Consider the following 56,595-nt stretch of genomic DNA (forward strand, 5'->3'; position numbering starts at 1 on the left):
CTTCACCCAGTTGCAGGTGCACCACCTGGGCGTGACCGTCATCGTGGTGCTGCTGACCGCGACCATCTTCTCGCTGCTGGGCTTCGTCAACGCGGTATTCGCGCGCAACTTCGACGATATCTCGATCATCCCCACCTTCGTGCTGACACCGCTGACCTACCTGGGCGGGGTGTTCTACTCGATCAACCTACTGCCGCCGTTCTGGCAGACCGTGTCGCTGGCCAACCCCGTGCTGCACATGGTCAACTCGTTCCGCTACGGCATCCTGGGCGTGTCGGACATCAGCATCGGCACCGCGATCACCTTCATGCTGGTGGCTACCGCCGTGCTCTACGTACTGTGCGTGCGCTTGCTGGTCAGCGGCCGCGGCATGCGTGCGTGAGTCCCGGGCGGGTGTGCAGCGGCACTGGCGACGGCGCCATTGCCGGCCCACCCACCAGCGCCAGTACCACTGGGTGGTGAAGTAGCCGAGCACGCCGAGCACCACCCCGCACACCAGCGAACCCAGCAGGAACGGTTGCCAGATCGTCGCCAACTGGTCGGTGACCCAGTCGACGGTGATCGTCTCGGGCAGCGTGCGGGGCGGTACCTGCATCAGCCAGGCGCCGGTCATGTAGGTGGCGAAGAACACCGGTGGCATGGTCAGTGGATTGGTCAGCCATACCAGGCTCACGGCAATCGGCAGGTTGCCGCGCAGCGCAATGGCCAGGGCGGCGGCCAGCAGCATCTGCATGGGGATGGGGATCAGCGCGGCAAACAGGCCGACGCCCATGGCCCGCGCCACCGAGTGGCGGTTCAGGTGCCAGAGGTTGGCATCGTGCAGCAGCGTGCCGAAAAAGCGTAAGGACTTGTGTTCGCGGATGCTGGTCGGGTCCGGCATGTAGCGTTTGAACAGACGGCGCGGCATGTGGGCTCCCCGCAGGGTTGAAGGGCGTCAGTATGCCTTTATTGAAGCGCAGCCTCGTTCAGAGTTTGTGACAATTGATTAGCAGGATTTCCCCCCCAATCGACTAAGCCTCAGAGGTCGTTTTCGCTTCTGGAGCTCTATCTCATGCGCACAGGGATGTTTGCGCTCGCACTTGGGCTGTTGAGCCTGCGTTTGCTGCCGACCCTGCCATCGGTCGGGTGGCTGGCAGTCCTGCTGTTGCTCGCCCTTGGCTGCCTGATGAGCCGCGGCTGGCCGCTGGGTGTGTTTCTGTTGGGGCTGTGCTGGGCCTGTGGCTCGGCGCAACAGGTGCTCGACGATCGCCTTGCTGCCTCCCTGGACGGCCGCACCCTGTGGCTGGAGGGGCGGGTGATGGGGCTGCCGGCGCGTACCGAGCGCGGTGTGCGTTTCGAGCTGGAGCAGCCGGCGTCGCGCCGGGCAGCATTGCCACAGCGCCTGCAACTGAACTGGTTTGCCGGTCCCGAACTGCGTGCAGGGGAGCGCTGGCGTCTGGCGGTCAGCCTGCGGCGGCCGCATGGCTTGCTCAATCCCCATGGTCCGGATCGTGAAGCCTTGCTGCTGGCACGACGTATCGGTGCGACAGGGACGGTCAAGGCCGGCGAGCGTCTTGAGGCGTCTGCGACGGGATGGCGCGATGACTTGCGCCGGCGTTTGCAGGCCGTGGATGCACAGGGGCGGGAGGCTATGCTGGTGGCCTTGGTGCTGGGCGATGGTGCGGGGCTGGCACGCCAGGACTGGCAAACCCTGCAGGCCACCGGCACGGTGCATCTGCTGGTCATTTCAGGGCAGCACATCGGTTTGCTGGCGGGATTGGTGTATGGCCTGGTGGCCGGCCTGGCTCGTCTGGGTATCTGGCCGGCGCGCTGGCCCTGGCTGCCCTGGGCGTGTGGCCTGGCCATGGCCGCGGCATTGGGCTATGGCGGGTTGGCCGGGTTCGGCGTGCCGGTACAGCGAGCCTGTCTGATGCTGGCGGTGGTCTTGCTCTGGCGCCTGCGTTTTCGCCATATCGGCGCCGGGCTGCCCTTGCTGCTGGCGCTGCTCGGTGTGTTGCTGGTCGAGCCGCTGGCCAGCCTGTTGCCAGGTTTCTGGCTATCGTTCGCGGCGGTGGCGGTGCTGGTGCTGTGTTTCTCGGCGCGGCTGGGAGCCTGGCGGCCTTGGCAGGCGTGGAGTCGTGCCCAGTGGGTGATCGCCCTGGGGTTGTTGCCGGCGCTGCTGGCGCTGGGCTTGCCGGTGAGCCTGAGCGCGCCGCTGGTCAATCTGCTGGCGGTACCCTGGATCAGCTTTGCAGTGTTGCCGCCGGCACTGCTTGGTACTGCGCTGCTGCCGGTGCCTGGCGTGGGGGAGGGCTTGCTGTGGTTGGCGGGGTTGTCCCTGGACGGGCTGTTCCGTCTGCTGGCGCAGGTTGCTGGGTGGTTGCCGGCGTGGCTGCCGGAGCCGTTGCCGCCCTGGGCCTGGAGCCTGGTCGCGTTGGGGGCTCTGCTGGTCCTGCTGCCCCGTGGCGTGCCGCTGCGGCTGCCGGGCATGGTCTTGCTGCTGGCGCTGTGGGTGCCGCGCGAGCAAGTACCCCATGGCCAGGCGGAGCTCTGGCAACTGGATGTCGGGCAGGGGCTGGCGGTGTTGTTGCGGACCCGTCACCACGCGTTGCTGTATGACGCCGGCCCGGCCCTGGGCGGCAGCGACCTGGGGGAGAGCGTGGTGCTGCCGACCCTGCGCAAGCTTGGCGTGAAGCGCCTGGACCTGATGTTGATCAGCCATGCCCACGCCGACCATGCCGGCGGAGCGGCGGCGCTGCGTCGGGGGCTACCGGTGGCGCGGGTGCTGGTGGGTGAGCTCAAGGGGCTGGAGCCTGCCGAGCGCTGTCGCAGCGGCGAGCGCTGGCACTGGGATGGCGTTGACTTCGAGCTGTGGCATTGGCCGCAGGGACCTTCGAGCAACGAGCGCTCTTGCGTGCTGCGAGTGGTTGCCAATGGCGAGCGCCTGCTGTTGGCCGGCGACATGGAGGCCGAGGCGGAGCGGCGCTGGCTGCAGGGCCGGGAGGACCCGCGTATCGACTGGCTGCAGTCGCCGCACCATGGCAGTCGTACCTCGTCGACCGAGCCGTTCATCAAGGCGCTGGCGCCGCGCGGGGTGATGATCTCGCGAGGGCGTGGCAATGCGTTCGGGCACCCACATCCGAGGGTGCTCGAGCGCTATCGACGGCATGGGGTGCAGGTGCATGACACGGCGCTCGAGGGGGCGTTGCGATTGCGCCTGGGCAGTCATGGTGAAGTGCTGGGTACGCGGGCGCAGCGGCGCTTCTGGCGATCCCAGGAAGAGTAGCCCCGGCACGTATTGCGCAATGGTTGAGCTACGCTGGCGCGTAGAAACTTGATGCGCCAGCGATGGCGGGCACCGTTTGCGAGGCAAGCCCGCGCCCGCGCGATTTCAGATCGCAGCGTTGATCTCTGTGCCGTCAGCCTGCCGTGCGATTCCCTGACCTCCGGCAGATGAGCCCCCCGCGTGCCTATGGTAAAGTGGCGGCCTTTTTCCGAGGGGATGCTTACTGTGTGGGAATTGGTCAAGTCTGGTGGCTGGATGATGCTGCCGATCATCCTGAGCTCCATCGCCGCCATGGCGATCGTCGTCGAGCGCCTGTGGACCCTGCGTGCCAGCCGTGTCAGCCCGCCGCACCTGCTGGGCCAGGTGTGGATGTGGATCAAGGACAAGCAACTGACCAGTGACAAACTCAAGGCCCTGCGCGCCGATTCGCCGCTGGGCGAGATCCTCGCCGCCGGCCTGGCCAACTCGCGTCATGGTCGCGAGATCATGAAGGAGTGCATCGAAGAGGCCGCCTCGCGGGTCATTCACGAGCTCGAGCGCTATATCAGCACCCTCGGCACCATCGCTGCCATGGCCCCGCTGCTGGGCCTGCTGGGTACCGTGCTGGGCATGATCGACATCTTCAGCGCCTTTATGGGCTCGCAGATGACCGCCAACGCCGCCGTGCTGGCCGGCGGTATCTCCAAGGCCCTGGTCACCACCGCAGCCGGCCTGATGGTCGGTATCCCGGCAGTGTTCTTCCACCGCTTCCTGCTGCGCCGCATCGATGAGCTGGTGGTGGGCATGGAGCAGGAGGCGATCAAGCTGGTCGAGGTGCTGCAGGGCGACCGCGAAGTGGAAGTGGCCGGAGGCAAGGCGTGAAGTTCCGGCGCAACCGCCAGCGCGAAAGCGTCGACATCAACCTGGCATCGCTGATCGACGTGGTGTTCGTGCTGCTGCTGTTCTTCGTGGTCACCACCACCTTCACCCGCGAGACCCAGTTGCGTGTCGAGCTGCCCGAGGCCGCGAGCGCCGAGCAGGCGCCGGCCGACCAGGGCAAACTGGTGGAAATCACCATCAGCGCCGACGGCGTGTACTCGGTGAACAACCATCTGCTGCCCAAGAGCGACCTGGCGACCCTGAGCGAGGCGATCGAGAAGGAGTCCGCTGGCGACATCACCCTGCCACTGGCCATCAGTGCCGACGGCAAGACCCCGCACCAGGCTGTGATCACCGCAATGGACGCGGCCGGCAAGCTCGGCTTCAGCAAGTTGCGCATGACCACCGTCGAGGCTGCGCAGGGCAATCCCTGATGGCTTTCGCCGACCGTCTGCTCGCCGCCTGGTACACCGGGCATCCGGCGCTGGCGCTGTTGCGTCCCCTGGAGGCCCTGTACCGCCGGGTGGTAATGCGCAAGCGCGCGCGTTTTGTCAGCGGCGAGAGCGCCAGCTACCGTGCCCCGGTACCCGTGATCGTGGTAGGCAACATCACTGTCGGTGGTACCGGCAAGACGCCGATGATCCTCTGGCTGATCGAGCACTGCCGTCAGCAGGGGCTCAAGGTCGGCGTGGTCAGTCGTGGCTATGGCGCCAAGCCCCCTGAGTATCCGTGGCGCGTCGCTGCCGACCAGTCGGCCGATCAGGCCGGCGACGAACCCTTGCTGATCGTCCAGCGCACCGGCGTGCCGCTGGTGATCGACCCTGACCGCTCCCGTGCCGTGCAGGCGTTGCTGGCCAGTGATGCGCCGGACCTGATCCTCTGCGACGACGGCATGCAGCACTACCGCCTGGGGCGTGACCTGGAGCTGGTGCTGATCGACGCCGCCCGTGGCCTGGGTAACCGCCGCTGCCTGCCGGCCGGTCCGCTGCGCGAGCCGGTCGAACGCCTGGACGCTGTCGATGCGGTGTTGTTCAACGGCGCCGAGGCTGATCGTGACGACGGCTTTGCCTTCCACCTGCAGCCCTCGGCCCTGATCAACCTGCGCAGCGGCGAACGCCGCGAGCTTGACCTGTTTCCCGCTGGCCAGGCGTTGCACGCCGTGGCTGGCATCGGCAACCCTCAACGTTTCTTCAACACCCTGCTGGGGCTAAACTGGCAGCCGGTGCCGCATCCGTTCGCCGATCATGCGCCGTACAGCCGCGAGGTGCTGTCGTTCAGCCCATCGCTGCCGCTGGTGATGACCGAAAAAGATGCGGTGAAATGCCGACCATTCGCTGCTGACGACTGGTGGTACCTGGCTGTCGACGCTGTGCCGTCGCCGGCGTTCCGCGCCTGGTTCGACGTGCAGCTCGACCGTCTGTTGCCTGGCCGTCCCCGGCCCTGAGCCTTTTTCATTTTCCGGCCATTGGCCTCTAGGAAACCTCCATGGACACCAAACTGCTCGACATCCTGGCTTGCCCGATCACCAAAGGCCCACTCAAGCTCAGCGCCGACAAGACCGAACTGATCAGCAAGGGGGCGGGCCTGGCCTATCCGATCCGCGACGGCATCCCGGTGATGCTGGAGAGCGAGGCGCGCACCCTGACCGACGAAGAGCGTCTGGACAAATGAGCCTGGATTTCACCGTGGTGATTCCTGCCCGGCTGCGCTCCACGCGCTTGCCGGGCAAGCCGTTGCTGTCGATCGCCGGCAAGCCGATGATCCAGCACGTCTGGGAGCAGGCGCGCAAGAGCGGTGCTTCCCGCGTGGTCATCGCCACTGACGATGCCAGCATCGTGGAAGCTTGCCAGGGGTTCGGCGCCGAGGTGCTGATGACCCGTGCCGACCATGAGTCGGGCACCGATCGCCTGGCCGAGGTCGCCGCCCAGCTGGGCCTGGCTGCCGATGCCATCGTGGTCAACGTACAGGGCGACGAGCCGCTGATCCCGCCGGTGATCATCGACCAGGTCGCGGCCAACCTCGCCGCGCATCCCGAGGCCGGCATCGCCACTCTGGCCGAGCCGATCCATGAGCCGCAGAGCGTGTTCAACCCTAACGCGGTCAAGGTCACCAGCGACAAGCACGGACTGGCCCTGACCTTCAGCCGCGCACCGCTGCCCTGGGCCCGCGATGCCTTCGCCAAGGACCGCGACCAGTTGCCGGAGGGCGTGCCGTACCGCCGCCATATCGGCATGTACGCCTACCGTGTCGGCTTCCTCCAGGACTTCGTCGGCTGGGGGCCGTGCTGGCTCGAGCAGACCGAGGCACTGGAGCAATTGCGTGCCCTGTGGCACGGCGTGCGCATTCATGTCGCCGATGCCATCGAGGCACCGGCCGTGGGTGTCGATACCCCTGAAGACCTGGAGCGCGTAAGGCGCTTGCTGGAGGCCTGATGCGCGTCCTGTTCGTCTGTCTCGGCAATATCTGCCGTTCGCCCACCGCAGAGGGGGTGCTGCGCCACCAGTTGCAGGCCGCGGGGCTGGGCGAGGTGGTCCATGTAGCGTCGGCCGGTACCGGCGACTGGCACGTGGGCAAGGCCCCCGACAGCCGTACCTGCAAGGCCGCGCTGGCGCGTGGCTACGACTTGTCGCGCCAGCGCGCGCAGCAGGTCAAGGCAGCCCATTTCAATGAGTACGACCTGATCCTGGCGATGGACAAGAGCAACCTGGGCAATCTGCAGGCCTTGCGACCGCACAATGCCACGGGTGAGCTCGACCTGTTCCTGCGCCGCTATGGTGCGGTCCTGGACGAAGTGCCCGACCCTTACTACGGCGGCGCTGAAGGCTTCGAGCAGGTCCTGGACCTGATCGAGGCGGCCTGCAGCGAGCTGGTCGTGGAAATCAAGGGGCGGCTATGACGGCGAATTGGCAGGAGCACGTATCGCTCAAGCCCTACAACACATTCGGCATCGATGTCCGCGCGCGTTACTTCGTCCAGGCCCATGACGATGACGAAGTGCGTCGGGCGCTGTCTCTGGCCAGCGAGCGGCAACTGCCGGTGCTGGTCATCGGTGGCGGTAGCAATCTGCTGTTGACCCGCGATATCGATGCCCTGGTGCTGCACATGGCCAGTCGTGGCCGTCGCCTGCTTGGCGATGACGGGGAGCGAGTGGTGGTCGAGGCGCAAGCCGGCGAGCCCTGGCACGCCTTCGTGCAGTGGAGTCTCGACCAGGGCCTGTGCGGGCTGGAGAACCTCAGCCTGATCCCCGGCACGGTCGGTGCAGCGCCGATGCAGAATGTCGGCGCCTATGGCGTGGAGATCAAGGATGTGTTCGCCGGGTTGACCGCGCTGGATCGTGAAACCGGTGAACTGCGTGACTTCTCCTTGGCCGAATGCGCGTTCGCCTACCGTGACAGCGTGTTCAAGCGCAATCCGGGGCGTTGGCTGATCTTGCGCGTGCGCTTCGCCCTCAGTCGTTCGTTGCAGGCACACCTGGACTATGGGCCGGTGCGTCAGCGCCTGCTGGAGCAGGGGATCGAGCAACCGACGGCCAAGGCGATCAGCGAGGCGATCTGCAGCATTCGCCGAGAGAAGCTGCCGGATCCTGCGGAGCTGGGCAATGCTGGGAGTTTCTTCAAGAATCCGGTGGTGCCGGTGGCGGTGGCCGAGCGTATTCGTGAGCAGTTCCCGGGCGTGGTGGCTTACCCGCAGGCCGACGGCCAGGTGAAGCTGGCGGCGGGCTGGCTGATCGAGCAGGCGGGCTGGAAGGGCTATCGTGAGGGCGATGCCGGCGTGCACCGTTTGCAGTCCTTGGTGCTGGTCAATTATGGCCAGGCGAGCGGGGCGCAGTTGCACGCCTTGGCGCAGCGCATCCAGGCGGACATCCTCGAACGGTTCGGGGTGGCGCTGGAGATGGAGCCGAACCTGTACTGACCCGCTATCACCGACGAAGTCGGTGCCAGGCACTGCTAGGGTCTGTACGAAAAGCCTTGATACTTGTTCATGCTGCGTTGAAAACAGCCTCGGAATGCTCATGTACTCCAGTACAGTCGTGCGCGACTCCGACCGTTCCTCGGCTGTTTTCGCCTTGCCTGACCTGCGTCTCAAGACTTTTCGTACAGACCCTAACGACTTACCTGACAGCAGCAAAGAAAAAGCCCCGCCAGTTCGCACTGGCGGGGCTTTTTCATTCAGCCGTTGCTATCAACCGTGATGAGGCTTGTGCTCTTCGGCGGTTGCCAGGGCTTCAGCCGGGGCTGCCTGGGCGGCGGCCTGTGCAGCTGCTGCGGCGGCTTCGGCTTCACGCTTGCGGCGACGCACTTCACGTGGGTCGTTCGGCGCGCGGCCGTTGGACAGCATGACGGTTGACGGCTCGACCGGCGCTTCGACCGGAGTCGGCTCGGCAACTGCTGGAGCAGGCTCGGCCACAGGGGCTTCGACCACTTCAGGCTGGGCTTCGGCGACCGGAGCGGGTTGCTCGGCGGCCGGTGCTTCGACTGCAGTCACTTCAGCGACCTGTGCCTGCTCGATTTCGCTTGCGTCCACCACTGGGGCCTGTTCGGCCGCCACAGGTTCCACAGGTGCTTCGGCAACGGCAGCAGGCTGCTCGGCGACGGTCTCTTCAACTGCTGGCTGAGGTGCGACCTCGACCACCGGCTCGATGCTCGACTCGACGGCTGCGACGGGCTCGCTGATCGGCTGCTCGACCACTGGGGCGATCTCGATCTGCTCGCTGACGACCTCGACGGTCTCGACCTGGGCTTGCTCGACCACCTCGGTGGCGCGCTCGGCCTGCTGGTTGGCTTCGGCCTCGGCCTCGGCGCTGATGTTGCTGGTGGCAACAGCGGCGGTGACGGCGATACCCGCGGCCAGTTCGGCGCCCAGCGCGGTAGCCTGGTGCTGTTGCAGCGGCTGCTCGTCGCCGGCTTCGTCGTCGCCGCCTTCGATCAGTTCGCCATTGGCGTTGCGCTGGCGTTCACGACGGTTGCTACGACGACGCTGGCCGCGAGAGCGACGGCGCGGACGCTCGCCATCGGTGCCTTCCTGCTCGTCCTGCAGCAGCTCTTCGTTCGGCAGTTGCTCTTCGTTCAGTTCGGCGGCCTGCTCGGCAACCAGCTCGTCAGGGCGGGGCTGGCGCTCTTCGCGTGGCGGGCGCGGCTGACGCTCTTCGCGCGGTGCGCGCTCTTCACGTGGCTGGCGTTCTTCACGCGGGGCGCGTTCTTCGCGTGGTGCGCGCTCCTCGCGCGGAGCACGTTCTTCACGTGGCTGGCGCTCTTCACGCGGGGCACGTTCTTCACGTGGCGCGCGTTCTTCGCGTGGGCTGCGCTCTTCGCGGGCTACACGCTCTTCACGTGGTGCGCGCTCCTCGCGTGGCTGGCGCTCTTCGCGGGCGACGGCTGGCACGGCGTCCAGCGGCTCGCGCAGTTCGCGCACGCGTTCTTCGCGATTGCCGCGACGGTCTTCGCGTGGCTGGCGTGGCTGACGCTCTTCGCGCGGTGCACGTTCTTCACGTGGGGCGCGTTCTTCGCGAGGGGCACGTTCTTCACGTGGTTGGCGCTCTTCACGCGGTGCACGCTCGCTACGCTCTTCGCGCGGCTTGCGCTCTTCGTCGCGGCGGCCGTTGCGGTTGCGGCTCTGCTGACGGCCGTTGCGGCGCTCTTCGTTGCGTGCCGGGCGCTCGGTGGCGGGCTTCTCGGTGCTCACGGCCGGTGCGGCGGCAGGTTCGTCCTTGCCGGCGAACAGGCTGACCAGCGACTTGACCAGGCCCTTGAACAGGCTTGGCTCCGGTGCGCTTGGCGCGGCAGACGCTACCGGTGCGGCGGCCGGCTGTGGCTCCTCGGCGGTCGGGGCCGGGGCGTTGGCGCGGGCTGGCGCGGTCTTCACCGCGGCTTCCTGGCGTACCAGGGTGCGGGTGGCGGTCGGCTGCGGTGCCTCTTCGGTCTCGGAAGCGGCGATCTCGTAGCTGGACTGGTTGTTCAGCACGTCCGGGTTGTCGTCGCGCAGGCGCTGGACTTCGAAGTGCGGGGTTTCCAGGTGATCGTTCGGCAGGATGATGATGCGCGCGCGAGTGCGCAGTTCGATCTTGGTGATCGAGTTGCGTTTCTCGTTGAGCAGGAATGCGGCCACCGGGATCGGCACCTGGGCACGTACTTCGGCGGTACGGTCCTTCAGGGCTTCTTCCTCGATCAGGCGCAGGATGGCCAGCGACAGCGACTCGACGTCACGGATGATACCGGTACCGGAGCAGCGCGGGCAGACGATGCCGCTGCTTTCGCCCAGCGACGGACGCAGGCGCTGGCGGGACATTTCCAGCAGGCCGAAGCGCGAGATGCGGCCTACCTGCACGCGGGCGCGGTCGGCTTCCAGGCATTCACGCACGCGCTCTTCGACGGCGCGCTGGTTCTTGGCCGGGGTCATGTCGATGAAGTCGATGACGATCAGGCCGCCGATGTCGCGCAGGCGCAGCTGGCGGGCGATTTCTTCGGCCGCTTCCAGGTTGGTCTGCAGGGCGGTTTCCTCGATGTCGCTGCCCTTGGTGGCGCGCGCCGAGTTGATGTCGATGGAGACCAGGGCCTCGGTCGGGTCGATGACGATCGAGCCGCCGGACGGCAGGTCGACGACGCGCTGGAAGGCGGTCTCGATCTGGCTTTCGATCTGGAAGCGGTTGAACAGCGGCACGCTGTCTTCGTACAGCTTCACCTTGCTGGCGTACTGCGGCATCACCTGGCGGATGAAGGTCAGGGCTTCTTCCTGGGCGTCGATGCTGTCGATCAGCACTTCGCCGATGTCCTGGCGCAGGTAGTCGCGGATGGCGCGGATGATGACGTTGCTTTCCTGGTAGATCAGGAACGGCGCGACGCGGTCTTGCGAGGCTTCCTTGATGGCGGTCCACAGCTGCAGCAGGTAGTCGAGGTCCCACTGCATTTCTTCGCTGCTGCGGCCAAGGCCGGCGGTGCGCACGATCAGGCCCATGTCGCCCGGAACGGTCAGGCCGTTCAGCGCTTCACGCAGTTCGTTGCGCTCTTCGCCTTCGATGCGGCGGGAGATGCCACCGGCGCGCGGGTTGTTGGGCATCAGCACCAGGTAGCGACCGGCCAGGCTGATGAAGGTGGTCAGGGCGGCGCCTTTGTTGCCGCGCTCTTCCTTCTCGACCTGGACGATGACTTCCTGGCCTTCGCTCAGTACTTCCTTGATGTTGACGCGGCCTTCGGGGGCCTTCTTGAAGTACTCGCGGGAAATTTCCTTGAGGGGCAGGAAGCCGTGACGTTCGGAGCCGAAGTCGACGAACGCGGCTTCGAGGCTTGGCTCGATCCGGGTGATCTTGCCTTTGTAGATGTTGGCCTTCTTCTGCTCGCGCGCCCCGGACTCGATGTCCAGGTCGTAGAGGCGTTGGCCGTCCACCAGGGCTACACGCAACTCTTCGGGTTGAGTTGCGTTAATCAGCATTCTTTTCATGTTGTACCGTCGGTTTCCGGGCTGCCGGAAACGGCGTTCGGCACACACGACTTCTCAGTGGTCGGTGCCAAGGTGCGCAAAGGGTGGCGGGCCACCCCCGTGTCCAGCGACGTTCGGCACCAGCCGGTTGCCCAGCCTGCCGTTGTCGCGACGACGCGTCCTGTTTTGCGGTGCCAAAAGACCTGTCGAGTTTTTCGAAGGTTATCCGAATCGATCGAGCGGGCCTGGTGCACTCAATCAGGAGGAGGAATCAACCGGTCGTCCGTGGACGCCACGAGGGCGTCTGTTCAGGACCTTGTCCGCTCATTGCCCGCTCAGTGGGGCCTTGGCCGGACGCGGTGCCACACGGTCCGAGGGCTGTGCATCTCCACCCTGCACGTATCCCTGAAAATTCGGGTGCTGCCGCGCGCTGAATCCGCAACGGGTTGCATTTTTCGCCAGCCCGGACTCCGGGCTGGCGCCATAACATATCCAAGGCAGGTATTTCCGGAGCATTCGCCCAAATGCGCGGAAACGACGGGCGGGCAGAGGTACGGCGAAAAGAATCGGGTAAGCAGGTGAAACACCGCACTTGTCGTTTTTTTTCGGTCTTCTCTACGCAGCGCTGGTGGCGATTCCAGGCATTCATTAAACTGGCGAGCACCCCGTAGGACGGCCTCGCGTCCTCGGGAATTGCGATGGTCAGGGCCGGCGCAGAGCCTGGTACCGCTGGCCTGCCGCTTTTGGCGGCGTTCGCGACTATAGCAGCAATGATTAAGTGCTTCAATTCCATAAAAAATTGTTATGATCCCGCCATGACGACCAATACCCCTCCGACTTCCGGCGTACAGCTGATCGAAGTCGCGCCGGAACTTGCCGGCCAGCGCATCGACAATTTCCTCATCACGGCCCTCAAGGGCGTGCCCAAGACCCTGGTCTACCGCATCCTGCGCAAGGGTGAGGTGCGGGTCAACAAGGGCCGGATCAAGCCTGAGTACAAGCTCCAGGCCGGCGATATCGTGCGGGTGCCGCCGGTGCGCCTGCCTGAGCGCGACGAGCCGGCGCCGGTGGCCCAGGGGCTGCTGCAGCGCCTGGAAGCGGCCATTGTCTACGAAGACAAGGCGCTGATCGTGATGAACAAACCGGCCGGTATCGCCGTGCATGGCGGTAGCGGCCTGAGCTTCGGGGTGATCGAGGCGCTGCGCCAGTTGCGTCCGGATGCCAAGGAGCTTGAGCTGGTGCATCGCCTGGATCGCGACACCTCCGGCCTGCTGATGATCGCCAAGAAGCGCAGCATGCTGCGCCACCTGCATGCCGCGCTGCGCGGCGATGGCGTCGACAAGCGCTACATGGCGCTGGTGCGCGGCCACTGGCCGACCTCGAAGAAACAGGTCAATGCGCCGCTGCAGAAGAGCAACCTGCGTTCGGGCGAGCGTATGGTCGAAGTGAACGAAGAGGGCAAGGACGCGCTGACGATGTTCCGTGTGCTGCGCCGTTTCGGCGAGTTCGCCACCATCGTCGAGGCGCGACCGATCACCGGGCGCACTCACCAGATTCGTGTGCACACCCTGCACGCCGGGCACATGATCGCCGGCGACAGCAAGTACGGTGACGAAGACTTCAGTCGCGAGATTCGCGAGCTGGGCGGCAAGCGCTTGTTCCTGCATGCCTATCAGCTCACCGTGCCGTTGCCCGATGGTGGCGAGCTCAAGCTCGAGGCGCCGGTGGATGAAATGTGGGCCAAGACCGTGGAGCGCCTGAGCGCGACCTGAGTGCATGAGCAAGAACTACGAACTGCTGATCTTTGACTGGGACGGCACCCTGGCCGACTCCATTGGGCGCATCGTCGAGGCGATGGCTGAGGCGGCCATGCGCGCCGGTGAGGCGCAAAGCGACGATGGGGCGGTCAAGGGCATCATCGGCCTGGCCCTGGACGAGGCGATCGCCACGCTCTACCCGCACCTTGATGCGCGGCAGGTCGGCGTGTTCCGCCAGCACTACGCGGACGTCTACATGGCGCTCGACCAGCAGCCTTCACCGCTGTTCGACGGTGTGGTCGAATCGCTGGAAGCGTTCCGTCATGAGGGCTATCGTCTGGCCGTGGCCACTGGCAAGGCCCGGCGTGGTCTGGATCGGGTGCTCAGGGCCAATGGCTGGGAAGGCTACTTCGACATTACCCGGGCTGCCGACGAGACCCGAGGCAAGCCACATCCGCTGATGCTCGAGGAGATCCTCGCGCATTGCCGGGTCGAACCCGGGCGGGCGCTGATGGTCGGAGATTCGGCGTTCGATTTGCAGATGGCCAGCAACGCCGGCATGCATTCGGTGGCGGTCGGCTATGGTGCCATGTCTCTGCAGGCGCTGGTCGAGTTCGGTCCGCAGGTGTGCATCGAGCATTTCTCTCAGTTGCGCGAATGGCTTGCGGGCGACGCGCACTTCAATTTCCAGGGTAGGTGAGCATGGCAGACGAGTGGAAAGCACCGGAATCCGAGGTGGTCGACGAGGAGCGCAAGAGCTGGAAGCTGCTCGAGAAGACTTTGCTGGCAGGCGTGCAGGAACAGCGTCGAGCGCGGCGCTGGGGGATCTTCTTCAAGCTGCTGACCTTCGTCTACCTGTTCGGCATCCTGGCGTTGTTCACGCCGCTGATGGATGTCGACAAGGCGGCTTCGCGTGGTGCCAGTCATACCGCGCTGGTGGAAGTGCGCGGGGTGATCGCCGACCAGGAGCCGGCCAGTGCCGACAATATCGTCAAGAGTCTGCGCGAGGCGTTCAAGGATCCGAAGACCAGGGCCGTGGTCATGCGCATCAACAGTCCGGGTGGCAGTCCGGTGCAGTCGGGCTATGTCTATGACGAGATTCGCCGTCTGCGCGCCGAGTACCCGGCCATCAAGCTGTATGCGGTGATCTCTGACCTCGGGGCCTCCGGGGCGTACTACATCGCCAGCGCTGCCGACGAGATCTATGCCGACAAGGCCAGCCTGGTAGGTTCCATCGGTGTCACGGCTGCCGGCTATGGTTTCGTCGGCGCCATGGACAAGCTTGGCGTGGAGCGACGTACCTATACGGCGGGCGAACACAAGGCGTTCCTCGATCCGTTCTCGCCGCAGAAGCCTGAGGAGACCGCATTCTGGCAAGGGGTGCTGGATACCACGCACCGCCAGTTCATTGCCATGGTCAAGCAGGGGCGGGGAGAGCGGCTCAAGGATAAGGAGCATCCCGAGCTGTTCAGTGGCCTGATCTGGTCTGGCGAGCAAGCCAAGGCGCTGGGCTTGGTGGATGGCCTGGGCAGTGTCGATTACGTGGCTCGCGATATCGTCGGCGAAAAAGAGCTGGTGGACTTCACCGTGCAGGATTCGCCGTTCGACCGCTTCTCCAAGCGGCTGGGTGCCAGTGTTGCCGAGCGTCTCGCCATGTACATGGGCTTCCAGGGGCCTGCGTTGCGCTGATCGTGACAGTCATCGCGGGGCAAGCTCGCTCCCACGGTTCGTGGGGGAGGGCTTGCCCCGCGATGCGTTTCAGGGGGCCTGTACGCCTTCTTTGTGCAGCATGTCCACCAGTCGAATCAGTGGCAGTCCGATCAGGCTCGTGGCATCGCAGCCGTGGGTGCTCTGGAACAGGCTGACGCCCAGTCCTTCGGCCTTGAAGCTGCCGGCGCAATCCAGGGGCTGTTCTGCCTGCACATAGCGCTCCACGCGTTCGCGATCCAGTTCCCGCATCGTCACGGTAAATGGCACGCAATCGACCTGGCATTGACCGGTGGCGCTGTTCAGGAGTGCGAGTCCGGTCAGGAAGGTTACCTGCTGGCCGCTGCACTCCAGCAGTTGCTCGCAGGCGCGCTCGAACGTGTGTGGCTTGCCGAGGATCTGCTCGCCCAATACCGCGACCTGGTCGGAGCCGATGATCAGATGGTTGGGGTGGCTGCCGGACAGGGCCTGGGCCTTCTGTCGGGCCAGGCGTCGGACCAGTTCGACGGCTGGTTCGTTTTCCAGGCGCCGTTCGTCTAGGTCGGGGCTTGCCCAGGTGAAGGGCAGACGCAGGCGGGCGAGCAGTTCGCGCCGGTAGGGAGAGCTGGAAGCCAGTAACAGGGGAAGCATGGTAGACTCCTGGGCAATTGACCCAAATTCTAACATGCGAGATGCCACCTAATTTCCTTTGACAGGGAGGGGGTGCATCCCTAGAATGCTGCGCCTATGTTGAATGACCCGATTCCACCTCACGTTGACCCGCGCAAATTGGCTGATCGTGGCGTAACCCTCGAAGGTTCGCTGCAGCTCGCTGATTTGGAAAGACTCTGCGACCCGCTTTCCGACAATGTCGGTACGGTGCAGGCGAAGTTCGATTTTGAACGAGATGAACAGCACGTCGTGGTTATCCACAGTGAGCTGGACGTCGAGGTCAAGATGGTTTGCCAGCGTTGTCTTGAGCTGGTCACCCTGCCGATCCACAGCGAATGTACATACGCCGTGGTGAAGGAGGGTGCGAACACCCAGTCGTTGCCGAAAGGCTATGACGTGCTGGAACTGGGCGAAGATCCTTTGGATCTGCAGGCGCTGGTCGAGGAGGAGCTGTTGCTCGCCTTGCCGATCGTGCCTGCTCATCATCCGGAAGAATGCCAGCAGCCGGCGGGCGCCGATGAGCCCGAACCGAGCAAGGACGAGGTATCGCGGTCCAACCCGTTCAGTGTATTGGCGCAGTTAAAGCGTGACCCAAACGTTTAGGAGTTAATCAATTATGGCTGTTCAGCAGAACAAAAAATCCCGCTCTGCCCGTGACATGCGCCGTTCGCACGACGCCCTGTCGGCCGAGGCCCTGTCGGTAGAGAAAACCACCGGTGAAGTACACCTGCGTCACCACGTATCGCCAGAAGGCGTATACCGTGGTCGCAAAGTGATCGACAAGGGCGCCGACGAGTAATCCTTGTCCGCTCAGATCATCGCGATCGACGCAATGGGCGGGGACTTCGGTCCCCGCAGCATTGTCCAGGCTAGCATTGCCTGCCTTTCGGCTACTCCCTCGCTGCACCTGACCCTCGTCGGTCAACCCTCCCTCCTCGAAGATCTTGTCAGTGGCCTGTCGGCTGCGGATCGCGCGCGCCTGCAGATTGTTGCGGCCAGTGAGGTGATCGGCATGGACGAGCGGCCCTCGCAGGTGTTGCGCGGCAAGCCCGACTCGTCGATGCGCATCGCCCTCGAACTGGTCCGTGATGGCAAGGCCCAGGCCTGCGTGAGCGCGGGCAATACTGGCGCGCTCATGGCGCTGTCGCGTTTCGTGCTCAAGACCCTGCCTGGCATCGACCGGCCGGCGATGGTCGCGGCGATCCCGACCCAGGCAGGCTACTGCCAGTTGCTCGATCTGGGGGCCAATGTCGATTGTAGTGCCGAGAACCTCTTCCAGTTCGCCGTGATGGGTTCGGTGGCCGCGCAGGCCCTGGGCGTCCATCGACCACGGGTGGCGCTGCTCAACATCGGTACCGAGGACATCAAGGGCAACCAGCAGGTCAAGCTGGCCGCCAGTCTTCTGCAGAATGCCCGCGGGCTGAACTACATCGGCTTCGTCGAAGGTGACGGGCTGTACCGTGGCGAGGCGGACGTGGTGGTCTGCGATGGCTTCGTCGGCAATATCCTGCTCAAATCCAGCGAGGGGCTGGCGACCATGATCGGTGCGCGCATCGAGGCGTTGTTCCGGGGTGGCCTGCTCGCGCGTACCGCCGGGGCCTTGGCCATGCCGCTGCTCAAGCGCCTGCAGGCCGACCTGGCGCCGGCGCGACATAATGGCGCAAGCTTCCTGGGGTTGCAGGGCATCGTCATCAAGAGCCATGGTTCGGCGGGTGTACAGGGTTTCCAGAGTGCGATCCAGCGGGCGCTGATCGAGATCCAGGAGAACCTGCCGCAGCGCCTGCATGGCCGCCTCGAGGACTTATTGCTTTAGGCAGAATCGGCTTGAGATGGTTAAATGTGACCGCTTGGTCTTCGTTCACATCCAAGTCTTCAGTTTCCGCGTTCAGCCTCGGGCTCGACGCACACTTTCCGACGACAAGATCATAAGGGCTTGTTCAATGTCTGCATCCCTCGCATTCGTCTTTCCCGGTCAAGGTTCCCAGTCGCTGGGCATGCTCGCCGAGCTCGGCGCTGAAAAGCCGGTAATCGTCGAGACCTTCAAGGAAGCCTCCGAGGCTCTGGGCTACGACCTGTGGAAGCTGGTCCAGGAAGGTCCGGAAGATCAACTCAACCAGACCGACAAGACTCAACCGGCCATTCTTACCGCCTCCATCGCCTTGTGGCGCCTGTGGCTGGAAGAGGGTGGCGCGAAACCGGCCTTCGTCGCCGGCCATAGCCTGGGCGAGTACAGCGCGCTGGTCGCCGCTGGCAGCCTGTCGCTCAAGGACGCCGTGCGTCTGGTAGAGCGTCGTGGTCAGCTGATGCAGGAGGCCGTGCCGGCCGGTCACGGCGCCATGGCCGCGATCCTCGGCCTGGACGACGCTGTCGTGGTCGAGCTCTGTGCCAAGGCAGCCGAAGACGAAGTGGTCAGTGCGGTGAACTTCAACTCGCCAGGCCAGGTCGTGATCGCCGGTAACAAGGCCGCGGTGGATCGTGCCATCGAACTGTGCAAAGAGGCCGGCGCCAAGCGCGCCCTGCCGCTGGCGGTCAGCGTGCCGTCGCACTGTGCGCTGATGAAGCCGGCCGCCGAGCGCTTCGCCGAAGCTGTCAACGCCATCGAATGGAAAGCGCCGCAGATCCCGGTGGTGCAGAACGTCACCGCCGCCATCGCCGCCGACCTCGATGCCCTCAAGCAGGACCTGCTGGCACAGCTGTACCAGCCGGTACGCTGGGTCGAATGCGTGCAGGCCCTGGCGGCGCGCGGCGCGGTCAACCTGGTCGAGTGCGGCCCGGGCAAGGTCCTGGCGGGCCTGAACAAGCGTTGCGCCGATGGCGTCACCACCTACAACCTCAACACCCCAGACGCCGTCGCTGCCACCCGCGCGGCGCTGGCCTGAATTCGGAGAAGCTTGCATGAGCCTGCAAGGTAAAGTCGCACTGGTCACCGGCGCCAGCCGTGGTATCGGCCAGGCCATCGCCCTCGAGCTGGGCCGTCAGGGCGCCATCGTCATCGGTACCGCCACCTCGGCCCCGGGCGCCGAGCGTATCGCCGCCACCCTGAAAGAGCACGGCATCAATGGCACCGGCATGGAACTGAACGTGACCAGCGCCGAGTCCGTCGAGCAGGTGCTGGGCGCCATCGCCGAGCAGTTTGGCGCGCCGGCCATCCTGGTCAACAACGCCGGCATCACCCGCGACAACCTGATGCTGCGGATGAAAGACGACGAGTGGTTCGATGTGATCGATACCAACCTCAACAGCCTGTACCGTCTGTCCAAGGGTGTGCTGCGTGGCATGACCAAGGCACGCTGGGGTCGTATCATCAGCATCGGTTCGGTGGTGGGTGCCATGGGCAACGCCGGCCAGGCCAACTATGCTGCCGCCAAGGCTGGCCTCGAAGGCTTCAGCCGCGCCCTGGCGCGTGAAGTCGGCTCGCGTGGCATCACCGTCAACTCGGTGACCCCAGGCTTCATCGATACCGACATGACCCGCGAGCTGCCTGAAGCGCAGCGCGAGGCCTTGCAGAAGGAAATTCCGCTGGGCCGTCTGGGCCAGGCCGACGAAATCGCGAAGGTGGTTTCCTTCCTGGCTTCCGACGGCGCAGCCTATGTCACTGGCGCAACCGTGCCGGTGAACGGCGGAATGTACATGTAAAAACCGCAATGCAATGTGACGGATCGCTTCAAAAAAGAGTCATACTCGGAGCCTAAAATCCGTTATAAAGCTGCAACCAGATTCCGGACGGCGGGCCGGGTGGCCTTGGGAAAGGCGCGTTACGCTTGAAAAGCAGGCGTCTTTCTATAAACTTGTCCACCGGCCAGCTGCCTGACATATGTCCATTAGGAGTGAAAACTAGGTATGAGCACCATCGAAGAACGCGTCAAGAAAATCGTCGCCGAGCAACTGGGCGTCAAGGAAGAGGAAGTCAAGAACGAATCTTCCTTCGTTGAAGACCTGGGTGCCGACTCGCTTGACACCGTTGAGCTGGTGATGGCTCTGGAAGAGGAATTCGAGACCGAAATCCCTGACGAAGAAGCCGAGAAGATCACTACCGTTCAAGCTGCCATCGACTACGTCAACGCCCACCAGGCCTAAGACGTTTCAGTCGACGCTACTTGTCGGGAAAAACCGCACTGCCTTTACCGGCGTGCGGTTTTTTCTTTGCGAGCTCTGCAATTGAGCACCGGAGTCTGTTGCCAGGCCATTGGCTTGGGCCAGTGATCTGGCAAGAGACTCTGTAATTTGGAAATGAGGAGAGTACTGTGTCGCGTAGACGCGTCGTGGTCACTGGTATGGGTATGCTGTCGCCACTGGGTACCGATGTACCGAGCACCTGGCAGGGCATTCTGGCTGGCCGCAGTGGCATCGGTCCGATCGAACATACGGATCTGTCTGCCTACTCCACCCGTTTTGGCGGCTCGGTGAAAGGCTTCGAAGTCGAGCAGTACCTGTCGGCCAAAGAGGCCCGCAAGCTCGACCTGTTCATCCAGTACGGCCTGGCGGCCGGTTTCCAGGCGGTGCGCAACGCCGGCCTGGAAGTCACCGATGCCAACCGCGAGCGCATCGGCGTGGCCATGGGCTCGGGCATCGGCGGCCTGACCAACATCGAAGAGACCAGCCGCACCCTGCATGAGCAGGGGCCGCGCCGCATTTCTCCGTTCTTCGTGCCGGGTTCGATCATCAACATGATTTCCGGCTTCCTGTCGATCCACCTGGGTCTGCAGGGACCGAACTATGCGATCGCCACCGCCTGCACCACCGGCACCCACTGCATCGGCATGGCCGCGCGCAACATCGCGTACGGCGAAGCCGACGTAATGATCGCCGGTGGTGCCGAAATGGCCGCCTGCGGTCTGGGCATGGGCGGCTTCGGCGCCTCCCGGGCATTGTCGACCCGCAACGACGAGCCGGCCCGTGCCAGCCGTCCGTGGGACAAGGGCCGCGACGGCTTCGTGCTGTCCGATGGTGCCGGTGCGCTGGTGCTCGAGGAGCTCGAGCATGCCAAGGCACGCGGTGCGACCATTTATGCCGAGCTGGTCGGTTTCGGCATGAGCGGCGATGCCTACCACATGACCTCGCCACCCGACTCCGGTGAAGGCGCGGCCCGTTGCATGGCCAATGCCCTGCGCGACGCTGGCATCCAGCCGCAGGAAGTCAGCTACATCAACGCCCATGGCACTTCCACGCCTGCTGGCGATATCGCTGAAGTCGCGGCGATCAAGCGCGTGTTCGGCGAGCACGCCTACAAGCTGGCGGTCAGCTCGACCAAGTCGATGACTGGCCACCTGCTGGGCGCCGCCGGCGCGGTCGAGGCGATCTTCAGCGTGCTGGCCATCAACAGCCAGATGGCGCCACCGACCATCAACCTGGACGAGCCCGATGAAGGCTGCGATCTGGACTTCGTGCCGCACCAGGCACGCAGCATGCCGATCGACGTGGTCTTGTCCAACTCGTTCGGTTTCGGTGGCACCAACGGTTCGCTGGTATTCCGTCGGTTCGTCGACTGATGCACAGCTGGATCGATGGCCAGCCAGCGACTGCGGTCAACCTGCAGAATCGCGGCCTGGCCTACGGCGATGGTCTGTTCGAGACCATCGCCGTGCGTGGCGGCAGGCCTAGCCTGCTGACGCAGCATCTCGAACGCCTGGCGCTGGGTTGTCGGCGCCTGGCGATCGAAGTCGACATGCAGGTGGTTCGCGACGAGCTGTTGAGCTACGCCAGCCTGCTGGGCGAAGGGGTGGCCAAGCTGATCCTTACCCGCGGCGACAGCCAGCGTGGTTACGCACCGGCCGCCGGCGCGCCAGCCCGGCGCCTTCTGCAAGGCGGTCCACTGCCTGCCTATCCTGCGCAGCATGCCGAACAAGGTGTGCGCCTGTTTCCTTGTGAAACCCGTCTTGCGGAACAACCGCGGCTGGCGGGTCTCAAACACCTCAATCGCCTGGAGCAGGTCCTGGCGCGCGCCGAATGGCAGGACAGCGCCTATGCCGAAGGCTTGATGCGTGACATCCAGGGCCGTTTGGTCGAAGGGGTCTACAGCAACCTGTTCCTGGTTCGCGATGGCGCGCTGCTGACTGCCGACCTCAAGCGTTGCGGCGTGGCCGGGGTGATGCGTGGTGCGTTGCTCGAGCAGGCCGGCCGGCTGGGTATCGCGGTCGAAGTGCGTGACCTGGCGCTGGCAGATCTGGAGCAGGCTGACGAAGTGTTTGTCTGCAACAGTGTCTATGGCATCTGGCCAGTGCGCGAATTCACCGTACTGAACTGGTCGGCGGGACCGCTCACCCGTAAACTGCAGGCCGTTGCCCGTACGCTACTGGAAACCTGATTCGTGAGACGCAAATTCCTGCTGTTGCTGGAACTGAGCCTGATCCTCGCTGGCCTGGCACTGGGCTGGGCTGCCTGGAAGGTCGGCTCGGTGCTCGAGCAGCCGCTGCAAATGGAGCAGGAGCGCCTGCTCGAGGTGCCTGCGGGCACCACCCCCAACCGTATGTTCTATCGCATGCAGGGCGAAGGCCTGCTCGACGATCCGGTATGGCTGCGCCTCTACTGGCGCTTCAACATGGCCGGCACCGCGCTGCATACCGGCGAGTATCGCCTGACCCCCGGCATGACCGTGGGGCAGCTGTTCGACGCCTGGAAGCGTGGCGACGTGGTGCAGTACAACCTCACGCTGGTGGAGGGCTGGACCTTCCGTCAGGTACGCGCCGCAGTGGCGAAGCACGAGAAGATCAAGCACACCCTCGATGGTCTCTCCGACAGCGAGGTGATGGACAAGCTCGGCCATACCGGGGTGTTCCCCGAGGGCCGCTTCTTCCCCGATACCTACCGCTTCGTGCGCGGCATGAGCGATATCGAGCTGTTGCAGCAGGCATACATGCGTCTGGAGGAAGTGCTGGCCAAGGAGTGGGCCGAGCGCAGCACCGACCTGCCGTACCGCGATCCCTACCAGGCGCTGATCATGGCCTCGCTGGTGGAGAAGGAAACCGGCATTCCCCAGGAACGCGGGCAGATCGCCGGGGTGTTCGTGCGCCGCATGCGCCTGGGCATGATGCTGCAGACCGACCCTACCGTGATCTATGGCATGGGCGAGCGCTACAACGGCAAGATCACCCGTGCCGACCTGCGCGAGCCGACCCCCTACAACACCTACACCATGACCGGCCTGCCGCCGACGCCGATTGCCATGGTCGGTCGCGAGGCGATCCATGCCGCGCTCAATCCCAGCGATGGCAGCAGCTTGTATTTCGTGGCCCGCGGCGATGGCAGCCATGTGTTCTCAGACGACCTGGACAACCACAACAGCGCCGTGCGCGAGTTCCAGCTCAAGCGCCGTGCCGACTACCGTTCCAGCCCGGCGCCACAGGCCCAGCCGGCCGAGACCAGCGAGCCGCCCGGCGTGGGGCCGGCGCCTGCGGACACCGATGAATCCGTGCCGGCCGATGTGCCGGTACCCGACAAACAGTAAGGAACGCCCGTGAGCGGTTTGTTTATCACCCTGGAAGGCCCCGAAGGCGCGGGCAAGAGCACCAATCGCGAGTACCTGGCGGCGCGCCTGCGCGAGCAGGGCGTCGACGTGGTGATGACCCGTGAGCCGGGCGGCACGCCGCTGGCCGAGCGGATCCGCGAGCTGCTGCTGGCGCCCAGTGATGAGCTCATGGCGGCCGACACCGAGCTGTTGCTGATGTTCGCGGCCCGTGCCCAGCACCTGGCCGAGGTCATTCGTCCGGCCCTGGCGCGCGGCGCGGTGGTGCTGTGCGACCGCTTCACCGATGCCACCTATGCCTACCAGGGTGGTGGTCGCGGGCTGTCGGTGGAGCGCATCGCGATTCTCGAGTCATTCGTCCAGGGCGAACTGCGCCCCGACCTGACCCTGGTCTTCGACCTGCCGGTGGAAGTCGGCCTGGCCCGTGCGGCCGCCCGTGGGCGCCTGGATCGCTTCGAACAGGAAGGCCAGGCCTTCTTCGAGGCGGTACGCCAAGCCTACCTGCAGCGTGCCGCACGGCAACCGCAGCGCTACAGCCTGCTGGACGCCGCGCAACCGCTGGCGGCGGTGCAACTGGCCATCGATGCGTTGGTGCCTGGCATCCTGGAGCGTTGCCGTGGCTGAGGCCTATCCCTGGCAGCAGGGGCTGTGGCAGCAGTTGGCCGGTCGCGGCCAGCATGCCCACGCCTACCTGTTGCATGGGCCGCAGGGCATCGGCAAGCGCGCCCTGGCCGAACGGCTGATGGCGCGCCTGCTCTGCCAGCAGCCTCAGGGCCTGGATGCCTGTGGCCAGTGCAAGGCGTGTCTGCTGCTCAAGGCAGGCAGCCATCCGGACAACTATGTGCTGGAGCCGGAAGAGGCCGACAAGCCGATCAAGGTCGACCAGGTCCGCGACCTGGTGTCGTTCGTGGTGCAGACCGCGCAGTTGGGTGGGCGCAAGGTGGTGTTGATCGAGCCGGTGGAGGCAATGAACATCAACGCCGCCAACGCCTTGCTCAAGAGCCTCGAAGAGCCTTCCGGCGATACCGTGCTGTTGCTGGTCAGTCACCAGCCCAGCCGCCTGTTGCCGACCATCAAGAGCCGCTGTCAGCAGGTCGCCTGCCCACAGCCGAGCCAGGCCCAGAGCCGGGCCTGGCTGGCCGACGCGCTGCCTGAGGCCGCTGAGGACGAGCGCGAGGAGTTGCTGAGCCTGGCGGCCGGCTCGCCGCTGATGGCCGTGAGCCTGCAGGAGCAAGGGGTTCGTGAGCAGCGGGCGCTGGTCACGGACGGGGTGAAGAAACTGCTCAAGCAGCAACAATCGCCAAGTCAGCTGGCAGAGGCCTGGAAAGACGTGCCGTTGCTGCTGCTGTTCGACTGGTTCTGCGACTGGTCGCACCTGGTCCTGCGTTATCAGTTGACCCAGGACGAGGACGGGCTAGGCTTGGCCGACATGCGCAAGGTGCTGCAGTACCTGGCGCAGAAGAGCCGCCAGGCCAAGGTGCTGGAGGTCCAGGCGTGGATTCTCGAGCAGCGCCAGAAAGTTCTCGGCAAAGCCAACCTCAACCGTGTCCTGTTGCTCGAAGCCATGCTCACCCATTGGGTGCAGCTACCGGGCATGCGCTGATTCCCACCGTCATTTCATGTGTGTCGTGTTCCCATGCTCGTAGATTCCCATTGCCACCTCGATCGTCTTGACCTCAGCGCCCATCAGGGCTCCCTCGATGCCGCCCTGCAGGCGGCTCGCGAGCGCGGGGTCGGGCACTTCCTGTGCATCGGCATCAGTGCCGAGAACGCCGGTGCAGTAAAGGCGCTGAGCGAGCGTTATGCCGATGTCGATTGTTCCGTGGGCGTGCACCCGCTCGACCTGGCGCCGGGCGAGACGCCAGCGCTGGAGTGGTTGTTGCGTGAACTGGCCCACCCGCATGTGGTGGCCATCGGCGAAACAGGCCTGGATTACCACTACGAGCCGGAGGCCGCCGAATTGCAGCAGGCGTCGTTCCGTCTGCACCTCGAGGCATCCCGGCAGACCGGCAAGCCGGTGATCGTGCATACCCGTGCAGCGCGCGAGGACACCCTGGCGCTGCTGCGCGAGGCCAGTCTGCCGCAGGCCGGGGTGTTGCACTGCTTCACCGAGGACTGGGACATGGCCCGCGCGGCGCTGGACCTGGGCTACTACATCTCGCTGTCCGGGATCGTCACGTTCCGTAATGCCGATGCCTTGCGCGAGGTGGCCCGCCAAGTACCCGCCGACCGCCTGCTGGTGGAGACCGACTCGCCGTACCTGGCGCCGATTCCTTACCGTGGCAAGCCGAACCTGCCGCAGTACGTGCGTGAAGTGGCCGAGTACGTGGCCTCGTTGCGTGGGGTGAGTTACGGACAGCTGGCCGAACAGACCACTGCCAACTTCAAGCGCCTGTTCCCTCTGGCGCGGGTGACCTGAGCCACTTGTACCGATGTGTCGCGGTTGACCGGGTGCACTGCGCCTGGCCTGCATGACCCGTTGTCCCCCGAACCGGGCAAAAAAAACCCGGGTTCTGGGGGGGGAATCCGGGTTAAGACCATTAGGAGTAAAACAAAGGTACACGGTCCGTGGGTACCTTTATTGGCGCGCCACTTGGGGGGTATGCGCCGCGCCAACACTTCAAGTATTGGCCAGGATCGGCACCCCGCCAGCCTGTGTTGGTCGTTTTTTAAACAGATTTGGAATACCCCCGAGATCCATAGGGCATTCAGCGCATGGCAGGTTGTCGCATCTTGTACAGCGCTGTATCGATCAGGTGCTGAACCGCGCTGGAACAAGGTAAAATCGCACCCCAGCAGCGCGCAGGATACAGGCGATGCCTTGGCTGTCCTGTGCTCGATGGATACGATCGCTGCGTGCTGGCCTGAGGTGGCGGGGCCGCGGGGCGATGCCCGCGTGGCCCAGGCAGTACAGCCTCACGGTGCCTGGTCGAACTCATCATGAAATAGAGACATGGTGGAAGATCCGTGCAATTTGCCGTCACTTAGGCATAATAATCCGCTTCGATCGTCATCCCAGTCCTTCCTATGCAGAAAGAACCTCGTAAGGTCCGTGAGTTTCGTCGTCGTGAGCAAGAGATCCTCGACACCGCGCTCAAGCTGTTTCTCGAACAGGGTGAAGACAGTGTCACCGTCGAGATGATCGCCGACGCCGTGGGCATCGGCAAAGGCACGATCTACAAGCACTTCAAGTCCAAGGCGGAGATCTACCTGCGCCTGATGCTCGATTACGAGCGCGACCTGAACGAGCTGTTGCATTCGGCTGACGTCGACCGCGACAAGGAGGCCTTGTCCCGCGCCTACTTCGAGTTCCGCATGCGCGATCCGCAGCGTTATCGCTTGTTCGATCGCCTGGAAGAGAAGGTGGTCAAGGGCAACCAGGTGCCGGAAATGGTCGAGCAGTTGCACAGCATCCGTGCTTCCAACTTCGATCGCCTCACGCAACTGATCAAGGGCCGGATCAGCGAAGGCAAGCTCGAGGACGTGCCGCCGTACTTCCACTATTGCGCCGCCTGGGCGTTGGTGCATGGCGCGGTGGCGCTCTATCACTCGCCGTTCTGGAGCAATGTGCTGGAGGATCAGGAGGGCTTCTTCCAGTTCCTCATGGATATCGGCGTGCGCATGGGCAACAAGCGCAAGCGCGACCCGGAGCCTACCAACTGAGGTAGGCCCGGCACCCGCAGAGCAATTCACTTGCCCAAATGCGTCATCTCTACCGGCAGGGCTTGCAAAAACCTGATTTATGAGTCAGGTTTCGCCGGCCCGATTCTTCCACGCCGGAGTCACCATGATCGTCGACCGTCAAGGCAGGCGCTTTCGCAACCTGCGCGTCAGCCTGACTGCCGCCTGCAATTATGCCTGCACGTACTGTGTGCCCGACGGCAAGCGCCTGGTGGCGGCTCACGACGAGCTCTCGGCTGATGCGCTGGCACAGGGGGTGGCGTATCTGGTGGAGGCGGCCGGTATCGAACGGTTGCGTATCACTGGTGGCGAGCCGCTGGTCAGTCCGCGGCTGCCGGCCTTTCTGGAGGCTGTGGCTCGCCTGGGGCTGGAAGAGATCAGCCTGACCACCAACGGCCAACTGCTTGCGCGCAAGCTGACGCTGCTACGCGATGCCGGTATTCGCCGCCTCAATGTCTCCCTCGATACCCTCGACCCCCAGGCGTTTCGCCGCATTGCCCGGGGCGGCGACCTGGCCTGCGTGCTGCAGGGCATGGCGCAGGCCAGTGCTGCCGGCATGGCGATCAAGGTCAACATGGTGCCGATGCGCGGGCAGAACCTCGACCAGGTGCTGCCGCTGCTGGACTACTGCCTCGAGCATGGCTACGAGTTGCGCTTCATCGAACTGATGCGCATGGGCCACCTCGCCCGTGACGGCAAGGCTTTCCTGGAGCAGTTCGTCGGCCTCGACACCTTGCTGGCGTTGATTGGCGAGCGTCATGCTTTCGAGCAGGCGCCGCGCCCGCTGGATGCCACGGCCTTGCGCTACCACATTCCCGGCAAGGGGCATTTCGGGGTGATCGCCAACGAAAGCGTGCCGTTCTGCCGGGCTTGCTCACGCTTGCGCCTGTCCTCCACCGGGTGGCTGCACGGCTGTCTTTCTTCGGGGAGCCGCCACTTTGTCGGCGATCTGCTGGACAAGCCTCGTCACCAGGCGCTGCCAGCGCTGCAGCGCCTGTTGGTCAAGGCCCTGGCGGACAAGCAGGATGTGGCGTTTTCCGGTGATGTGATGGTGATGAAGGTGATCGGCGGCTGATTCTGGCGCAAAAGCTGCATCTGGCGGCTGTTCGCCGGTTTTTCGTCACCGGCCTCTGGAGGAAAGATGCGTAGCCTGGTCTTGCTGCTGGCGCTTATGGCGCTGGGCGGCTGCATGAATGTCAGCGATATGGGCGAAGGCGTCCGTTACCACATGAGTGACGCGGGCTTGCTCGATCACAGTGACACCACCCGGACGCTGTCGATCCGCTTGCAGCCCGACTCGTTCATCTTCATCGGCCAGGGTGCCTTCGTGCCGCCAGGCAAGGGGCCGGTGCCGCGACAGAACGCAGTGGCCGAGGAGGCCTTCAAGAGCTTTGTCGAGTATTTCCCGATGGTTCGCCGGGCCAAGGCGCCGCTGGGGCTGGAGGAGGCGATCGCCGAAGCCCGCTCGGTCGGTGCCGACTACGTGTTGTACACCCGCTTCGCCCGTACCGACGACCGTATCGGCAATGGCGACGAATGGTATGACGAACAGGCGGTCGACCGCCTGGGCTGGGACAGCGGCGTGGTGCAGATGATGCTTATCGAGACCAGTACCCGCTACCTGATCGACACCGCGCGGATCAAAAGCCGCGGCGGTTTGTTGACGTTCCACGACAACACTCCCCAGGATTTGCTTGCCGCCCCGATGCGCGAGTACGCTCGTAGCCTTCTGGGCATGAGTCGCTGAGCGAGGGTGAGATGACCGATTCGGGCAAGGCCAACGATCTGCTGGCGCAGATTCCCGCACACAAGGGGCCGGCGCCGGTGCATCTGTGGAACCCGGATTTCTGCGGTGACATCGACATGCGCATCGCCCGCGACGGCACCTGGTACTACCTGGGCACGCCGATCGGGCGCAAGCCGATGGTGCGTCTGTTCTCCACCATCATTCGTCGTGATGGTGACGACTACTTCCTGGTCACGCCGGTGGAGAAGGTTGGCATCCGTGTCGACGACGCGCCGTTCGTCGCGGTGTTGCTGGAGGTGCTGGGGCAGGGTGAGCAGCAAGTGCTGCGCTTCACCAGCAATGTCGAGGACCAGGTCGAAGCCGGGCCGGGCAATCCGCTGCGGGTCGAGATCGATCCTGTCACCCAGGAGCCGTCGCCCTATGTGCGGATGCGCGGCAACCTCGAGGCGCTGATCCATCGGAATGTGTTCTACCAACTGGTCGAGCTGGCGGTACCGCGGGTCATCGACGGGGTCGAGTGGCTCGGGGTATGGAGCCGGGGCGAGTTCTACCCGATCGGGCCAGACGCCTGAGCTGCGGCCTGTAGGCGGCCTCCCGGTTTTTCGCCGAATTGGCCGTTTTTCCCTGACGCGCCTGGGCCTAACCTGAAGGCAGATGCCAATCAGGAGAAACCCGATGCAATTCATGCGCCTACCTGCCACGCTGCTGACCATCAGCATGCTGACCCCGTTTTCGCTGGCCTGGGCCCACGGCGATACACCCGACCAGGTCAAGATCCTGCAGGAACAACTGCCCACCAACGCCCCTGGCAAGAAAGCGGTGATGCTCACGGTCAGCTATGGTCCGGGTCAGGCATCACCGGCCCATCAACACCCCGGCGCGGTGATGGCCTATGTACTGGACGGTGCGGTCACCTCGAAGCTCAACGACGAGGCCGAGAAGACCTACACGACTGGCCAGTTCTGGTACGAGGCGCCGGGTACCGTGCACAGCATCTCGCGCAATGCCAGCAAGACCCAGCCGGCCAGGCTGCTGGTCTGGAGTCTGGTGGACGAGGGGCTGCCTGTTACCGAGCCCCTGTCCCATTGAGCCTTAGCGCTTGGCCTGCACGGCGCTGATCAAGCGAGCGTCCAGTACCTGGCTGGGCGCAACCTGCACGCTCGTGGTGTAGAACGGCGGCAGCTTCTGCGCCAGGTCGGCCACGGCCTGGCTGGTGACGCCCGGGGGCAGCAGGACGTACTGCAGGTTGGAAGGGAACGATTGCGGTACGGGCCCTTCCATGGTCGAGCCGTAGGCACCGAAAGTCATCACCGCCTCGCTGGTGTTCGGGTCCGGGATGCGCAGGAACACGAAGGTGCCGTACTTGGGATGGGTCAGGTACTGCGCGGCCTGGGCGCGAACCTGCGGGTCGTTGTCATTCATCAGTTTCCAGCGCAGTTCGGCGTATCCGCGCGTGGTCTCCATGAAGGCGGTGCGGATTGGCGACTGATGCTCCATGCCGCCCAGGCACGCCAGCAGGTTGCCGAAGGGGTCAAGCAGGGCCACGGCATTCGGGGTGTCGGCCTGGTCGGCGGTATCGACCAGGGCCGGCGCCAGTTCCGGGCCGGGCATGCGTGGGTTGGCACAGGTGACTTCCAGGCTCCAGGGGCTCAGCGCCGTCAGGGCCTGGCGGACCTTGCTGCTGGCGGGCAGCGTGGCGGGGTTGTGCAATTGCTCCGGTGGCAGGCCGCTGTTGTTGCTGGCCGCGCGCACGCTCGACACGCTGGCCTCGAAGATCGATCCGGTGAGGCTGAAGGCGGCGGCATCGACGCCGCAACCGGCAAACGCCGGTCCGCTGGCGGCACCCTGGTAGGCGCGGTTGATTGGCGCCGCGACCGCGTAGTAGCCCCAGCTGGCTTGTGCCTTCTGGCGCACGGTCGGTGGCAGGGTCGGGAAGTCGAACTGGCTGTTGTAGTTGATCCCGGCATAGGTGTCGATGGCACTTACTGCCACGTTGAAGCCTGCGCTCAGCAGCGAGCCGGCGCACATGGCACAGGGGTCGAGCGTGGTCACTACGGTAAGCTTGTCCGGTGCCGGCAGGTGCAGGCGCTCGCGGTTGGCGAAGTACCAGTCCACCAGTTGCCGCTCGCCATGGGCAGTCGGATCGTGGGGCAGGAAGGGTGGTTGCACGGTGCTGCCGGGGTAGGGCATCAGCACATTGTTGTGCATGGCCATCAGCACCTTGCCGGTGGCGTTGTCGATGATGCAGCCGCCGACCGCAAAGGTACCTTGCTGGCTGGCGAGGATTGCCTGGTTGGCGACGAGCTCGACCGCTTGCTGGGCCGATTGGATGGTGTCCATGTTGACTCCCTGTCTGTCATCGAAGCGCAGGATGCGCCCGCAGACGATAGTTCAGGGCAGTCGGAAAACAAGGGCGGGGACGCAAACGAAAAACCTCCAGTGCTTGCGCATCTGGAGGTTTTTCAATGTCTGGCTCCGCGACCTGGACTCGAACCAGGGACCCAATGATTAACAGTCATTTGCTCTACCGACTGAGCTATCGCGGAATCTGCCGGTATCTTACCGATCGTCCGGGGGAAGTCAAGCTTCCCTCGGACAATCAAGCAGTTACAGCACTTCGACGATGGCCTTGGTGACCACGTGGATGTTGCTCTGGTTCAGCGCAGCCACCGCGATGCGGCCGGTGTCCAGAGCATAGATGCCGAACTCGTTCTTCAGGCGCGCGACCTGTTCCACGGTCAGGCCCGAGTAGGAGAACATGCCGACCTGGCGGCCGACGAAGCTGAAGTCGCGGTTGGCGCCGTATTCGGCCAGCAACTGGACCATCTGCTTGCGCATGCCGTGGATACGGGTGCGCATTTCGGCCAGCTCGGTTTCCCACATCTGGCGCAGTTCGGGGCTGTTGAGCACGGCGGCGACGATGCTGGCGCCGTGGGTCGGCGGGTTGGAGTAGGTGGTGCGGATCACCCGCTTGACCTGCGACAGCACGCGGGTGCTCTCGTCCTTCGAGGCGGTGACGATCGACAGGGCGCCGACGCGCTCGCCGTACAGCGAGAACGACTTGGAGAACGAACTGGAGACGAAGAACTCCAGGCCCGACTCGGCGAACAGGCGCACGGCGAAGGCGTCTTCGGCGATGCCGTCGCCGAAGCCCTGGTAGGCCATGTCGAGGAAGGGTACATGGCCCTTGGCCTTGACCACTTCCAGCACGTTCTTCCAGTCGTCCAGGGTCAGGTCGACGCCGGTCGGGTTGTGGCAGCAGGCGTGCAGGACGATGATCGAGCCGGCCGGCAGCTTGTTCAGGTCCTCGAGCATGCCGCTGCGGTTGACGCCATTGCTGGCGGCGTCGTAGTAACGGTAGGTCTGTACCGGGAAACCGGCGCTTTCGAACAGCGCGCGGTGGTTCTCCCAGCTCGGGTCGCTGATGGCCACCATGGCACCCGGCTGCAGGCGCTTGAGGAAGTCGGCGCCGATCTTCAGCGCGCCGGTACCGCCGACGGCCTGCACGGTGACCACGCGGCCGGCGGCCAGCAGCGGCGACTCGGCGCCGAAGATCAGCTTCTGCACGGCCTGGTCGTACTGGGCGATGCCGTCGATCGGCAGGTAGCCGCGGGAGGCGTGCTGGGCAGCTCGGGTGGTCTCTGCCTCGATCACCGCGCGCAGCAGCGGAATGCGGCCTTCCTCATTGCAGTACACACCCACGCCCAGGTTCACCTTGTCGGTGCGGGTGTCGGCGTTGAATGCTTCGTTGAGGCCCAGGATGGGGTCGCGGGGTGCCAGCTCGACAGCGGAAAACAGGCTCATTGTTACCTTGGCTCTGATAGGAGAGTGATAGGGGTCGCCACGCTCCAGCCGAAGGCACTGAAGCGGTGCGCAAACGGGGAGTCAGTATAGTGATACCGACCGGTCACTGCGACAGTCTGGCGCAGCTTTTCCGGCTGTTTGCGCAAATATTTTTCGACCATTGGTCGAATTGCCCGGTCCATTGCAATGAGCGCTTGCAGGTTGGGCTTGAAAGCCACGCCCGGCGGGCGCATTTGGGTATAGACTACTGGCTAAATTTACAGTTGCCGCGCCATCCATGAGGTCCGTCATGTCCGAATTCCAGCTCGTCACCCGATTCCAGCCGGCCGGCGACCAGCCCGAGGCCATTCGCCTGATGGTCGAGGGCATCGACGCAGGGCTGTCGCACCAGACGCTGCTCGGGGTGACCGGCTCGGGCAAGACCTTCAGCATCGCCAACGTCATCCAGCAGGTGCAGCGCCCGACCCTGGTGCTGGCGCCGAACAAGACCCTCGCCGCGCAGTTGTATGGCGAGTTCAAGGCGTTCTTCCCCAACAACGCCGTCGAGTACTTCGTCTCCTACTACGACTATTACCAGCCCGAGGCCTACGTGCCCTCGTCGGACACCTTCATCGAGAAGGATGCGTCGATCAATGACCATATCGAGCAGATGCGCCTGTCGGCGACCAAGGCGCTGCTGGAGCGGCGCGACGCGATCATCGTCACTACCGTGTCGTGCATCTACGGTCTGGGCAGCCCCGAGACCTACCTGAAGATGGTCCTGCACGTCGACCGTGGCGACCAGCTCGACCAGCGTGCCTTGCTGCGCCGCCTGGCCGACCTGCAGTACACCCGCAACGAGATGGATTTCGCCCGTGCGACCTTCCGCGTGCGCGGCGACGTGATCGACATCTTCCCGGCCGAATCCGACCTCGAGGCCATTCGCATCGAGCTGTTCGACGACGAGGTCGAGAACATCGCCGCCTTCGACCCGCTGACCGGCGAGGTGATCCGCAAGCTGCCGCGCTTCACCTTCTACCCCAAGAGCCACTACGTCACCCCGCGCGAAACCCTGCTCGAGGCGGTGGAGGGTATCAAGGAGGAGCTCAAGGACCGCCTGGAGTACCTGCACAAGCACAACAAGCTGGTTGAGGCCCAGCGCCTGGAGCAGCGCACTCGTTTCGACCTGGAGATGATCCTCGAGCTGGGCTACTGCAACGGCATCGAGAACTACTCGCGCTACCTGTCCGGGCGCCCGGCCGGCGCGCCGCCGCCCACGTTGTACGACTACCTGCCGCCAGACGCGCTGCTGGTGATCGATGAATCCCACGTCAGCGTTCCTCAGGTCGGCGCCATGTACAAGGGCGACCGCTCGCGCAAGGAAACCCTGGTGGAGTACGGTTTCCGCCTGCCATCGGCACTGGACAACCGGCCGATGCGCTTCGATGAGTGGGAGGCGGTGAGCCCGCAGACCATCTTCGTCTCCGCCACCCCGGGGCCCTACGAGGCCGAGCATGCCGGCCGGGTGGTCGAGCAGGTGGTGCGTCCGACCGGCCTGGTCGACCCGCAGGTCGAGGTGCGCCCGGCGCTGACCCAGGTCGACGACCTGCTGTCGGAAATCGGCAAGCGCGTCGCCTTGGGCGAACGGGTGCTGGCCACCACCCTGACCAAGCGCATGGCCGAGGACCTCACCGACTACCTGGCCGATCACGACGTGCGGGTGCGCTACCTGCACTCGGACATCGACACCGTCGAGCGGGTCGAGATCATCCGCGACCTGCGTCTGGGTACCTTCGATGTGCTGGTGGGGATCAACCTGCTGCGTGAAGGCCTGGACATGCCCGAGGTGTCGCTGGTGGCCATCCTCGATGCCGACAAGGAAGGCTTCCTGCGCTCGGAACGTTCGCTGATCCAGACCATTGGCCGCGCCGCGCGTAACCTCAACGGCAAGGCGATCCTCTACGCCGACAACGTTACCGGGTCCATGCAGCGTGCCATCGATGAGACCGAGCGGCGTCGGGCCAAGCAGGTCGACTTCAACATCGCCCATGGCATCGTGCCCAAGGGCGTGGTCAAGGACATCACCGACATCATGGAAGGCGCCACCGTGCCGGGTGCCCGCAGCAAGAAGCGCAAGGGGCAGGCCAAGGCGGCGGAAGAGGCCGGGCGTTACGAGGCAGAACTGCAGAGCCCGGCCGAGATCACCAAGCGCATCAAGCAACTGGAGGAGAAAATGTTCCAGTTCGCTCGCGACCTGGAGTTCGAGGCTGCGGCGCAATTGCGCGACGAAATCGGCAAGTTGCGTGAACGGCTGATCGCCAGTTGATCAACGCTTGCCGTTACCAGATGACGAGGGACGTGTCCGGCGAATGGCGATGCTGAGGTCACCGCCATCGCAGGGCAAGCCCGTCCCCGCTGGATCGAAACCGCCTCAATGGGCTTCCCCGGCTTTCAACCCCTGTGGCAGCTTGCGTGTCAATAACACCGCCACCATGCTCACTGCCAGGCCGATCCCGACAAAGTGGAAGGCGTCGTTGTAGGCCATGATCAGGGCCTGCTGATGGGTGATCTCGCTCAGCTTGCCCAGTGCGGCGCTGTCGCTGCCCAGCCGCTCGGCCAGCTGCGTCAGGCGCTCGGCCACCTGCGGGTTGCCCGGCACCACCGCTTCACGCAGGTAGTCGAAGTAGGCCCGGGTGCGCGCATCCAGCAGCGTCGCCAGCAGGGCAATGCCGATCGCACCCCCGAGGTTGCGCAGGATGTTGAACAGGCTCGACGCCGACCCGGCATCCTGTGGCTGGATATAGGCGGTGGCGATCAGTGAGATGGTCACCATGATCAGCGGTTGGCCGAGGGCGCGGATCACCTGGATCTGGTTGAACTGCGGGCCGGCGAAATCCGGGTTGAGCACGCCCGAGCTGAAACTGGCCACCCCGAACAGACAGAAGCCCAGGGCGCACAGGAGCTTGGGCGGGATCACCTTCATCAGCTGCGGCACCAGTGGGATCAGGAACAGCTGGGGCACCCCCATCCACATGATCACTTCGCCGATCTGCAGGGCGTTGTAGTTCTGGATCTGTGCCAGGTACAGCGGCAACAGGTAGATCGAGCCATACAGGCCCACCCCCATGCCCAGGCTGGCGATGCTCGAAAGGCCGAAGTTGCGGTTGGCGAGAATGCGCAGGTTGATCAGTGGATGCGTCCGTGACAGTTGCAGGATCACGAACAGCACCAGGCTGAGCAGGGCCACGCTGCCCAGGCTGACGATCAGGTTCGATTCCAGCCAGTCCTTGCGGTGTCCTTCTTCAAGAAACACCTGCAGGCAGCCCAGGCCCAGGCCGAGGGTGACGATGCCGGCATAGTCGGTACTCTTGAGCAGCTCCCAGTGCGCTGGCTTCTTCTCCAAGCCGTACAGCAGGCCGGCGATCATCAGCAGCCCTGGTGGGATATTGATGTAGAAGATGTATTCCCAGCCCCAGTTCTCGGTGAGCCAGCCGCCCAGGGCCGGGCCGATGGAGGGCGCGAAAGTGGCGGTCATGGCGAACATGGCCATGCCTTTGGCGCGGTGGTGCTCGGGCAGCTTGATCAGGGTCAGGGTGAACGCCAGCGGGATCAGCGCGCCGCCAGTGAAACCCTGCAGGGCACGGAACAGGATCATGCTCTCCAGGTTCCAGGCCATCGAGCACAGCAGCGAGGACACCAGAAAGCCCAGCGAAACCCAGACCGCCAGGCGGCGTGCCGACAGCAGTTGCACCAGCCAGGCGGTCAGCGGAATCATGATGATCTCCGCCACCAGGTAGGACGTGGAAATCCACGAGCCTTCCTCCAGGGTCGCCGACAGCGCGCCCTGGATGTCCTTGAGCGAGGCGTTGGTGATCTGGATGTCGAGGACCGCCATGAACGCCCCCAGCATCGCGCTCATCACCGCGATCCAGTCGCGCCGGCTTGGCTCTGCGGTGGGCCGCAGGAGTGCGTCACCGGCCATCGTGGTCGGTATCCCCGCTGCGCAAGTCGACCGTGGCCGTGACCGACATGCCGGGACGGATATGACCGCGCAGCGGATTGTCGGTGGTGAAGGTCAGCTTGACCGGAATGCGTTGCACCACCTTGGTGAAGTTGCCGGTGGCGTTGTCCGGTGGCAGCAGGCTGAACTGAGCGCCGGATGCGGCGAAGAGGCTGTCGACACGGCCTTCGATGGGGGTGTCGGGATAGCTGTCGAACAGCAGTTCGGCACGCTGGCCTGGCCGCATCTTGCCGATCTGGGTTTCCTTGAAGTTGGCCTGTACCCAGATATCCTGGTCCGGCACGATCGACAGCAGGTAGGCGCCAGCCTGCACCACCTGACCGTTGCGTGCGCTGCGCTGGCCGATGGTGCCGCTGATCGGCGCGTGGATCTCGCAGCGGGTCAGGTTGAGCTCGGCCTGGGCCAGGTCGGCTCGGGCGTTGGCGATCTGTGCGTCGAGGCGCTTGAGTTCGGCGGTCAGGGCGTCGACTTGCTGGCGCTGGCCCTTGAGATCGGCTTGCGCCTTGTCCACCTGCGAGCGGGCGACGTGGCTTTCTGCCGACAGGGTGGTGACCCGTTCCTCGGAGACAAAGCCGGGCTTGCGCAGGGCCTGGGCGCGATTGAGGTCCAGTTGCGAGCGGTCGAGGGTCGCCTGGTTGGCCGCCACCTGGGCCTGGCCGGCGGCGATCAGGCTGCCTTGCTGGGTCAGCCGGCTTTGCGCCTGCACCCGTTCAGCCTCGCGGGTGGCGAGGGTGGCCCGGGCACGCTCCAGGGCCAGCTCGAAATCGGCGGCTTCCAGGCGTACCAGCAGGTCGCCCTGGTTCACGTGCTGGTTGTCCTGGGCACGGACTTGCTCGATACGTGCGCCGAGCTGGCTGGAAATGCGGGTGATTTCGCCTTGCACGTAGGCGTTGTCGGTGCTTTCGTAGAAGCGGCCTTTGAAATACCAGTGGGCAAGGAAGGCAAGGCCCACCAACAGCACGAGGGTGATGAAGATCAGCAGGCGACGTTTGAGTTGGGCAGGCATGGGGCTGTCGTTCCAGAAATGTAAGCAAATTTAACAGCGGCGTCCGATGCCGTCACAAGTGACGATAGCGCCATTGCTGGAGCCCGGTGCCCGCTCCCTGCTAACATCCCGCCTTTGTTTCAATCTTCGTTCGAGACTCACCATGACCACCGTTCGCACGCGCATCGCGCCGTCGCCCACCGGCGACCCCCATGTCGGCACCGCCTACATCGCCCTGTTCAACTACTGCTTCGCCAAGCAGCACGGCGGTGAGTTCATCCTGCGTATCGAAGACACCGACCAGCTGCGCTCCACCCGCGAGTCGGAGCAGCAGATCTTCGACGCCCTGCGCTGGCTCGGCATCGAATGGAACGAAGGCCCGGATGTCGGCGGCCCGCATGGCCCGTATCGGCAGAGCGAGCGTGGCGAGATCTACGCCAGGTACGCCAAGGAACTGGTCGACGCTGGCCACGCCTTCTACTGCTTCTGTACCGCCGAAGAGCTCGAGCAGATGCGCGCCGAGCAGATGGCCCGCGGCGAGACGCCGCGCTATGACGGCCGCGCGTTGCTGCTGAGCGCCGAGGAGGTCCAGCGTCGCCTGGACGCCGGTGAGCCGCACGTGATCCGCATGAAGGTACCGAGCGAAGGTATCTGCGTGGTCCCGGACATGCTTCGCGGTGATGTCGAGATCCCGTGGGATCGCATGGACATGCAGGTGTTGATGAAGAACGACGGTTTGCCGACGTACTTCCTGGCCAACGTGGTCGACGACCACCTGATGGGCATCACCCATGTCCTGCGTGGCGAGGAATGGCTGCCGTCGGCGCCCAAGCTGATCAAGCTGTACGAGTACTTTGGCTGGGAGCAGCCCAAGCTGTGCTACATGCCGCTGCTGCGCAACCCGGACAAGTCCAAGCTGTCCAAGCGCAAGAACCCTACCTCGGTGACGTTCTACGAGCGCATGGGCTTCATGCCCGAGGCGATGCTCAACTACCTCGGCCGCATGGGCTGGTCGATGCCCGACGAGCGTGAGAAGTTCTCCCTGGCTGAAATGGTCGAGCACTTCGACTTGTCGCGCATTTCCCTGGGTGGTCCGATCTTCGACATCGAGAAACTGTCGTGGCTGAACGGCCAGTGGCTGCGTGAGCTGCCGGTGGAAGAGTTCGCCGCGCGCGTGCAGAAGTGGGCGTTCAACAGCGACTACATGATGAAGATCGCTCCGCACGTTCAGGGACGGGTCGAGACCTTCAGCCAGATCGCCCCGTTGGGTGGTTTCTTCTTCGAAGGCGCGCTCAGGCTCGATGCCAAGCTGTTCGAAAGCAAGAAGCTGTCCGCCGATCAGGTGCGCCAGGTGATGCAGTTGATTCTGTGGAAGCTGGAAAGCCTGCGCCAGTGGGAGAAGGATCGCATCACCGGCTGCATCCAGGCCGTTGTCGAGGCGCTGGAGCTGAAGCTGCGTGACGCCATGCCGCTGATGTTCGCCGCCATCACCGGCCAGGCCAGTTCGGTATCGGTGCTCGATGCCATGGAAATCCTGGGACCTGACCTTACGCGTTACCGCCTGCGCCAGGCGCTGGATCTGCTGGGCGGCGTGTCGAAGAAAGAAAACAAGGAGTGGGAAAAGCTGCTGGCGAACATCGCCTGACAGCCTTTCGTCGCCCAGGGGCCGCGCAGCGGTCCCTGCGTTATCTGCCTTTGTGCACAAAACGCCAGGGCTGCTTTGCGGCCCTTTCACGACACAAGGCCGCCTCTGCAGGGGCGAAGCGCTCCGGCTTAGCGGGGCAGGGCGGTAAGTGATTGTTATCTGTGAAAAAACTTTTGAATATTTTCAAAAATTCGTTTGACAGCCTTGCAATCCGCTCTTAATATGCGCCCCGTCCACAGCGATGAACGAAAACGAAACGCCAGGCACCCAGCCAGCGATTCGGTTCAGCGCGACATTGTGGGGCTATAGCTCAGCTGGGAGAGCGCCTGCATGGCATGCAGGAGGTCAGCGGTTCGATCCCGCTTAGCTCCACCAAATTCCGCTTAACGGCATGGCCGGTAAGCAAGACCGGGTCCAGCAACCGGGTCTTGAAGGTAAGAAGGTTCGTCCCCTTCGTCTAGTGGCCTAGGACACCGCCCTTTCACGGCGGTAACAGGGGTTCGAGTCCCCTAGGGGACGCCAGTTTCACACAAGCGATGTTACACATGTCGCTGGGCCGCGAGGCTATAAATCCGGGGCTATAGCTCAGCTGGGAGAGCGCCTGCATGGCATGCAGGAGGTCAGCGGTTCGATCCCGCTTAGCTCCACCAATTTTGCCGCGGTTCGCGAAGGCGGATCGGCACGAAGGTTACGTCCCCTTCGTCTAGTGGCCTAGGACACCGCCCTTTCACGGCGGTAACAGGGGTTCGAGTCCCCTAGGGGACGCCATTTTTACCCGTGTTTTACGGGACTTATAAGGCTCATTCGCATATTGAATGGGCCTTTTGTTTTTTCTGCCTTCCTGAAATCTTCCTCTCGCGCCGAATGGTCGTGGTTTTCGCTTGCCAATTAATATTATGAGCATAATATGTTGTTCATAATATTTTGAGGTGAGCCATGAGCGACAAGAAGAGCAAGACCCGCGAGCGTATCCTCGAGGCCGCGCGCAGCGCGCTGATCCAGCATGGCCCCGCCGAGCCGAGCGTCAGCCAGGTCATGGGTGCCGCCGGGTTGACGGTGGGTGGCTTCTACGCGCACTTCCAGAGCAAGGACGAGCTGATGCTCGAGGCCTTCAGCCAGTTGCTCGCCGAGCGTCGCGCGCTGCTCGCCCAGGTCGACCCCAGCCTCGATGGCGTCGAGCGCCGAGCCTTGGCGGCGGCCTTCTACCTGTCGCGCAAGCATCGTGACGCCGAAGTGCAGGCTTGCCCCATTCCCAGTGCGCTGAGCGAGATGCAGCGCTTGCCCGATGCCTTTCGGGAGGTGCTGGCCGAGCATATCGAGTTGATGGCGGCTCAGATGGTCGACCGTCCAGAAGACATGAACAAAGCCCTCGCCGACCTGGCGCTCATGGTCGGTGGGCTCGCGGTGGCACGAGCGCTGGGCGATGGCGAACTGTCCGACCGTATCTTGCGTGCCGCCAAGTCGGCGGTGATCTGAGCAACCTCAATCCTGGAGCATGGCGATGACGACCCTGAACTGGATTCGCAGTGTCAACGGCACCCTTGGCCACCTGGTTCCCGAGCTCATGGCCGGTCGCATGCGCCGAGCCTTCATGACCCCGCGCAGCTTGCCGCCCAGGCAGTGGGAGTTGCCGTTGCTGGCCCGGGCCGAGCGTCTGACCCTGCGTTTCGGGCTGTCGGCGCTGCGTTGGGGGCAGGGGCCGACCGTGCTGCTGATGCATGGCTGGGAAGGGCGTCCGACTCAGTTCGCGGCGTTGATCGAGACCTTGGTCGAAGCAGGATATACCGTTGTGTCGCTGGAAGGCCCCGCCCATGGCTGCTCGCCTGGGTCCCAGGCAAATGTGGTGGTGTTTGCCCGAGCGTTGCTGGAGGCCGCCGCCGAGTTGCCGCCCTTGCGGGCGGTGATCGGCCATTCCATGGGCGGGGCCAGTGTGCTGTTGGCGCTGCAGTGGGGGCTGCGCGCCGATGCCGCGGTGAGCATTGCCGCGCCAGCGCAACTGCTGGGGGTGTTGCGCGGCTTTGCCCGGCACCTGGGCTTGCCGGCGCGCGCGCGGGCCGCGTTCATCCGCCAGGTCGAGCGGGAGGTTGGTGTGCAGGTGGCACGCCTGGATGTCAGTGGCTACCAGTTGGATCTGCCAGGTCTGGTTGTGCATGCCAGTGACGACGGCCTGGTGGCGGCCAGTGAATCCCAGCTCATTCACAAGGCCTGGTTCGACAGTCGTCTGCTGTTGCTGGAGGAGGGCGGGCACCAGCGTGTGCTGGCCGATCCACGCCTGGGCGAAGCGGTGCTGGAGCTGCTGACAAGCGCTATGCAGCGCGCCCGGCAAAGCGCTTGAGCATCCGTTACACTCTGCCCGTTCACTGATATCGGGAGCGGGCATGAGCTGGGACCTGGCAGCACCATTCATCATCGACCTGCGCGTCGGCAGCGAGGACATCGACGGCCTCGGCCACGCCAACAATGCGGTCTACGTCACCTGGCTGGAGCGTTGCGCCTGGCGCCATTCCCAGCGCCTGGGGCTGGACCTGGCGGAGTACCGCCGACTGGACCGGGCCATGGCCGTGGTCCGCCACGAAATCGACTACCTGGCCGCGGCCTATGAGGACGACGAGCTGCAACTGGCGACCTGGATCATCGACTGGGACCAGCGCCTGCGCATGACCCGACGCTTCCAGCTCAAGCGCCCAAGCGATGGCGTGACCCTGCTGCGTGCGCAGACCACCTTCGCCTGCATCGAGCTATCCAGCGGCAAGCCCCGGCGCATGCCGGCGGAATTCCTCGACGGTTACGGCCCGGCGCTGATCGGCAGCTGAACGGCGGCGAATCTTTGCTAGACTGCCGCCTTTTTCGCGGCGAGACCCCGATATGCAAATTGCCCTGGCCCCCATGGAGGGGCTGGTCGACAACATCCTGCGCGACGTCCTGACCCGGGTCGGCGGCATCGATTGGTGCGTCACCGAGTTTATTCGTGTCTGCGACCGGCTGCTGCCAGCGTCCTCGTTCGACAAGCTGGCGCCAGAGTTGCGCAACGGCGCGCGGACGGCCGCCGGGGTGCCGATGCGTGTGCAACTGCTTGGCTCCGACCCGGTGTGCCTGGCCGAGAACGCGGCACTCGCCTGTGAGCTGGGCGCACCGGTGATCGACCTGAACTTTGGCTGCCCGGCCAAGACCGTCAACAAGTCCAGGGGTGGCGCGGTGCTGCTCAAGGAGCCCGAACTGCTGCACGCCATTGTCCGCGAAGTGCGGCGCGCGGTGCCGGCGCACATTCCCGTGACCTCGAAGATGCGCCTGGGCTACGACAGCCCGGATGGTGCGCTGGACTGTGCCAGGGCGCTCGCCGAAGGCGGGTCGGCGCACCTGGTGGTGCATGCGCGGACCAAGGTCGAGGGCTACAAGCCGCCTGCCCATTGGGAGTGGGTGGCGCGGGTGCAGGATGTGGTCGCGGTGCCGGTGTTCGCCAACGGCGAGATCTGGACGGTCGATGACTGGCGGCGTTGCCGCGAAGTGAGTGGCGCCGAGGACATCATGCTCGGTCGTGGCCTGGTGTCGAGGCCGGACCTGGCATTGCAGATCGCCGCGGCCCGCGATGGCGTGGACTATCAGCCAATGAGCTGGGACGAACTGATGCCGCTGCTGCGTGAGTTCTGGCGTCAGGCCCAGGCCAAGCTGTCGCCGCGCTATGCGCCAGGGAGGATGAAGCAGTGGCTGGCGATGTTGACCCGGGGCTATCCGGAGGCAGTGGCGTTGTTCGCCGAATTGCGGCGCGAGGACGATTGCCAGCGGATCAGTGGGTTGCTGGGCTATCAGGAGCCGATGCTCGAGGAGCGCGTGGCCTGAGCCGGCGCTATCGTGAAGCAATCCCCGCGACGGGATCGAGCCAGACGCACATTTTTTCCTGCTGCCCCTTGAAAGCGTTTTACCCGGACATATCTCTTGAGTACGCGATGCCGAAGTCGGGTCGCGTAATGACTTTACTTGCTGAATCTCAGGAGTTATGACCATGACCACCGCTTTCTCTCTCGCACCACTTTTCCGCAACTCTGTTGGTTTCGACCGTTTCAACGACTTGTTCGAAGCCGCCGCGCGCAACGAGGCCGGTAGCAGCTACCCGCCCTACAACGTGGAAAAGCATGGTGAAGACCATTACCGCATCGTGGTTGCCGCAGCCGGCTTCCAGGAGCAGGACCTCGACCTGCAGGTCGAAAAAGGCGTCCTCACCGTCATTGGCGGCAAGCGCGACAACAGCAGCGAAGGCGTGACTTTCCTGCACCAGGGCATCGCCCAGCGGGCCTTCAAGCTCTCGTTCCGCCTGGCCGACCATATCGAGGTCAAGGGCGCGGGCCTGGCCAACGGCCTGCTCAGCATCGAACTGCTGCGCGTCGTGCCGGAAGAAGCCAAGGCCAAGCGCATCCCGATCAACGGCGAAAAGCCAGCGCTGAACTGAGTTCGCTGACATGAGCAAAGGGCACCTTCGGGTGCCCTTTTGCATTGGATCGAAACGTGCAGCTACTAGCGTGGGAGTGGGCTTGCCCCGCGATTGCAATGCTGCATCCAGTTCGCGAGCGCAGGCGAGTCCGCTCAATAATCCGCCGGTGCCTCCAGCAGTATCTGGCGAAACTCCTGCAGCGGCAGCGGCCGGCTGTGCAGGTAGCCCTGGTACAGGTGGCAGCCCAGCCGCTCGAGGAACTCGAGTTGCTCGGTAAGCTCCACGCCTTCGGCGATCACCGCCAGGTCCAGGCTGCGTGCCATGGCGACGATGGCGCGGACGATCTCGGCGTCGTTGGGGTCGAGCGGTGCGTCGCGCACGAACGTCTGGTCGATCTTCAGCGCATCGACCGGCAGGCGCTTGAGGTAGGTCAGCGAGGAGTAGCCGGTGCCGAAGTCGTCCATCGCGAAGCTCACCCCGAAGTGCTTGAGCTCGCGCATCTTGCTGATGGTGTCCTCGAGGTTCTGGATGACGATGCCTTCGGTGATCTCCAGGGTCAGCATGCTCCGGGGCAGGCGATAGTCATCGAGGCTGCGCAGCACCCGTTCGACGAAGTCGTTCTGGCGGAACTGGCGCGGGCTGATGTTGACGCACAGGCTGAAATCGTCGGCCTCGACCAGCCCGTCGGCAAGCATGCGCGCGCAGGCATCGCAGGCCTCGTCGAGGATCCAGCTGCCAACCTCGAGAATCAGGCCGCTTTCTTCTAGTACCTGGATGAATTGCGCCGGCGGCTGCTGGCCCAGTTGCGGGTGGTGCCAGCGCAGCAGCACCTCGGCGCCGACGATGCGGTTGTCGCGGGCATCGACCTGGGGCTGGAAGTGCAGCGCCAGTTCGCCGCGGGCCAGGGCCAGGCGCAGGTCGCTCTCCATGCGCAGGCGCTCGCTGGCGGCCTTCTGCATGGTGGTGTGGAACAGTTGGGTGGTGTTGCGCCCGGAATCCTTGGCCCGATAGAGGGCGATGTCGGCGCGCTTGAGCAGGTCGGCCGGGGTCGCGCCGTGGTCGGGAATCAGCGCCACGCCAATGCTCGGGGTGACCTGCAGGCGTTGCCCGTCCAGCGACATGGGCTCGGCCAGCAGTTCGCGCAGGGTGTCGGCCAGCTCGCGGACCTTGCTTTCGACCAGCTCGCGGCTGCCTTCCAGGCCGCTGAGCAGTACCACGAACTCGTCACCGCCCAGGCGCGCCACGGTGTCTTCCAGGCGCACACTGGCCTCGAGCCGGGCGGTGATGATCTTCAATACCGTATCGCCCACCGGATGGCCGAGGGAGTCGTTGATGTGCTTGAAGTGGTCGAGATCGAGGAACAGCAAGGCGCCGCGCAGGTTGTGGCGCTTGAGCAGGGCGATCTGCTGGCTCAGGCGGTCCATCAGCAGGGCGCGGTTGGGCAGGTTGGTCAACGGGTCGTGATAGGCCAGGTGGCGGATTTGCGCCTGGGCGTTCTTCAGCAGGCTGACGTCGCGGGCGGTCAGCAGCAGGCAGTCGGTTTCGTTGAGGCTGATCGGCTCCACCGAGACTTCCACGGTGAGGATGTCGCCGCGCTTGTTGCGCCCAAGCATCTCGCGGTGGTGCACGCGGCCGCGCTCGCGCAGCTCGTTGAGCAGGGCGGCATGCTGCCGGTCGTCGGCGAGGATGCCGATCTCGTGGACCGTGCGGCCGAGCACTTCGCTGGCGGCAAAGCCGGTCAGGCGGCTGAAGCCGTCGTTGACTTCCAGGTAGCGGCCATTGTGGCGCTCGAGGATGGTGATGGCGTCGGGGCTGGAGTGGAAGGCCTTGGCGAACTTCTCCTCGCTGGTCTTTAAGGCGGCCTCGGCCCGCTGCTGCTGGGTGATGTCGCGCAGGGTGGTGACACTGCAGGGCTGGTCGTCGACGCGGATCAGGCGACTGGAGATCACGCAGGTCAGCGATGTGCCGTTGCGGTGGTTGACGCCGATGGCCACATTGCTCAGGGCCTGCTCGCGGATCACCCGTTCGATGCGTTCGGCGCGTTCGGCCGATTCCGCCCACAGGCCCAGCTCGGCGGCGGTCCGGCCGATGACCTGCTCGGCGTCCCAGCCGAAGGTCTGGCTGAAGGCCGGATTGACCTCGATGAACTGCCCGGTGTCCTGGCGGGTCACGCAGATCGGATCGGGGCTGACCTGGAACAGGCTGGCGAATTTCTCTTCCGAGGCGCTCAGGCGTTGTTCGCGCTCGACCTGGTCGGTGATGTCGAGCAGCGTGCCGGCCATGCGCAACGGGTTGCCCTGCTCGTCGCGGTACAGCCGGGCGCGGCTTTCGATGTAGCGTGAGGCGCCGCTGCCCAGTTCGACCCGGTAGGTGATCTGGTAGTTGCCTGCTGGGCCTTCGCGCAGGCTGCGGTAGGCCTGGCGCATGCTGTTGCGCTCATGCTCGGGCACGCCCTCGAAGAAGGCATCGAAGGATTCGTGGAACGGTACCGGGTCAAGCCCGTGCAGTTGCGCGGCGCGGGCCGAACCGTAGAGCATGCCGCTGGGAATGTGCCAGTCCCAGGTGCCCAGCTGGGCTGAGTCCAGCGCCAGGTCGAGGCGCTCCTGGCTGTCCTTGAGCGCCTGTTCGGCGCGCTTGCGCTCGGTGGTGTCGACGAACGTGCTGATCAGGTAGGTGATGCCTTCGAGCTCGATGCCCTGGGTGCAGAGGATGCCATCGTGGACCTTGCCGCTGGTGGCGCGGAACTGCACTTCCATGATCAGCGGGCCGCTGCCGGCGCGGGTGGCGTCGAGCACCTGGTGGCGCTGCTCGGGATTGACCCACAAGCCCAGCTCCAGGCTGGTCTTGCCGACCACCTGGGCGCCGGGCCAGCCGAACATGTGTTCGAAATGCTGGTTGACCTCGAAGATCATGCCGTCGCTGCGGCGGGTCAGCAGGATGGCGTTGGGGCTGAGGTGGAACAGCGTGGCGAAACGCTTTTCGGAATTGATCAGCGCCGTCTCCCGCTCGCGCTGACGGGTGATTTCGCGAATTACCCCGATCATCTGTGGTCGGCCGTGGGCGTCGTGGGTCAGGCTGCCGTTGATTTCCAGCCAGTGCACGCTGCCATCGGGCCAGCGGATGCGGTGGCGCATGGCCTGCTCGATGGGTTCGCCATTGACCACCGCCTGGAATGCCTGGCGGGTGCGGGCGCGGTCTTCCTCGGGGAGCAGGTCGAGGTAGTCGACATCGTTCGGTAGCGGGCGTTGCGGGTCGAAGCCGAATAGCGCCTGGGTGCCGCGCGACCAGCTCACCCGGCCGCTTTCGATATCCCAGAGCCAGGCGCCCAGACGGGCACCGTTGAGCGCGGCCAGCAGTTGCGGCGCGTTCTGCCAGGCTTGCTCCGACTCCTGTGGATCGGCTGCGGGGATGCGTGGCAGACGCGGGAAATGGTTCGCTGATTTGGGCATCGGTACCAGACCTTTGGCGGATAAGGCGTCCCTTGGGAGTGAAATGCCGTACTGACGAGCGCTCAGGCAGACCCTGCGTGGCTGTCGAGCAGGGCCATGAAGGCCTTGGCCGCGTTCGACAGCGTACGCTCGGTGTGCAGTATGTAGCCTAGCTGGCGTGACAGCTGTATGCCGGGCAGGGCGATGGACGCTACCTGCTCATCGAGCATAGTACGTGGCAGCACACTCCATGCCAGGCCGATGGACACCATCATCTTGATGGTTTCCAGGTAGTTGGTGCTCATGGCGATGTTCGGCGTCAGTCCCTGGCTTTCGAACAGGCGTTGGACGATGTGGTGGGTGAAGGTATTGCCGCCGGGGAATACGGCCGGGTGGCGGGCGATGTCGGCCAGGCTGACCACGCCGTTGCTGGCCAGCGGGTGCTCGGGGGAGGCAACGAAGTCCAGGGCGTCGTCCCATACCGGCACGGCGCGGACCAGGTGGTGAGGCTCCGGGGCCAGGGTGATCACGGCGATTTCCGCGCGGCCATGGAGGATTTCGTCATAAGCGGCCTCCGAATCGAGGAACTCGATGTCCAGGGCCACCTTCGGGTACTGGCGGGTGAAGGCGCGCAACAGCGGTGGCAGGCGATGCAGGCCGATGTGATGGCTGGTGGCCAGGGTCAGCCGACCGCTCACCTCGCCGGTCAGGTTGGTCAGGGCGCGGCGGGTGTCATCCAGTACATTGAGGATCTGGTAGGCGCGGGGCAGCAGGGCGCGGCCGGCTTCGGTGAGGGTGACTTCGCGGCCGAGGCGGTCGAACAGGCGCACGTCCAGCTGCTGCTCGAGCCCGGCGATGCGTTTGCTGATGGCGGGCTGGGTCAGGTGCAGGCGTTCGCCGGCCCCGGAAAAGCTGCCGGTTTCGGCAATGGCGATGAAGGCGCTGAGGTTGGCCAGGTCCATCGTTTTAGAATTCCTGATGGTTATGCAAAGCATGAAAATTATGAATTTGAGTTATTCAATCTATCGCCATAGGATCGACCGTACAAGCCAAGGGGTCTTTGGCATAGAAAGACGCTGATGAGGAACAGTCTGATGGCTGGCAAAACGCTCTACGACAAACTCTGGGAAGCCCATGAGGTCAAGCGCCGCGATGACGGCTCATCCTTGATCTACATCGATCGCCACATCATCCATGAAGTGACTTCGCCCCAGGCCTTCGAAGGCCTGCGTCTGGCCAGCCGCAAACCTTGGCGCATCGATGCCAACATCGCCACGCCCGACCACAACGTGCCGACCACGCCAGAGCGCAAGGGCGGCATCGAGGCCATCGCCGACCAGGTGTCGCGCCTGCAGGTGCAGACCCTCGATGAGAACTGTGACGAATACGGCATCGTCGAATTCAAGATGAACGACGAGCGCCAGGGCATCGTCCACGTCATCAGCCCGGAGCAGGGCGCCACCTTGCCGGGCATGACCGTGGTCTGCGGCGATTCGCATACCTCCACCCACGGCGCCTTCGGCGCCCTGGCCCATGGCATCGGCACTTCCGAGGTCGAGCATGTGCTCGCCACCCAGTGCCTGGTGGCCAAGAAGATGAAGAACATGCTGGTGCGCGTCGAGGGTCGCCTGGCGGCCGGCGTCACCGCCAAGGACATCGTCCTGGCGGTGATCGGCAAGATCGGTACCGCTGGCGGCAACGGCCATGCCATGGAGTTCGCCGGCAGCGCCATCCGCGACTTGTCGATGGAAGGGCGCATGACCATCTGCAACATGTCCATCGAGGCGGGTGCCCGTGTTGGCCTGGTGGCCGTGGACGACATCACCGTCGCCTATGTCGAGGGGCGTCCCTACGCGCCGAAGGGCGAGCAATGGACGCAGGCTGTCGCGGCCTGGAACGGGCTGGTTTCCGATGCCGATGCCGTGTTCGACACGGTGGTCGAGCTCGATGCCGCGCAGATCAAGCCGCAGGTCAGCTGGGGCACCTCGCCGGAGATGGTCCTGGCCGTCGATCAGCGCGTGCCGGATCCTGCCGCCGAACCCGACTTGATCAAGCGTGGCTCGATCGAGCGCGCCCTCAAGTACATGGGACTCGCCGCCAACCAGGCGATCACCGAGATCAAGCTCGACCGCGTGTTCATCGGCTCGTGCACCAATTCGCGCATCGAAGACCTGCGCGCCGCCGCCGAGATCGCCAAGGGTCGCAAGGTGGCCGCCAACGTCAAGCAGGCGCTGGTGGTGCCGGGCTCGGGGTTGGTCAAGGCCCAGGCCGAGCGCGAGGGGCTGGACAAGATCTTCCTCGAGGCCGGCTTCGAATGGCGTGAACCGGGCTGTTCGATGTGCCTGGCGATGAACCCGGACCGGCTGGAGAGCGGCGAGCACTGCGCGTCCACTTCCAACCGCAACTTCGAAGGCCGCCAGGGTGCCGGTGGTCGTACCCATCTGGTCAGCCCGGCCATGGCCGCCGCCGCCGCAGTGACCGGCCACTTCATCGATGTCCGCGAGTTGATCCAAGGGAGCGCAGCATGAAAGCCTTTACCCAGCACATCGGCTTGGTCGCACCGTTGGACCGTGCCAACGTCGACACCGACCAGATCATTCCCAAGCAATTCCTCAAGTCGATCAAGCGCACCGGCTTCGGCCCCAACCTGTTCGACGAGTGGCGCTACCTGGACGTGGGCCAGCCTTACCAGGACAACAGCAAGCGCCCGCTCAACCAGGAGTTCGTGCTCAACCATGCGCGTTACCAGGGTGCCAGCGTGCTGCTGGCCCGCGAGAACTTCGGTTGCGGCTCCAGTCGCGAGCATGCGCCGTGGGCATTGGACGAGTACGGCTTTCGCAGCGTGATTGCGCCGAGCTTCGCCGACATCTTCTTCAACAACAGCTTCAAGAACGGCCTGCTGCCGATCATCCTCGACGCCGCCGAAGTGGACGAGTTGTTCAAGCAGGTCGAAGCCAACCCAGGTTACCAGCTGACCATCGATCTCGAAGCCCAGGCGGTGACCCGTCCGGACGGCAAGGTACTGAAGTTCGAGGTCGACGCGTTCCGCAAGCATTGCCTGCTCAATGGCCTCGACGACATCGGCCTGACCTTGCAGGACAGCGATGCGATCAAGGCGTTCGAAGGCCGGCACCGCGCCAGCCAGCCCTGGTTGTTCCGCGATGCCTGATTGATCTGGCCTCATTGCGCACGCGGCAGCGGACTTGCCCCGCGATGAGGCCCGTTGGACACTGAGTTTATCGGCGCGTCGACTGGGCGCGCCGCTTGATTGGATACGAGGAAAGCATGAGCAAGCAGATTCTGATTCTCCCGGGTGATGGCATCGGTCCGGAAATCATGGCCGAGGCGGTCAAGGTGCTGGAACTGGCGAACGACAAGTTCCAGCTCGGCTTCAGCCTCGTCCATGACGTGATCGGTGGCGCGGCCATCGACAAGCACGGCGTGCCGCTGGCCGACGAGACCCTCGAGCGTGCGCGCCAGGCCGACGCCGTGCTGCTGGGTGCCGTGGGTGGTCCGAAGTGGGACAAGATCGAGCGCGACATCCGCCCGGAGCGTGGCCTGCTGAAGATCCGCTCGCAACTGGGCCTGTTCGCCAACCTGCGTCCGGCGATCCTCTATCCGCAACTGGCCGATGCTTCCTCGCTCAAGCCCGAGATCGTCTCCGGCCTGGATATCCTCATCGTTCGTGAGTTGACCGGCGGTATCTACTTCGGCGCGCCGCGTGGCCAGCGCGAACTGCAGGGCGGCGAGCGCCAGGCCTACGACACCCTGCCGTACAGCGAAAGCGAAGTGCGGCGGATTGCCCGTGTCGGTTTCGACATGGCCCGTGTGCGCGGCAAGAAACTGTGCTCGGTGGACAAGGCCAACGTGCTGGCCTCCAGCCAGTTGTGGCGCGAGGTGGTCGAGGACGTGGCCAAGGACTACCCGGACGTCGAGCTGAGCCACATGTACGTCGACAACGCGGCCATGCAACTGGTGCGTGCGCCGAAGCAGTTCGACGTGATGGTCACCGACAACATGTTCGGCGACATCCTGTCGGATGAGGCTTCCATGCTCACCGGTTCCATCGGCATGCTGCCTTCGGCGTCGCTGGATGCCGACAACAAGGGCATGTACGAGCCGTGCCACGGTTCGGCGCCGGACATCGCCGGGCAGGGGATTGCCAACCCGTTGGCGACCATCCTGTCGGTGTCGATGATGCTGCGCTACAGCTTCAACCAGACGGCCGCCGCCGAGGCGATCGAGAAGGCCGTGAGCCTGGTGCTGGACCAGGGCCTGCGCACTGGCGATATCTTCTCGCAAGGCTGCCGCAAGGTTGGCACGCAGGAAATGGGCGACGCAGTAGTCGCAGCGCTGCGGAATCTGTAATCTCTCTGGCCCGCCACCAAAAACTCCCGGTGGCGGCCCACTTTTAGCAAAGGTGTAGTTGCGATGAAACGTGTAGGTCTGATCGGTTGGCGTGGAATGGTCGGTTCCGTGCTCATGCAGCGGATGCTCGAAGAGCAGGACTTCGACCTGATCGAGCCGGTGTTCTTCACCACCTCCAACGTGGGTGGCCAAGGTCCGAGCGTGGGCAAGGATACCGGCCCGCTCAAGGACGCCTACAGCATCGACGAGCTCAAGACCCTCGACGTGATCCTGACCTGCCAGGGTGGCGACTACACCAACGAAGTCTTCCCCAAGCTGCGTGAAGCCGGCTGGCAGGGCTACTGGATCGACGCGGCCTCGTCCCTGCGCATGCAGGATGACGCGGTGATCATCCTCGACCCGGTCAACCGCAAGGTCATCGACCAGCAGCTGGACGCAGGCACCAAGAACTACATCGGTGGCAACTGCACCGTCAGCCTGATGCTGATGGGTCTGGGTGGTCTGTTCGAGGCGGGCCTGGTCGAGTGGATGAGCGCCATGACCTACCAGGCGGCTTCCGGTGCCGGCGCGCAGAACATGCGTGAGCTGATCAAGCAGATGGGTGGTATTCATGCTGCGGTCGCCGATGACCTGGCCAACCCGGCCAGCGCGATTCTCGACATCGATCGCAAGGTTGCCGAGGCCATGCGTGGCGAGGGCTTCCCGACCGAGAACTTCGGTGTGCCGCTGGCTGGCAGCTTGATTCCGTGGATCGACAAGGAGCTGCCGAACGGGCAGAGCCGTGAAGAGTGGAAGGCTCAGGCCGAGACCAACAAGATCCTGGGGCGCTTCAAGAGCCCGATTCCGGTGGATGGTATCTGTGTGCGTATCGGTGCGATGCGTTGCCACAGCCAGGCGCTGACCATCAAGTTGAACAAGGACGTGCCGCTGGCGGATATCGAGGGCATGATCAGTCAGCACAACCCTTGGGTGAAACTGGTGCCTAACCAGCGGGAGATCAGCATGCAGGAGCTGAGTCCGACCAAGGTGACGGGGACCTTGAATGTGCCGGTTGGGCGTTTGCGCAAGTTGAACATGGGGTCGCAGTACATCGGGGCCTTCACTGTTGGGGATCAGTTGCTGTGGGGGGCTGCAGAGCCTCTGCGGCGTATGCTGCGGATTCTGCTGGAGCGGTGATCGCTTTGGTTTGAGTTTCGTGGTGGATGGGGGAGCCTGTGCCTTGAGGGGTGCGGGCTTTTTCTTTTTTTGGGGGAGGTTTGCGTCAGGGTTTGGTTGTTTGGTTGTTTTGGTGTTGTGTGTGCATTCATTTGCTTTAGCGACGCATAGTCACCTTTCCGCCCTTACGGCGGGTCACTTTTTGTCAAACGCGACAAAAAGTAACCAAAAAACGCTGCGCTCCGTTCATCCGGCCCTACGCTTCGCTCCGGGTTCCTCCGCTCCGGCGTCTTGCGGGCCAGCGCGGCCTCCGACTTGCTACGCAAGTCTACATCTCGCGCCCTCGGCGTAGCCGAGGGGTGCTGCGCACCTGGCCCTCCAGACGCCTGCGCTCAGCCTCCTGAAGTCGCGAAAGTACGGGCGGCGACTGGGATGGCGCAGCTGTCGCTAGCAGAGCTTCGCGTGATCTTGCCGGCCCCATCGCTGGCTCCGCCAGCTCCCACATTTTCCGCCGCAGGCCGGCAGGCCGCCGGTTGTGGGAGCTGGCGAAGCCAGCGATGGGGGCCGAAAGCTATACATTTAGGTTACAGACCAAACAGGCATATGTTCGATAGAAGCATCGGTTGATAAAACAGGTGCCCACTGCCAAACAATTCCCGGAAGGTTATTTAAAGTTTCAAACTTCTTGCTCTTGCTCTTGCTCTTGCTCTTGCTCTTGCTCTTGCTCTTGCTCTTGCTCTTGCTCTTGCTCTTGCTCTTGCTCTTGCTCTTGCTCTTGCTTTGGCTTGTAAGCGCGCAATAGTCCAGGCGACACCTATTGCGACTTCAGGAGGCCGAGCGAAGGTGCCTGTAGGGCCAGGTGCGCAGCACCCCTCGGCGTAGCCGAGGGCGCGAGATGTAGACTTGCGCAGCAAGTCGTAGGCCGCGCTGGCCCGAAAGGCACCGTAGCGAGGGGACCCCGAAGCGAAGCGTAGGGGCCGGATGATGGAGCGAGGATTTTTTGGTTCCTTTTTGATCCTTCAAAAAGGGACCCGCCGTAAGGGCGGAAAGGTGACTATGCGTCGATAAAGAAAACGAATGCGCATACATCTATCAAAACCACCCCCCCTGAACCCCGAACCCGAACCTACCCCAATCCCCATAATCCAAGTAAAGTGCCGCCCCCGCCATACCCGCAGAAGCAGAAGGAGCCCAGCCCATGACTACCCCTCCAGACATCGCCATCGTCGGCGCCACCGGCACTGTCGGCGAAACCCTCGTGCAGATTCTCGAAGAGCTGTCCTTCCCTGTCGCTACCCTGCACCTGCTGGCCAGCATGGAGTCCGCTGGCAGCAGCGTCATGTTCGCGGGCAAGAAGCTGAAAGTCCGTGAAGTGGATAGCTTCGACTTCACCCAAGTCCAACTGGTGTTTTTCGCTGCCAGCCCCGCCGTCAGCCGCAGCTTCGCGCCCAAGGCCCGCGCCGCCGGCTGCGCGTTGATCGATCTGTCCGGTGCCCTGGACGGCGCCATGGCGCTGGTCCCGGAAGCCAACGGCGAGCGCATTGCCGACCTGCCGCAGCCAGCGCTGATCACCAGCCCAAGCGCCGGCGCGGTCGCCCTGGCCGTGGCGTTGGCGCCACTCAAGGACCTGCTCGAGATCGAGCGAGTCCAGGTCAATGCCTGCCTGGCCGTCTCCGAGCAGGGCAGGGAAGCCGTCAGCGAGCTCGCCCGCCAGACCGCGGAACTGCTCAATGCCCGCCCCCTGGAGCCCCGCTTCTTCGACCGCCAGGTCGCATTCAACCTGCTGCCCCAGGTCGGTACCCCCGACGACCAGGGCCACACGGCAGTAGAACGCCGCCTGGTCGGCGAACTGCGCCAGTTGCTGGACCTGCCGCAACTGAAGATTTCCGTGACCTGCATTCAAGTCCCGGTGTTTTTCGGCGATAGCTTCAGTGTGGCCGTGCAAAGCCGTCGGACAGTCGACCTGGCGGCGGTCAATGCCGCCTTGGAAAACGCCGAAAGTATCGAGCTGGTCGAGCCGGGTGACTATCCGACACCGGTCGGTGACGCAGTGGGCCAGGACGTGGTCTATGTTGGTCGTGTACGCCATGGTGTCGACGAGGACCAGCAACTCAACCTCTGGCTGACCACCGACAACGTGCGCAAAGGTGCGGCACTCAACGCCGTACAGGTGGCGCAATTGTTGATAAAACACATGGCGTAAAAGATACTGCGAGCTATTTTTGTCCTGCACCGCAACAGGGTTTTTGGGACGGTTCTTACAAGGGAAGAGTTCATGCTTCGAATTCGCAAACTGGTTCTGGCCATCGCGGCAGCCTCGGCGCTGTCATCCGGCGTGGCGAACGCCCTGGGGCTGGGGGAGCTGACCCTCAAGTCGGCGCAGAACCAGCCGCTGGATGCCGAGATCGAACTGCTCGATGTGCGCGACCTCACCGCAGCGGAGGTGGCGCCCAGCCTGGCGCCGGCGGAAGACTTCGCCAAGGCCGGCGTGGCCCTGCCGCCATACCTGCAAGACCTCACCTTCACACCCGTGCTCAATCCCAATGGCAAGAGCGTGTTGCGTGTCACCTCCAGCAAGCCGCTGCCGGAGCCCGTGGTCAAGTTCCTGGTGCAGGTCATGTGGCCACAGGGCCGCCTGCTGCGCGACTACAGCGTGCTGCTCGACCAGGCGCAAGCCCAGGGCAGTCAGCCGGCCCCCGCTGGCGTCAATCCGGCAGTGAGCAGCGCCAGCTACACCACCAAGCGGCGTGACACGCTTTGGCAGATCGCCGCGCGCAACACCCATGGCGGTTCGATCCAGCAGACCATGCTGGCGATCCAGGCGCTGAACCCAGATGCCTTCATCGGCAACAACATCAACCAGCTCAAGACCGGGCAAGTGCTGCGCCTGCCCGATCAGCAGCAGATCCAGGCCCTTGCCCAGCCCGCAGCCACGCGCGAAGTGGCCGAGCAGTACGCAGCCTGGCGCGAAGGCCGTCGCCTTGGCCCGCGTGCCCGGCAGCTGGACGCCACTCGCCGCGGCGAGGCCGGCGCGGCACCGTCGCGCATCGCCCAGGGCGACAACCTGCGCCTGGTGAGCCCTGGCGGCAAAGGTGCGGCCGGCGAGGCCAAGGCCCTCAGTGACAAGCTGGCCGTGGCCCAGGAAAGCCTGGACACCAGCCGTCGTGACAACGAAGAACTCAAGAGCCGCATGACCGACCTGCAGAGCCAGCTGGACAAGCTGCAGCGTCTGATCGAACTCAAGAACGACCAACTGGCGCGCCTTGAAGCGCAGGGCGCGGCGCCCCAGGCGCCCGCCGTCGCGTTGCCAGGCGAGCCCGCACCAGCGCAGCCGGCGGTCAACGCCCAGCTGACGCCGGCACAGCCAGTCGTCACCCCGCCGCCAGCGGCAGTCGACACTGCTCCGGAACCAGCACCAGCCACCAGCGAAACACCAGCCGCCGAACAGCCTGGATTGCTTGATCAGGTGATGGGCAATCCGCTGCTGCTGGGATTGATCGCGGGTTCGGCGTTCCTCGTCCTGTTGCTGTTGCTGCTGCTCCTGGCGCGCAAGCGCAAGGCCCAGCAGGAAGCCGAGAAGCACCTGCGCATGGCGCGTGCCCTGGCCGAGGAGGGGGAGCGCAACCCGGACCTGGACCTGCCACCGAGCAGTTTCGACGGCTTGGACGTATCGGCACCGAGCGTGACCTTGGCGCCGGCTGTGGTCGCGGCGTCTGCAGCGGCGGCTGCCGCAGCAGAAAAACCGTCGGAGCCCGAGGCTGTGGTCGCTGCCCCGGCGCAGGATCCTCACGCCGTGCTGTTGGCCGAAGTCGACGAAAGCCTGGCCAAGGGCCGGCTCAACCATGCCGCCGACCTGCTGGAGGCAGCCGTGGCCGCCGAGCCTCAGCGCGACGATTTGCGCCTGAAGCTGATGGACGTGTATGGCCGCCAGGGCGACCAGAGCGCCTTCGCCGAGCAGGAGCGCAAGCTTGCACCGAGCGAGCCGAACACGGCCGAGGTCAGCGCCCTCAAGGAGCGTTTCCCGGCGATGCTGGGCCTTGCCGCCGTGGCGGCGGGGGCTGCGGCCCTGGCTGCGGAGATGGACGAGCAGTATGTCCAGGACCTGCTGCAGGACCCGGAGCCGGTCGCCGAGGCAGAGCCAGAACTGGTATCGGAGCCTGAACCGGTTGCCGAGCCGGAGCCGGTCGTTACGCCTGAGCCTGAGCCGGAAGTCGTCCCTGAACCTGTCGCGGATCTTGAGCAG

At 64.4% G+C, this 56,595-nt stretch carries 50 protein-coding genes, 5 tRNA genes and 1 pseudogene (2 of these 56 cut by a window edge); 46 read left to right on the forward strand and 10 right to left on the reverse strand.

Features of this window, described 5'->3' with window-relative positions:
- Positions 1-382, forward strand: partial view of an ABC transporter permease gene (locus F3J43_RS07310; RefSeq protein WP_166884205.1) — the final stretch only. The gene continues 398 nt to the left of window position 1, outside the view; only the last 382 of its 780 coding nucleotides appear in the window; its start codon lies off the left edge, out of view; it ends in the stop codon at positions 380-382.
- A gap of 45 nt (positions 383-427) precedes the next feature.
- On the opposite strand, the pseudogene F3J43_RS24025 reads toward F3J43_RS07310, so the two are convergent.
- A pseudogene (locus tag F3J43_RS24025) lies at positions 428-907 on the reverse strand (DUF2062 domain-containing protein); the annotation flags it as partial.
- Between the two features lie 156 nt (positions 908-1,063).
- On the opposite strand from F3J43_RS24025, the gene F3J43_RS07320 reads away from it, so the two are divergent.
- From F3J43_RS07320 to murB, 8 genes are all read left to right on the forward strand, one after another.
- A complete protein-coding gene (locus F3J43_RS07320; RefSeq protein ID WP_205297694.1) occupies positions 1,064-3,265 on the forward strand; it encodes a DNA internalization-related competence protein ComEC/Rec2 in 2,202 nt (733 codons plus the stop codon).
- A 216-nt stretch (positions 3,266-3,481) separates the two neighbouring features.
- The gene (pocA, locus tag F3J43_RS07325) at positions 3,482-4,126 is read left to right on the forward strand and encodes a flagellar polar localization protein PocA (protein WP_205297695.1); all 645 of its coding nucleotides are present in this window, start codon (positions 3,482-3,484) and stop codon (positions 4,124-4,126) included.
- Positions 4,123-4,557, forward strand: coding sequence for a flagellar polar localization protein PocB (pocB, locus tag F3J43_RS07330; protein ID WP_166884211.1), 435 nt, complete (start codon positions 4,123-4,125; stop codon positions 4,555-4,557). Before pocA ends, pocB begins: the two co-directional genes overlap by 4 nt.
- Positions 4,557-5,567 (forward strand): tetraacyldisaccharide 4'-kinase, encoded by a 1,011-nt coding sequence (gene lpxK / locus F3J43_RS07335; RefSeq protein ID WP_166884214.1) that lies wholly within the window; start codon positions 4,557-4,559, stop codon positions 5,565-5,567. Before pocB ends, lpxK begins: the two co-directional genes overlap by 1 nt.
- 41 nt (positions 5,568-5,608) lie before the next feature.
- Entirely contained in the window at positions 5,609-5,794 is a 186-nt protein-coding gene (locus F3J43_RS07340) for a Trm112 family protein (RefSeq protein ID WP_011532874.1), read from the forward strand.
- Between the two features lie 2 nt (positions 5,795-5,796).
- Positions 5,797-6,555 (forward strand): 3-deoxy-manno-octulosonate cytidylyltransferase, encoded by a 759-nt coding sequence (gene kdsB, locus F3J43_RS07345; protein ID WP_205297707.1) that lies wholly within the window; start codon positions 5,797-5,799, stop codon positions 6,553-6,555.
- Complete coding sequence (locus F3J43_RS07350) at positions 6,555-7,019, forward strand: low molecular weight protein-tyrosine-phosphatase (RefSeq protein ID WP_166884218.1); 465 nt, start codon at positions 6,555-6,557, stop codon at positions 7,017-7,019. The genes kdsB and F3J43_RS07350 overlap by 1 nt, the downstream gene beginning before the upstream one ends.
- Entirely contained in the window at positions 7,016-8,035 is a 1,020-nt protein-coding gene (gene murB, locus F3J43_RS07355) for a UDP-N-acetylmuramate dehydrogenase (protein ID WP_166884220.1), read from the forward strand. Before F3J43_RS07350 ends, murB begins: the two co-directional genes overlap by 4 nt.
- A gap of 270 nt (positions 8,036-8,305) precedes the next feature.
- Here the strand turns inward: murB and rne are convergent, their stop codons facing one another.
- Positions 8,306-11,557 (reverse strand): ribonuclease E, encoded by a 3,252-nt coding sequence (rne, locus tag F3J43_RS07360; protein ID WP_166884222.1) that lies wholly within the window; start codon positions 11,555-11,557, stop codon positions 8,306-8,308.
- A gap of 794 nt (positions 11,558-12,351) precedes the next feature.
- On the opposite strand from rne, the gene rluC reads away from it, so the two are divergent.
- Genes rluC through F3J43_RS07375 form a run of 3 tightly spaced genes read left to right on the forward strand, consistent with a single transcriptional unit; the run spans position 12,352 to position 14,982 of the window.
- The gene (gene rluC / locus F3J43_RS07365; RefSeq protein ID WP_166884224.1) at positions 12,352-13,308 is read left to right on the forward strand and encodes a 23S rRNA pseudouridine(955/2504/2580) synthase RluC; all 957 of its coding nucleotides are present in this window, start codon (positions 12,352-12,354) and stop codon (positions 13,306-13,308) included.
- Between the two features lie 4 nt (positions 13,309-13,312).
- Positions 13,313-13,993 carry an HAD family hydrolase gene (locus tag F3J43_RS07370; protein ID WP_166884226.1) on the forward strand — a complete coding sequence of 227 codons (681 nt, stop codon included), beginning with the start codon at positions 13,313-13,315 and terminating at the stop codon, positions 13,991-13,993.
- A gap of 2 nt (positions 13,994-13,995) precedes the next feature.
- A complete protein-coding gene (locus F3J43_RS07375) occupies positions 13,996-14,982 on the forward strand; it encodes a S49 family peptidase (RefSeq protein ID WP_166884228.1) in 987 nt (328 codons plus the stop codon).
- 69 nt (positions 14,983-15,051) lie between these two features.
- On the opposite strand, the gene F3J43_RS07380 is transcribed toward F3J43_RS07375, so the two are convergent.
- Entirely contained in the window at positions 15,052-15,630 is a 579-nt protein-coding gene (locus F3J43_RS07380) for a Maf family protein (RefSeq protein ID WP_166884231.1), read from the reverse strand.
- A gap of 96 nt (positions 15,631-15,726) precedes the next feature.
- Between F3J43_RS07380 and F3J43_RS07385 the strand changes: the two genes are divergently transcribed.
- From F3J43_RS07385 to F3J43_RS07465, 17 genes are all read left to right on the forward strand, one after another.
- Positions 15,727-16,254 carry a YceD family protein gene (locus tag F3J43_RS07385; RefSeq protein ID WP_166884233.1) on the forward strand — a complete coding sequence of 176 codons (528 nt, stop codon included), beginning with the start codon at positions 15,727-15,729 and terminating at the stop codon, positions 16,252-16,254.
- 13 nt (positions 16,255-16,267) lie between these two features.
- Positions 16,268-16,450: a 50S ribosomal protein L32 gene (rpmF, locus tag F3J43_RS07390; protein WP_134693112.1), complete on the forward strand. Its 183-nt coding sequence runs from the start codon at positions 16,268-16,270 to the stop codon at positions 16,448-16,450.
- 3 nt (positions 16,451-16,453) lie between these two features.
- Positions 16,454-17,464 carry a phosphate acyltransferase PlsX gene (plsX, locus tag F3J43_RS07395; RefSeq protein ID WP_166884235.1) on the forward strand — a complete coding sequence of 337 codons (1,011 nt, stop codon included), beginning with the start codon at positions 16,454-16,456 and terminating at the stop codon, positions 17,462-17,464.
- Between the two features lie 127 nt (positions 17,465-17,591).
- Positions 17,592-18,530, forward strand: a complete 939-nt coding sequence (gene fabD, locus F3J43_RS07400) for an ACP S-malonyltransferase (RefSeq protein ID WP_166884238.1) — start codon at positions 17,592-17,594, stop codon at positions 18,528-18,530.
- Between the two features lie 16 nt (positions 18,531-18,546).
- The gene (gene fabG, locus F3J43_RS07405; protein ID WP_166884241.1) at positions 18,547-19,287 is read left to right on the forward strand and encodes a 3-oxoacyl-ACP reductase FabG; all 741 of its coding nucleotides are present in this window, start codon (positions 18,547-18,549) and stop codon (positions 19,285-19,287) included.
- 204 nt (positions 19,288-19,491) lie between these two features.
- Complete coding sequence (gene acpP / locus F3J43_RS07410) at positions 19,492-19,728, forward strand: acyl carrier protein (protein ID WP_110972222.1); 237 nt, start codon at positions 19,492-19,494, stop codon at positions 19,726-19,728.
- A 167-nt stretch (positions 19,729-19,895) separates the two neighbouring features.
- Positions 19,896-21,140, forward strand: coding sequence for a beta-ketoacyl-ACP synthase II (gene fabF / locus F3J43_RS07415; RefSeq protein ID WP_166884244.1), 1,245 nt, complete (start codon positions 19,896-19,898; stop codon positions 21,138-21,140).
- Positions 21,140-21,955: an aminodeoxychorismate lyase gene (gene pabC / locus F3J43_RS07420; RefSeq protein WP_166884248.1), complete on the forward strand. Its 816-nt coding sequence runs from the start codon at positions 21,140-21,142 to the stop codon at positions 21,953-21,955. Before fabF ends, pabC begins: the two co-directional genes overlap by 1 nt.
- Positions 21,956-21,958: 3 nt before the next feature.
- Complete coding sequence (gene mltG, locus F3J43_RS07425; protein WP_166884250.1) at positions 21,959-23,095, forward strand: endolytic transglycosylase MltG; 1,137 nt, start codon at positions 21,959-21,961, stop codon at positions 23,093-23,095.
- A gap of 9 nt (positions 23,096-23,104) precedes the next feature.
- The gene (tmk, locus tag F3J43_RS07430) at positions 23,105-23,737 is read left to right on the forward strand and encodes a dTMP kinase (protein WP_166884252.1); all 633 of its coding nucleotides are present in this window, start codon (positions 23,105-23,107) and stop codon (positions 23,735-23,737) included.
- Positions 23,730-24,716: a DNA polymerase III subunit delta' gene (locus tag F3J43_RS07435; RefSeq protein ID WP_166884254.1), complete on the forward strand. Its 987-nt coding sequence runs from the start codon at positions 23,730-23,732 to the stop codon at positions 24,714-24,716. Before tmk ends, F3J43_RS07435 begins: the two co-directional genes overlap by 8 nt.
- Positions 24,717-24,749: 33 nt before the next feature.
- Complete coding sequence (locus F3J43_RS07440) at positions 24,750-25,532, forward strand: TatD family hydrolase (RefSeq protein WP_166884257.1); 783 nt, start codon at positions 24,750-24,752, stop codon at positions 25,530-25,532.
- Positions 25,533-26,140: 608 nt separating this feature from the next.
- A complete protein-coding gene (locus F3J43_RS07445; protein ID WP_016485495.1) occupies positions 26,141-26,776 on the forward strand; it encodes a TetR/AcrR family transcriptional regulator in 636 nt (211 codons plus the stop codon).
- Positions 26,777-26,900: 124 nt separating this feature from the next.
- Complete coding sequence (locus F3J43_RS07450; RefSeq protein WP_166884259.1) at positions 26,901-27,869, forward strand: GTP 3',8-cyclase MoaA; 969 nt, start codon at positions 26,901-26,903, stop codon at positions 27,867-27,869.
- A 66-nt stretch (positions 27,870-27,935) separates the two neighbouring features.
- Entirely contained in the window at positions 27,936-28,541 is a 606-nt protein-coding gene (locus F3J43_RS07455; protein WP_166884261.1) for a DUF4823 domain-containing protein, read from the forward strand.
- An 11-nt stretch (positions 28,542-28,552) separates the two neighbouring features.
- Positions 28,553-29,113, forward strand: coding sequence for a DUF1285 domain-containing protein (locus F3J43_RS07460; protein WP_166884264.1), 561 nt, complete (start codon positions 28,553-28,555; stop codon positions 29,111-29,113).
- Positions 29,114-29,216: 103 nt separating this feature from the next.
- A complete protein-coding gene (locus F3J43_RS07465) occupies positions 29,217-29,630 on the forward strand; it encodes a cupin domain-containing protein (RefSeq protein WP_166884266.1) in 414 nt (137 codons plus the stop codon).
- Between the two features lie 3 nt (positions 29,631-29,633).
- Here F3J43_RS07465 and F3J43_RS07470 read toward each other — a convergent pair whose 3' ends face one another.
- The 3 genes from F3J43_RS07470 to F3J43_RS07480 all read right to left on the reverse strand — a co-directional run bounded on the left by F3J43_RS07470 (position 29,634) and on the right by F3J43_RS07480 (position 32,339).
- The gene (locus F3J43_RS07470; RefSeq protein ID WP_166884269.1) at positions 29,634-30,881 is read right to left on the reverse strand and encodes a cytidine/deoxycytidylate deaminase family protein; all 1,248 of its coding nucleotides are present in this window, start codon (positions 30,879-30,881) and stop codon (positions 29,634-29,636) included.
- A gap of 130 nt (positions 30,882-31,011) precedes the next feature.
- Positions 31,012-31,087 (reverse strand) — tRNA-Asn (locus F3J43_RS07475).
- A 61-nt stretch (positions 31,088-31,148) separates the two neighbouring features.
- Positions 31,149-32,339, reverse strand: a complete 1,191-nt coding sequence (locus tag F3J43_RS07480) for an amino acid aminotransferase (protein ID WP_502706600.1) — start codon at positions 32,337-32,339, stop codon at positions 31,149-31,151.
- 295 nt (positions 32,340-32,634) lie between these two features.
- Here F3J43_RS07480 and uvrB point away from each other — a divergent pair, with 295 nt between their 5' ends.
- Positions 32,635-34,650, forward strand: a complete 2,016-nt coding sequence (gene uvrB / locus F3J43_RS07485; protein ID WP_166884273.1) for an excinuclease ABC subunit UvrB — start codon at positions 32,635-32,637, stop codon at positions 34,648-34,650.
- 105 nt (positions 34,651-34,755) lie between these two features.
- Here uvrB and F3J43_RS07490 read toward each other — a convergent pair whose 3' ends face one another.
- On the reverse strand, positions 34,756-36,243 hold the full coding sequence (locus F3J43_RS07490; protein ID WP_205297696.1) for an MDR family MFS transporter: 1,488 nt from the start codon (positions 36,241-36,243) through the stop codon (positions 34,756-34,758).
- A gap of 52 nt (positions 36,244-36,295) precedes the next feature.
- Complete coding sequence (locus tag F3J43_RS07495) at positions 36,296-37,351, reverse strand: HlyD family secretion protein (protein WP_166884278.1); 1,056 nt, start codon at positions 37,349-37,351, stop codon at positions 36,296-36,298.
- 142 nt (positions 37,352-37,493) lie between these two features.
- Here F3J43_RS07495 and gltX point away from each other — a divergent pair, with 142 nt between their 5' ends.
- From gltX to F3J43_RS07545, 10 genes are all read left to right on the forward strand, one after another.
- Complete coding sequence (gltX, locus tag F3J43_RS07500) at positions 37,494-38,975, forward strand: glutamate--tRNA ligase (protein ID WP_166884280.1); 1,482 nt, start codon at positions 37,494-37,496, stop codon at positions 38,973-38,975.
- 299 nt (positions 38,976-39,274) lie between these two features.
- Positions 39,275-39,350: transfer RNA gene (locus F3J43_RS07505), tRNA-Ala, on the forward strand.
- A gap of 71 nt (positions 39,351-39,421) precedes the next feature.
- Positions 39,422-39,497 (forward strand) — tRNA-Glu (locus tag F3J43_RS07510).
- A 52-nt stretch (positions 39,498-39,549) separates the two neighbouring features.
- Positions 39,550-39,625 (forward strand) — tRNA-Ala (locus F3J43_RS07515).
- A gap of 42 nt (positions 39,626-39,667) precedes the next feature.
- Positions 39,668-39,743: transfer RNA gene (locus F3J43_RS07520), tRNA-Glu, on the forward strand.
- 168 nt (positions 39,744-39,911) lie between these two features.
- Positions 39,912-40,451, forward strand: a complete 540-nt coding sequence (locus tag F3J43_RS07525) for a TetR/AcrR family transcriptional regulator (protein WP_166884282.1) — start codon at positions 39,912-39,914, stop codon at positions 40,449-40,451.
- Between the two features lie 25 nt (positions 40,452-40,476).
- Positions 40,477-41,310: an alpha/beta hydrolase gene (locus tag F3J43_RS07530; RefSeq protein WP_166884284.1), complete on the forward strand. Its 834-nt coding sequence runs from the start codon at positions 40,477-40,479 to the stop codon at positions 41,308-41,310.
- 43 nt (positions 41,311-41,353) lie between these two features.
- Positions 41,354-41,788 carry an acyl-CoA thioesterase gene (locus F3J43_RS07535; protein ID WP_166884286.1) on the forward strand — a complete coding sequence of 145 codons (435 nt, stop codon included), beginning with the start codon at positions 41,354-41,356 and terminating at the stop codon, positions 41,786-41,788.
- 52 nt (positions 41,789-41,840) lie between these two features.
- Positions 41,841-42,812: a tRNA dihydrouridine synthase gene (locus F3J43_RS07540; RefSeq protein WP_166884288.1), complete on the forward strand. Its 972-nt coding sequence runs from the start codon at positions 41,841-41,843 to the stop codon at positions 42,810-42,812.
- A 163-nt stretch (positions 42,813-42,975) separates the two neighbouring features.
- A complete protein-coding gene (locus F3J43_RS07545; protein WP_166884290.1) occupies positions 42,976-43,419 on the forward strand; it encodes an Hsp20 family protein in 444 nt (147 codons plus the stop codon).
- A 134-nt stretch (positions 43,420-43,553) separates the two neighbouring features.
- On the opposite strand, the gene F3J43_RS07550 is transcribed toward F3J43_RS07545, so the two are convergent.
- On the reverse strand, positions 43,554-46,850 hold the full coding sequence (locus F3J43_RS07550; RefSeq protein WP_166884292.1) for a PAS domain S-box protein: 3,297 nt from the start codon (positions 46,848-46,850) through the stop codon (positions 43,554-43,556).
- 62 nt (positions 46,851-46,912) lie between these two features.
- On the reverse strand, positions 46,913-47,791 hold the full coding sequence (locus tag F3J43_RS07555) for a LysR family transcriptional regulator (RefSeq protein ID WP_166884294.1): 879 nt from the start codon (positions 47,789-47,791) through the stop codon (positions 46,913-46,915).
- A gap of 117 nt (positions 47,792-47,908) precedes the next feature.
- On the opposite strand from F3J43_RS07555, the gene leuC reads away from it, so the two are divergent.
- The 6 genes from leuC to F3J43_RS07585 all read left to right on the forward strand — a co-directional run.
- Positions 47,909-49,357 carry a 3-isopropylmalate dehydratase large subunit gene (gene leuC, locus F3J43_RS07560; protein ID WP_205297697.1) on the forward strand — a complete coding sequence of 483 codons (1,449 nt, stop codon included), beginning with the start codon at positions 47,909-47,911 and terminating at the stop codon, positions 49,355-49,357.
- Positions 49,354-49,998, forward strand: a complete 645-nt coding sequence (gene leuD / locus F3J43_RS07565; RefSeq protein WP_166884298.1) for a 3-isopropylmalate dehydratase small subunit — start codon at positions 49,354-49,356, stop codon at positions 49,996-49,998. Before leuC ends, leuD begins: the two co-directional genes overlap by 4 nt.
- Positions 49,999-50,114: 116 nt before the next feature.
- Positions 50,115-51,197 (forward strand): 3-isopropylmalate dehydrogenase, encoded by a 1,083-nt coding sequence (leuB, locus tag F3J43_RS07570; RefSeq protein WP_166884300.1) that lies wholly within the window; start codon positions 50,115-50,117, stop codon positions 51,195-51,197.
- Positions 51,198-51,260: 63 nt separating this feature from the next.
- A complete protein-coding gene (gene asd / locus F3J43_RS07575) occupies positions 51,261-52,373 on the forward strand; it encodes an aspartate-semialdehyde dehydrogenase (RefSeq protein ID WP_166884303.1) in 1,113 nt (370 codons plus the stop codon).
- 1,177 nt (positions 52,374-53,550) lie between these two features.
- A complete protein-coding gene (locus F3J43_RS07580) occupies positions 53,551-54,555 on the forward strand; it encodes an aspartate-semialdehyde dehydrogenase (RefSeq protein ID WP_166884305.1) in 1,005 nt (334 codons plus the stop codon).
- 72 nt (positions 54,556-54,627) lie between these two features.
- Positions 54,628-56,595, forward strand: the 5' portion of a protein-coding gene (locus F3J43_RS07585) for a motility hub landmark protein FimV (protein WP_166884307.1). The gene runs 720 nt beyond the window's last position; the window shows 1,968 of its 2,688 coding nt (coding positions 1-1,968); it begins with the start codon at positions 54,628-54,630; its stop codon lies off the right edge, out of view.

The organism is Pantoea sp. Cy-639 (assembly GCF_011752525.1).
Lineage (GTDB): Bacteria > Pseudomonadota > Gammaproteobacteria > Pseudomonadales > Pseudomonadaceae > Aquipseudomonas.

Excerpts from the sequence above, each read along its gene's own strand:
- asd (WP_166884303.1), top strand. The coding sequence starts at position 51,261 with ATGAAACGTGTAGGTCTGATCGGTTGGCGTGGAATGGTCGGTTCCGTG.
- F3J43_RS07445 (WP_016485495.1), top strand. The coding sequence starts at position 26,141 with ATGCAGAAAGAACCTCGTAAGGTCCGTGAGTTTCGTCGTCGTGAGCAA.
- F3J43_RS07320 (WP_205297694.1), top strand. The coding sequence starts at position 1,064 with ATGTTTGCGCTCGCACTTGGGCTGTTGAGCCTGCGTTTGCTGCCGACC.
- leuB (WP_166884300.1), top strand. The coding sequence starts at position 50,115 with ATGAGCAAGCAGATTCTGATTCTCCCGGGTGATGGCATCGGTCCGGAA.
- pocA (WP_205297695.1), top strand. The coding sequence starts at position 3,482 with ATGCTTACTGTGTGGGAATTGGTCAAGTCTGGTGGCTGGATGATGCTG.
- F3J43_RS07375 (WP_166884228.1), top strand. The coding sequence starts at position 13,996 with ATGGCAGACGAGTGGAAAGCACCGGAATCCGAGGTGGTCGACGAGGAG.
- F3J43_RS07440 (WP_166884257.1), top strand. The coding sequence starts at position 24,750 with ATGCTCGTAGATTCCCATTGCCACCTCGATCGTCTTGACCTCAGCGCC.
- murB (WP_166884220.1), top strand. The coding sequence starts at position 7,016 with ATGACGGCGAATTGGCAGGAGCACGTATCGCTCAAGCCCTACAACACA.
- uvrB (WP_166884273.1), top strand. The coding sequence starts at position 32,635 with ATGTCCGAATTCCAGCTCGTCACCCGATTCCAGCCGGCCGGCGACCAG.
- rpmF (WP_134693112.1), top strand. The coding sequence starts at position 16,268 with ATGGCTGTTCAGCAGAACAAAAAATCCCGCTCTGCCCGTGACATGCGC.
- F3J43_RS07580 (WP_166884305.1), top strand. The coding sequence starts at position 53,551 with ATGACTACCCCTCCAGACATCGCCATCGTCGGCGCCACCGGCACTGTC.
- F3J43_RS07370 (WP_166884226.1), top strand. The coding sequence starts at position 13,313 with ATGAGCAAGAACTACGAACTGCTGATCTTTGACTGGGACGGCACCCTG.
- F3J43_RS07380 (WP_166884231.1), bottom strand. The coding sequence starts at position 15,630 with ATGCTTCCCCTGTTACTGGCTTCCAGCTCTCCCTACCGGCGCGAACTG.
- fabD (WP_166884238.1), top strand. The coding sequence starts at position 17,592 with ATGTCTGCATCCCTCGCATTCGTCTTTCCCGGTCAAGGTTCCCAGTCG.
- F3J43_RS07465 (WP_166884266.1), top strand. The coding sequence starts at position 29,217 with ATGCAATTCATGCGCCTACCTGCCACGCTGCTGACCATCAGCATGCTG.
- F3J43_RS07470 (WP_166884269.1), bottom strand. The coding sequence starts at position 30,881 with ATGGACACCATCCAATCGGCCCAGCAAGCGGTCGAGCTCGTCGCCAAC.
- F3J43_RS07340 (WP_011532874.1), top strand. The coding sequence starts at position 5,609 with ATGGACACCAAACTGCTCGACATCCTGGCTTGCCCGATCACCAAAGGC.
- acpP (WP_110972222.1), top strand. The coding sequence starts at position 19,492 with ATGAGCACCATCGAAGAACGCGTCAAGAAAATCGTCGCCGAGCAACTG.
- F3J43_RS07350 (WP_166884218.1), top strand. The coding sequence starts at position 6,555 with ATGCGCGTCCTGTTCGTCTGTCTCGGCAATATCTGCCGTTCGCCCACC.
- F3J43_RS07490 (WP_205297696.1), bottom strand. The coding sequence starts at position 36,243 with ATGAGCGCGATGCTGGGGGCGTTCATGGCGGTCCTCGACATCCAGATC.
- F3J43_RS07525 (WP_166884282.1), top strand. The coding sequence starts at position 39,912 with ATGAGCGACAAGAAGAGCAAGACCCGCGAGCGTATCCTCGAGGCCGCG.
- rne (WP_166884222.1), bottom strand. The coding sequence starts at position 11,557 with ATGAAAAGAATGCTGATTAACGCAACTCAACCCGAAGAGTTGCGTGTA.
- F3J43_RS07545 (WP_166884290.1), top strand. The coding sequence starts at position 42,976 with ATGACCACCGCTTTCTCTCTCGCACCACTTTTCCGCAACTCTGTTGGT.
- fabG (WP_166884241.1), top strand. The coding sequence starts at position 18,547 with ATGAGCCTGCAAGGTAAAGTCGCACTGGTCACCGGCGCCAGCCGTGGT.
- pabC (WP_166884248.1), top strand. The coding sequence starts at position 21,140 with ATGCACAGCTGGATCGATGGCCAGCCAGCGACTGCGGTCAACCTGCAG.
- F3J43_RS07460 (WP_166884264.1), top strand. The coding sequence starts at position 28,553 with ATGACCGATTCGGGCAAGGCCAACGATCTGCTGGCGCAGATTCCCGCA.
- F3J43_RS07530 (WP_166884284.1), top strand. The coding sequence starts at position 40,477 with ATGACGACCCTGAACTGGATTCGCAGTGTCAACGGCACCCTTGGCCAC.
- leuD (WP_166884298.1), top strand. The coding sequence starts at position 49,354 with ATGAAAGCCTTTACCCAGCACATCGGCTTGGTCGCACCGTTGGACCGT.
- F3J43_RS07535 (WP_166884286.1), top strand. The coding sequence starts at position 41,354 with ATGAGCTGGGACCTGGCAGCACCATTCATCATCGACCTGCGCGTCGGC.
- F3J43_RS07540 (WP_166884288.1), top strand. The coding sequence starts at position 41,841 with ATGCAAATTGCCCTGGCCCCCATGGAGGGGCTGGTCGACAACATCCTG.
- F3J43_RS07385 (WP_166884233.1), top strand. The coding sequence starts at position 15,727 with ATGTTGAATGACCCGATTCCACCTCACGTTGACCCGCGCAAATTGGCT.
- F3J43_RS07450 (WP_166884259.1), top strand. The coding sequence starts at position 26,901 with ATGATCGTCGACCGTCAAGGCAGGCGCTTTCGCAACCTGCGCGTCAGC.
- F3J43_RS07455 (WP_166884261.1), top strand. The coding sequence starts at position 27,936 with ATGCGTAGCCTGGTCTTGCTGCTGGCGCTTATGGCGCTGGGCGGCTGC.
- F3J43_RS07550 (WP_166884292.1), bottom strand. The coding sequence starts at position 46,850 with ATGCCCAAATCAGCGAACCATTTCCCGCGTCTGCCACGCATCCCCGCA.
- rluC (WP_166884224.1), top strand. The coding sequence starts at position 12,352 with ATGACGACCAATACCCCTCCGACTTCCGGCGTACAGCTGATCGAAGTC.
- F3J43_RS07555 (WP_166884294.1), bottom strand. The coding sequence starts at position 47,791 with ATGGACCTGGCCAACCTCAGCGCCTTCATCGCCATTGCCGAAACCGGC.
- F3J43_RS07495 (WP_166884278.1), bottom strand. The coding sequence starts at position 37,351 with ATGCCTGCCCAACTCAAACGTCGCCTGCTGATCTTCATCACCCTCGTG.
- lpxK (WP_166884214.1), top strand. The coding sequence starts at position 4,557 with ATGGCTTTCGCCGACCGTCTGCTCGCCGCCTGGTACACCGGGCATCCG.
- gltX (WP_166884280.1), top strand. The coding sequence starts at position 37,494 with ATGACCACCGTTCGCACGCGCATCGCGCCGTCGCCCACCGGCGACCCC.
- leuC (WP_205297697.1), top strand. The coding sequence starts at position 47,909 with ATGAGGAACAGTCTGATGGCTGGCAAAACGCTCTACGACAAACTCTGG.